Origin of the sequence: Streptomyces sp. BHT-5-2 (assembly GCF_019774615.1) — a bacterium.
Lineage (GTDB): Bacteria > Actinomycetota > Actinomycetes > Streptomycetales > Streptomycetaceae > Streptomyces.
This window is the reverse complement of the sequence record NZ_CP081496.1, coordinates 4638374-4693297: the sequence shown is the minus strand read 5'-3', so window position 1 is coordinate 4693297 and position 54924 is coordinate 4638374. Positions and strand designations below refer to the sequence as shown.

Here is a 54924-nt window from a genome sequence, read left to right as displayed (position 1 = left end):
CGGCCAGCACCTCGTCGGCGAGGTCGGCGAGGGTGAGCGGGCCGCCGTGGTCGGTGGTGCCGCCGGAGCCGGAGTAGTCGGGTGCGACGACCGTGAAGCGGTCGGCGACCGCTTCGGTCAGCGGCAGCCACTGCTCGCGGGTGGCGCCGGTGCCGTGCACCAGCACCAGTCCCGGGCCGGTCCCGGTGCGGTCGTACTCGACGTGGGCCGTACCACCGCTGAGCGATGCCTGGGCGACGGGCATGGAGGTCTCCTTCGAGGGGCAGGGCGGTGGCTTGTTCAGACGGTGGCGTGGGCGGTGGCCATGCGGGTGAGCGCGGCGCGCAGGGCGGCGTTGAATTCGGCGGGGCGTTCCTGGTGCGGCATGTGGCCGGCGCCGGTGATGACGCTGACCTCGGCGCCGGGCGTGCGTGCGGCGCTGTCCCGGGCGACGTCCAGGGGGATCGGGACGTCCAACTCGCCATGGATGTAGTGGATCGGCACCCGCAGTCCAGGCAGCGCCAGGCGCGGGTCGTAGTCGCAGGCGGCGGTCTGGTGCTCATCGATGTACGGGCCGGAGTCCAGGATCTGGCGGACCGTCCAGTCGATCAGCGCGGGCGCGGTGCCCGGTGCGTACCACCCCGGCACCCAGCCCGCGACGGTACCGGCCCGGTCGCGGCGCAGCCCGTCCGTCAGTTCCGCCTGTTCCGCCCGCATCCCTGACGGCCAGTACCCGGGCCCGTCCACCGAGACCACCCCGCCGATCAACTCCGGCCGCCGCACACCCAGTTCGGTGGCGAAGGTCGCGCCGACCGAGGAGCCGACGACCACCGGCCGGTCCAGTCGCAGCGCGCCGATCAGCGCCACCAGGTCGTTGACGACCCCGGCGGTGGTGTTGCCCCGGACGGGACGGGCCGAGCGTCCGCAACCCCGCCAGTCCAGCGTGACCACCCGGTGGTCCTGGGTGAAGTCGGGCAGCTGCGCGCCCCAGGTGCGGCCGCTGGTGCCCCAGCCGTGCAGGAACAGCAGGGCGGGGCCGGTCCCCTCGTCCTCGTAGTAGAGGGTGGTGTCGTTGACGTCCAGGTGGGGCATGGCGGTCTCCTCCGGCCTTCGGGGCCCTGCGGGCCCGCGGTGCGTGATGACCTCAGCCAACCGCGATCGCGCCCGCCGACCAATGGGCGATCCACGCCTACACTGATCGCGAACGGTGATCAGTGTGCGATCACGACGAACGGGGGGCCATGGAGATCCGGCAGCTGCGCTACTTCCTCACGGTGGCCGAGGAACTGCACTTCGGCCGCGCCGCCGAGCGGCTGCACATCGTGCAGTCGGCGGTCAGCCAGCAGCTCCGCCGGCTCGAACGCGAACTGGGCGCGGAGCTCTTCGCCCGCTCCACCCGCGTCGTCCGCCTCACCGAGGCCGGTGACCGGCTCCTGCCGTACGCCAGGGAGATGCTCGCCCTCCAGGCGCGCGCCCGGGAGGCCATCGACGAACTGCGCGCCGAGCAGGCCGCGACGGTGCGCCTGGGCACCAGCTCCGGACTGGGCGAGCGGCTGGACGCCCTGCTCGCCGCGTTCGCCCGGCTCACCGACCAGGCCCAGCTGGAGCTCCTCACCGGCACCACCGAGGAACGCCTGGCGAAGGTGCGTGCCGGCGACCTGGACGCGACCCTGCTGCGCGGCGAACGCACCGACGCGGGGCTCACGTTCCTGCCGCTGTGGCAGGACGCACTGATGGCGGCGCTGCCCGCGCGCCACGAACTCGCCGCGCAGGAGGTGGTGGAAATGTCCGGGCTCGCCGGGCTCCCGCTGCGCCTCTCCCCGCACTCCCGCAACCCCGCCCTCCACGACCTGATCGTGCACTGCTGCCGGGAGGCCGGCTACGACCCCGTCTGGGGGCCGGAGTTCACCAACGCCCAGGACACCCTCGCCGCCATCGGTTACGGCCGGCCGTCATGGACCGTCTTCTACGCCCCGCACGCCGACCAACTCCCCGTACCCGGTGTGGTGTTCCGTCCGCTGGCCAACCCCACGCCCCTCATGCGGACCTACCTCGCGGTACGCCCCGGCCCGCCCCGGCCCGGCCTGCGCGCCCTCATCGAGGCGTGCCACGAGGCGGGCACCGACTGAGCGGAGGTCACAACCGCCAGTCGCGAAGGTGCTCGGCCGCTTGGAAAACGGTGGCCTTCCCCGCCCGGACGTCGCGGACGAGGTCGACCAGGGCGCCGTGCGGCGGATCGATGCCTTCGCCGGCGGCGTGCATATAGGCGACGGCGACCTGGCAGGCGTACAACGCGTTGCGGTGCGGCAGCGGTTGCAGCCGCACCAGCGTGTCCAGCAGCGCCGCGGCGCGCCAGGCGGCGTCGGGCTCGGCGGCACCGGCGCGCGGGATACGGGTCCGGTGCCGGGCGACGGCCGCCGTCAGTGCGGAGTAGTCGGCCACCGAGACGTCCTCGGGCACGGCCTGCTCCTGGACGTCCAGAAGCCAGGCAACGTCGATGTGCAGAATCATCGGGCGGTGCGGACCTCACTCATGCCGTCGTCCGTCAACACTCATGCCGTATTCATGCCGTACTCACGCCGTACTCATGCCGTCGTCCGGCAACGCCCCGCTCGCCGAAGGCATGACGGCAAGGTACCTGATCGGTACCTTGCCCTGCACCTCCGCCGTCCCAAGTGCCCGACGAGGGCGGTGTGGTGAGCGTCCGGCGCCTGCCCCGTCGGACGCACTAGCTCGCCCGAGTCCAGGCGTAGCGGTGTTCCGGGCGGCCGGTGTCGCCGTATTTGAGGGTGAGGTTGATGTGGCCGGTGCGTTCCAGGTGTTTGAGGTAGCGCTGGGCGGTGGAGCGGCTGACGCCGGCGCGTTCGGCCACCTGGTGGGCGGAGAGGGGGAGTCCGGCCTCGTCGAGGGTGCGGCGGATCAGGTCGACGGTTGCCGCCGAGTGGCCCTTGGGGAGTTCGGTGCGGGGGGAGTCCGGGGTGCGGAGGGCGGCGAAGATCCGGTCGACCTGTTCCTGGCCGGCCTCGCCGCGGCCGCCGACGCCCTCGACGGTGCGGCGGAGGGCCGCGTAGGCGTCCAGCTTGGCGCGCAGCCCCGCGAAGCCGAAGGGTTTGACCAGGTATTGGAGTGCGCCGTAGCGCATGGCCGCCTGCACGGTGGCGACGTCGCGGGCCGCGGTCACCATGATCACGTCGGAGTGGTGGCCCATCTGGTGCATCCGCCGTACCAGGGTCAGGCCCGTCTCGTCCGGCAAGTAGTGGTCGAGCAGCACCAGGTCGACGGGCAGACGCTCCAGGGTGGCCAGTGCCTGGGCCGCGCTGTGCGCGCGGCCGGCGACCCGGAAGCCGGGTATCTGGGACACGTACGCGGCGTTGATCTCGGCGACGCGGAAGTCGTCGTCCACGACGAGGACATCGATCACGGGGATTCTCCTGTGGCCGTGAGTTGACGTGCGGGCGAGGAGGGGGCCAGGGCTTCGGGCAGGACGACGGTGAAGAGCGCGCCGCCGCCCGCGCGGGCGGTGACCCGGGCCATCCCGCCGTAGCGCTCGGCCAGCCGGCGCACCAGGGCCAGGCCGATGCCCCGGCCGCGGGAGGCGACGGTGGCGCTCTTGGTGGACCAGCCCTCGGCGAAGATCCGGTCCCGCAGCTCGGGCGGCACACCGGGCCCGGTGTCGCCGACCCGGACGACCGCGGTGGTGCCCTCGGCGCGCAGTTCCACCTCGACGAACGGTTCGGCGGCGCGGCGTTCGGCGGTGGCGTCCAGTGCGTTGTCGAGGAGGTTGCCCAGCACGGTGACCAGGTCGCGCGGGTCCACCACCGCGTCCGGCAGCAGCGTGGCGTCCGAGATCCGCAGGGAGACGCCGCGCTCGGCCGCGATCGCGGCCTTGCCGACCAGCAGCGCGGACAGCAGCGGGTCGTGCACCCGCTCGGCGATCTGCTCCGCGGAGGCGCGCTGCGCGCTGGCGACCTCGGCGACGAACTCCACCGCCATGTCGTAGCGGCCCAGTTCGAGCAGTCCGCGCACGGTGTGCAGTTGGTTGGCGTGCTCGTGGTCCTGGGCGCGCAGCGCGTCCAACAGGCCCTGGGTACTGTCCAGTTCCCGGCCCAGGAGCTCCAGTTCGGTGCGGTCCCGCAGGGTCACCACCGCGCCGCCGTCCCGGGTCGGGACGCGGTTGGCCACCAGGACCCGGCCGCCGCTGATCGCCAGCAGGTCGCCGCCGGCGACCCGGCCGGCCAGCACGTCGGTGGTGCGGCCGGGCGGCAGCACCTCGTCCAGGTCCCGGCCGGCGGTGTCCGCGCCGATGCCCAGCAGCCGCTGTGCCTCGTCGTTCACCAGCCGGATCCGGCCCCGCGGGTCGAAGGCCACCACGCCCTCCCGGATGCCGTGCAGCATCGCCTCCCGCTCGTCCAGCAGCGCGGAGATGTCCGCGGTGGCCACGCCGTGGGTACGGCGGCGCAGGCTCCGGGCGACCACCACCGCGGCCAGCACCCCGGCCGCCAGCGCCGCGCCCGCGTACCGCAGCAGTCCCGGGATGGCGCCGAGCAGCAGCCCGTGCACGCTGTCGTAGGCGATGCCGACCGAGACCGCGCCGACGATCGTGCCGCCGGCGTCGCGCAGCGGCACCTTCGCGCGGGCCGAGCGGCCCAGCGTGCCGGTGTCGATCTGGCGGACCTCCTGGCCGGCCAGCGTCCGGCTGGGGTCGGTGGAGACGTGGTGGCCGATCTCGTCGGCGTTGGTGTGCGACCAGCGGACCCCGCGGGTGTCCATCACGACGACGTACAGCGCGCCGGTGGCCCGCCGGATCCGTTCCGCGGCGGACTGCACGGGGCCGTGCGGGCCCGGGGTGGTGGCCTGCACGCCGTGGGACAGTTCCGGGTCGGTGGCCGCGGTCTGGGCGATGGCCAGCGCCCGGCGCATCGCCTGGTCGTCCAGGGAGTGGCCGAGCGGGGCCAGGAACAGGCCGGTGGCCAGCACCATCACGCCGGTGGTGATGGCCAGTTGGGCGGTCAGTACCTGTGCGAAGACGCGACGGGGCCAGTGGATCCGCATCGCTCTCCCTCGTCTCGGCCGCCCTCCGCGTGTTGCGGAATCGACTCTTCCGGTTGATCTGGTGTCAACGCAACGTATGCCGCCGTGGGCCTGTTGCCCAGCCCCCGCCTGACACTGGCCTGTTCTAGCGTGAGCAGAATGGGCACAACAGGGTTTGCGCACAGAAAGGCAGCTTGCGCCCACAAGGCTGCCGCTGTGGCCCGGCCCACTCCTAGCCTCCCGGTCCATGAACAGCAACACGAGCCCCGCCATCGAGCTACGGGGAGCGAGCAAGACCTTCCGCACCCCCTCGGGCGGTCTGCACACCGCTGTCCGGGACCTGGACCTGACCGTCGGCCGCGGCGAGTTCGTCGCCGTGGTCGGGCCCACCGGATGCGGTAAGTCCACGACCCTGACGCTGGTGAGCGGTCTGGACGAGCCCACCGAGGGCGAGGTGCTGGTGGCCGGCGAGCCGGTCCGCGGCATCGGCGACAAGGTCGGCTTCGTCTTCCAGCAGGACGCCGTCTTCCCCTGGCGTACCGTGCTCTCCAACGTCATGGCCGGCCCGCGCTTCCGCGGCGTGTCCAAGGCCGAGGCCAGGGAGCGGGCCCGCGAGTGGCTCGCCCGGGTCGGCCTCGCCGCCTTCGAGGACCGCTACCCGCACCAGCTCTCCGGCGGCCAGCGCAAGCGCGTCGCCCTCGCCGCGACCTTCGTCAACGACCCCGAGATCCTGCTGATGGACGAGCCGTTCTCCGCGCTCGACGTGCAGACCCGGGCCCTGATGTCGGACGAGCTCCTCGACCTGTGGTCCGGCACCGGCGCCTCCGTCGTCTTCGTCACCCACGACCTGGAGGAGTCGATCGCCCTGGCCGACAAGGTCGTGGTGATGACCGCCGGCCCCGCCACCGTCAAGGAGGTCTTCGCCATCGACCTGCCGCGGCCCCGCCGGGTCGAGGCGGTGCGGCTGGAGCCGCGCTTCGTCGAGATCTACCGGGAGATCTGGTCCTCGCTCGGCGAAGAGGTCCGCATCACCCGCGAGAGGGGTGCCGCCCATGTCGCCTGAGACCGTCACCGCACCGGCCGCCGGAGCGAAGGCCGGCGTCCCGGGCGAGCGCAGCCGGGCCCGCGCCCGCGCCGCCCGCAACCACAGGCTCCTGGTCCACGGCACCCGGGTCGCCCTCCTGGTCGGGCTGCTCGGCCTGTGGGAGTTGCTGGCCCGCGCGGCTGTCATCGACCCGTTCTACTTCTCCATGCCCTCGAAGATCTGGGACCAGATCACCCAGTGGGCGGTCAACGGCACCCCGCAGGGCCCCCTCCTGGAACAGATCTGGTACACGCTCTACGAGGCGCTCCTCGGCTGGGTCATCGGCGTCCTCGGTGGTGTCGTCTTCGGTATCGCGCTCGGCCGGATCCGTTTCCTCGCCGATGTGCTCGGCCCGTTCATCAAGGTCCTCAACGCCCTGCCGCGGATCGTCCTCGCTCCCATCTTCCTCATCTGGTTCGGCCTCGGACCGGCCTCCAAGGTGGCCTCCGCCGTCGTCCTGGTCTTCTTCCCGGTCTTCTTCAACGCCTTCCAGGGCGCCCGCGAGGTCGACCGCAACCTGGTGGCCAACTCCCGCATCCTGGGCGCCGGCAACCGCCAGGTCACCTTCCAGGTCGTCATCCCCGCCGCCACCTCCTGGATCTTCACCAGCCTGCACGTCAGCTTCGGCTTCGCGCTGATCGGCGCCATCGTCGGCGAGTACATCGGCGCGACCAAGGGCCTGGGCCTGCTGGTCTCGGCCTCCCAGGGCACCTTCAACGCCGCCGGTGTCTACGCCGCCATGGTGATCCTCGCCGTGGTCGCCCTGCTCGCCGAGGGGGTGTTGGCCTTCCTGGAGAAGCGGCTCTTCCGCTGGAAGCCGTCCGACGCCGGCGACGGCCGCTGACCCGCTCGCCCCACCCGCTCCCACACCGCCCACCTCACAAGGACGTGACCATGCGCACCCCGCTCAGGATCTCGGCCGCGCTCGCCGCCACCGCGCTCGCCCTCACCGGCCTCACCGCCTGCGGCGGCCCCTCCGGCGGCTCGGCCGCCGACGACAAGGACGGCCGCATCCAGATCATGGTGGGCGGCCTGGACAAGGTCATCTACCTGCCGGCCCGGCTCACCGAGCAGCTCGGCTACTTCAAGGCCGAGGGGCTCCACGTCACCCTGCTCACCGAGCCCGCCGGCGTCCAGGCCACCACCTCCCTGCTCTCCGGCGACGTCCAGGGCGTGGTCGGCTTCTACGACCACACCCTCGACCTCCAGGCCAAGAACAAGCAGGTCGAGTCGGTGGTGCAACTCGCCCACGCGCCCGGCGAGGTGGAGGTGGTCGCCAACAAGGCCGCCTCGGAGATCACCTCCGCCAAGGACTTCAAGGGCAAGAAGCTGGGCGTCACGGGCCTGGGCTCGTCCACCGACTTCCTCACCAAGTACCTGGCGGTCAAGAACGGGGTGAAGCCCGAGGAGATCACCCCGGTCGCGGTCGGCGCCGGCCAGACCTTCCTCTCCGCCATGCAGCAGGGCTCGATCCAGGCCGGGATGACGACCGATCCGACGGTGGCCCAGGTCGTCGACAAGAACATCGGCAAGGTGCTCGTCGACATGCGCACCCCCGAGGGCTCGCAGCAGGCCCTCGGCGGCCCCTACCCGTCGTCCAGCCTCTACATGAGCACCGACTGGGTCAACAGCCACAAGGACACCGTCCAGAAGCTCGCCAACGCCTTCGTCAGGACCCTCAAGTGGATGTCCACCCACACCGCCGAGGAGATCGCCGCGAAGATGCCCTCCGACTACGCGCAGGGCGGCAAGGAGCTGTACGTCAAGGCGATCAAGGACACCCTGCCGATGTTCACCAAGGACGGGGTGATGCCGGCCGACGGACCCGCCACCGTCGAGCGGGTCCTCAAGGCGTTCAACCCCAACCTCAAGAACGCCACGATCGATCTGAAGAGGACCTACACCACGGAGTTCGTGAAGAAGTGACGGGGTGTCAGGGCGCGTCGGCGGCATGAGCCGGCCCGCCAGGGTCAGGTGCGGAAGCCCATGTGCACATGGTCGTGGTGGGTGGCGTCGGAGAAGAACTGGTCGGCCGTTCCGCCCGAGAGCAGGAACGGCCCGCCGACGTTGTAGGAACCGGCGGCCGCCGCCGCGCGCATCACCGACTCCACCAGCTGCCGCGGCGTCGCCGGATCGACCACCGCATGCCCGTCGATCCGCCAGACGTCGACCGCCCGCCCGCGCGGATGATCACTGGGCCGGTCGGTCCCGAACACGTCCAGCGGATGCCCGGACCGCACCACGCTCACCGCCAGCCGGTGCTTCCGAGACAGCTCCAACAGCGCCTCCAGCACACTGGTGTGCACCGCACCGCTGCGTACGTCCGCGGCCGCCGCCGGCGGCAGCTCGATCGCCGGGCCCGCGGCCAGCACCCGCCGCGCCGCCTCGCCCGGCGCCGCCGCCGGAGCCCCGGGCGCCGCCGGGTGCAGCGCCGTCACCGTCCACCGCGGGCTCGCCCGGCGCAGCCGGACATCCACCGTCGTGCCGCCCGCCAGCACCCGGCCGTCGGCCCGCTGCACCCACTGCCGGCACACCACCAGCACGCTCGCCGCGTCCGCCAGGATGCCCCCGTACTGCGCGTCCGCCACCTCCAGGACCGCCGCGGTGCCGCCGGGCCGGAGCGCGCCCGCCTGGTCGACGAGCGTCGGCGACAGTCCCAGCGCCCCGACCCGTGCCATCGCCGCGTCCCGTTCGCCGGTGGGCCACGCCCCGATCGCCCGGACCAGCTCCACGGCCCGCGCCTTCACGTCGGGCTGCACATCGCCCGGACTCGGCCGCCAGGTCCCGACGGTGGGCAGTTGCCGGGCCGTCTCCGACGCGCCCGGCCGGGCCGACGACGGTGCCGTCGCCGGTTTCCCGCCCGCACACCCGGCGACGCCCAGCAGGGCGGCGGGCGCCGCCTTGAGGAGTGCCCGCCGCCGGAGCGCTCCGTCGGCCCGCACCAGCCGTGCCCCGCCCGTGGCGCCCCCGCCGCGCCCGCCACCCCTGCTCTCCGCGTCCCCCGCAGCCCCCGCGTCCCCTTCGTCCCCTGAGTACTCACGAAGCAGGCTCATACGAAGTTGACCTCCCCCCGCACCAGCAGCGGATCCTCCACCAGCTGCCACAGCGGTACGGCGTAGTTGCCCAGTCCGTACCGGCCGCCGAAGTGCAGGCCGAGGACGCGGTGGTCGGTGAGGTCGATGACCGGGGAGCCGCTGTTGCCCCCCAGGGTCGAGCAGTCGTGGCGCATCACATTCCCTTCCGGCTCCAGTCCCGTGGTCGTACCCGGCTGGAGGCGCTTGACGTTGTAGACGTCCATGAAGATCCGGCGCATGGACTCCGGTTCGTTGCGACGGCCGTCCCAGGCGGGATAGCCGACGCAGTAGACGGGGTGGCCCGGCAGGTCCGCGGGCGCGTCCGCGGCCACCGCCAGGGGAGTGGGCAGCGCACTGCCGCCGAGGTACGGGGCGATCCGCAACAGGGCGAGATCGGCGTCCTCGTGGATGCCCAGGACCTCGGTGACCTCGTAGGAAGGCCCGCCGTCGACGGGCTTCGGGCCGGCTTCGTACTCCTCGCCCATGTCCAGCGCGGCGCCCAGCCCCTGCTGGAACACCCAGCCCTCGCCGGCGCTGCGGGCGAACTCCACCGCCACATGGCGGTTGGTCATCACCGTCTCGGGCCCGACCAGGAAGCCCGTCCCCAGCCAGTCCAGCCTGAGGTGCCCGGAGACCTCCACCCGGCCGACTCGGGCCAGCGAGTCCCGGATCGCCGCCCGGTGGGCGTCCAGCACCGCCCAGTCGCCCTGCTGCGAGGGGAAGTCGTGCTGCCGGACGAGGATGGCCGGGCGCCCCTCCAGCAGGACGATCGCCTCCATCCCGAAGGACTCGTCGTCGCTGATCTCGTCCGCCCGGCCCTCGGCGAGCTTCTCCAGACCGCTGGCGCCGGCCGACAGCACCCGGGTGCGCTCCTGCCGGGCGTACTGCGAGATCTGCCCGGCCGGCTGTTCGTCGGCGGGCAGCTCGACGGCGGATTCGGGCTCTTCCCAGGACAGTTGGCCCCGCACCCGCGCCGCCACCGCGCGCAGATCGGAGAAGACCCGCTCCGGCCCGGTCGCCACCGGGGATCGGCTCCGCTTTTCCATCTCGTCCTCCTCGGTCGGGTCGGCCGGGCCGCGGCGCCGGTCGGCCGGGCTCAGCCCCGTCCGTCGCCCTGCGCCGCGGTGATCTCGGCGTGGACGTCGGGGGCATGGGTCTCCAGGTGGCGCAGCACGCTGGTCATCTGGGTGCCGACGTTGACGAACGCGGTCGTCTGCCCCTGGAACAGCACGTTCTCCACCCGCCGGGTCCCGCGGTGCAGCGCCACCACCCGCCAGTCGTCGGTCAGGACGGGGGAGCCGGAGGAGCCGCCGCGGGTGTCGGTGAAGTAGCGGACGTCCTGCTCGTCCGCCTCGTAGACCAGGTTGTTGCGCAGCGCCACCCGCTTCGACTGGCCGCCGGGGTGCTGGATGATGTTGACCGCCACACAGTCGCCGTCGGCGACCAGCAGCGGCCGCCGGGCCAGCTTCAGCACCGGGCGGTCGGGCGCGGCGGACAGCCGCAGCACCGCGTAGTCCAGCTCCGGGTCGGCGGCGGCGAGTTCGGCCACCTCGGCCTCCTCGGCGGCGGAGTCGTCGAGGTCGCCGGCGTCGCTGTCGTAGCCGAAGCGGGCGCGGGTGTGCCGGGCCTGGAGCCGCAGGTCCTCCGGGGCGGCCAGGGGACGCTCGGCGCCGCTCCCGGTACGGGCGTTGACCACATGGTGGTTGGTCATCAGCAGGGCGGGGCCGATCAGCCAGCCGGTGCCGGCGTGCGGGAAGCCGTTGGGCTGCATCGGTGCGCCGTCCTGGTACGGCGGCACCTTCAGCCGGGCGACCGCGGTGCCGGCCAGGTCGCCGCCGTGCAGGAAGCCGATCGGGACGGTGTCGTCGCGGTGGACGATCTGCTCCTTCAGCTCGGGCGCCGGGAGGTCGGCCAGCACGTCGGGTTCGCCGCCGGCACGCCGGGCCACCTCGTCCAGCGCGTGCTGGAGGACCTTCAGCGGCTCGGCCTCGATGGTCTGCGCCACCGCGTTGCGCAGCCAGATCTCCAGCGGGACCGAGCCGTCCACCAGCCGTTCCACGGCGTTCATCCGGGCCAGATCGGAGTGGAGTTGGTGCATCGGGGCGGCCAACACCGGCAGGGTGGCACGGTACTTGGGCATGATGCCGTCGAACAGCAGCGGGCGGACGGTGGGATCGGTCAGCCCGCACTCCAGCGCGGTGTCCAGCAGCCGGCGGATCTCGTCCTGGGAGAGGTAGGCGGTCATCGGCGCTCCGGCCCGGGCGGGCCGCTCCCTTCGTCCGGCCCCCGGTCCCCGCCCCGCGGTGCCGTACGGGCATGGGTTCCGACGCCCATCGCCGCGGCCACCCCGGCCGCGATCTCGCCGCTGTGGTCGGGGACGGCCAGCAGGCGGTGGGCGAGCGTGTCGAGGGTGCCGCGGTCGCGTGCCAGGCGCAGGGTGCCGGCGATACCGGCGGGGCGGGCGGACGGACGCGCGGCGGGCACCGGGATCCGGGGTGCGCGGCGCACGGCACCGGCTCCGATCCCGGGCCCGGCCCCCTCGCCTGCGCCGTAGCCGCTCCCGCCCCGGGCCTCTTCGAGGCGGACCGGCAGGCCCGGGGGCGCGGCGGCCAACGGCGCCGACGGCGGGCCAGGAGGCGGGCAGGCCCGCGCCGGCGACGGGACCGCGACGGGCTCCGGCTCCGGCGGGCCCGGCATCACCGGTGCCGCCCACGCCGGCCGCCCGGACGGCCGCGCGGCCTCGTCCAGGATGCCCAGCACCGCCCCCAGCAGCGCCGGCTGCCGGCGGGCCGCCCGGCGCATCGCCGCCCCCAGAGTGTCCAGCGTCTCGTCGTCCGTCGGCAGCCCGACCACGTCCAGGGCGTGTGCCAGCGCCCCGGGGTCCTGGCCGTAGATCTGCGCGGCGACCGCGCGCACCAGCACCGGCTGGTCGGCCAGCACCTCGTCCGGCAACTCCCGCAGCTGGGTGGCGAGTCGGCGGCCGGCCTGGGCGCCGGAGAACGCGGTGCCGCCGGTGGCGGGCAGCCGCGCCCGCGCCAGTCGTGCGCCCATCGCCTCCAGGTCCTGCCCGAGGTCGACCGCGACGTCCTCGGCGACCCGCAACTGCCGGTCGGCGTCCGGCAGATCGCCGGCCTCCTCGGCCAGCCGGGCGCCCAACAGCAGCAACTCCAGTCGCCGCTCGGCGCAACCGGCCTGCTCCGTCCGCTCGATGGCCTCCGCCGTGGCCCGCCGGGCCTCGCCGCGCCGCCCGAGCCGGTTCAGGGCCTGCGCGCTCAGGGCGTGCAGCGGGCTGCACGGCGTCCACGGCCGCCGCTGCCCCAGCCGGGACAGGGCCGCCTCGGCGAACCCCTGGGCCAGCAGCCCCTCCGCCTCGCGGGCCGCGATCCGCTCCCAGTCCTCCTGGTCGGCGCCGGCCGCCACCCGGTCCGGCGCGTTGCCGCCGAGCCGCGCCGTCAGCAGCCCCGCGGCCCGCGGCGGCACGTCCTGCTGGGCGTCGGCGAGGAAGCGCTCGACGCCGGGCAGCCAGCGCTCCTCCACCGCCCGCGGGTCCTCGTCCAGCCGCAGCCGGTGGTAGATCTCCTCGGCACGCGCCGCCACCCCCTCGCGCGCCGCGTAGTAGGCCACCGCCCGCCGCTCGATCCGGCGCATCACCTCGGTACGGTCCCCGCCGGGCAGCCGCAGCATGATCGCGCGGACCTCGGGCCGGTAGCGCAGCGTCTCCGGACCGGCCGGCTCCATCATGTCCAGCCGGTACAGCTCGTCGAACAACCGGTGCGCCGCCCGCTCGTCGGCCACCTCCAGCCCGCACGGCCCGGCCAGCACCTCCCGGATGATGTCGGGCGTGATCACCCGCAGTGCCAGCCCGGGATGGGCCAGCCGCCGCACGTCCTCGTCGGCGATGCGGCTGAGGATCCGGTCGTAGAGGATGCCCTGCACCAGCATCTCGTCGACGCGGCGGAAGACCTCCCGGCGGCGCTCGGGCCGATCGCGCAGCAGCTCGCCGGTCCGCTCGGCCTCGCTGCCGGCGAGCGCCGCGGCCCGGGCGGCCAGCCGCAGGCTGAGCGGATGTCCGCCGACCCGCTCGGCCAGGGCCCCGGCCACATCGGGGTCGTCGACGCCCAGGGAGCGCAGCATCGCCACCGCGGCCGGCCGGTCCAGCTCCCGCAGCTCGATCTCGCCCACCGGCACCGTGCGGGACGGATGGCCGACCGGCGCCCGCCCGGAGATCAGCATCCGGAGATGCGGATAGACGCTCTGCAGCGCGGTGCAGATCGCCGACATCCGCCCCAGCACCGGAGAGCCGCGGTACTGCGCCTCCTCGAAGCTGTCGACGGCCAGCACGAACGGCGCACCCGGCCGCCCGGCCGCGGCCACCGCGCGCCCCAGGACCTCCCCGACCTGCCGGACGAGCCCGGTCTCCCGCTCGGTGGCCACCCGTTGGAACTCCACCGACGAATCGCGGCCCAGCACCCGGGTGGTGGCCAGCTGGCGCAGCTGGGTGACCCGTTCCTGCTCCTCGCGCTGGGTGGCGGCGGCCCGCTGGGACTCGTCCGCCAGCGCCGCCAGCTCGGCGCCGAACTCCGGGTACTGCACGCCCAGTTGGCGCGCCATCTCGGCGATCAGGGCGACCGGCTCCCGGATGGAGAGGCTGGGCCGCCCGAAGTCGATGTAGGCGAACGGGAACGCGGCCACGCCGCCGTCGGCCGCCTCGGCCAGGCCGTCCAGCAGGAACTTGGCCATCAGCGTGCTCTTGCCCATGCCGCCCGGCCCGTGGATGACCAGCGGCGGTACGACGGCCGGCCGGGCGCCGGGGCCGGCCGGCGCGGAGGACCGGCCGGCCCCGGAACCGCAGACATAGGCGCGCAGGCGGTCCAACTCCTCGGCGCGGTCCTCGAACTGCGTCGCCACCAGGTTCCGGAGCGGCTCCAACAGCCTGGCGCGGGCCAGCGCGGTCCGGAGCTCGGCCGGGTCCGGCAGGCCGTCGACGCCGGGGATCTCGGCGAGCCACAGCACCGCCTGGAGCGTGTGGCCCAGTTCCTCGGCCGACCAGTGCGCCCACCGGTCCGCCGACGTGGGCAGATTCCCCTGGAGGAGGGCCAGGCAGAGGGCCTCCGGGCCGCCGCAGGGCTCGGTGGGGAACTGCGCGCGGTTGGCCTCCAGGGCCGCCCGGGCGACGTCGGGGCCGGCCAGACCGCGCAGCGCGGCCTCCCGGGCCTCGGGCCTCAGCACCCATCGGGCCGTCCCCTCGTGCCCCAGGGCGGTGCAGTCGTCGAGCAGCGCGCGGACCGCACCGCCGGTCGGCCGCTCCTCGCCGGGCAGCTTCAGCGTCCGCGGGTCGAAGCCGGAGAGCAGGCAGGCCGCCTCCCGGTAGGCCCGCCGGACGTCCGGGACGGCGCCGGGATCCGGCTCCGGCTCCGCGGCCCGCAGCTCCGCCCGCAGCCGGGCGGCGAACTCCTCGCGCAGCCGGGAGCGGACGGGACGGGCGGGGTCAGAGGGAGCGATAGACATGGATCGCCTTCTCCGTCGCCCCGCGGACCCTGCGCATGTAGTTCGCGCCGTCGTCGTCCGGTGACCGGGCGGCGTACAGCACCTGGGCCACCGCCTCGTCCACCAGCCCGTCGATCTCCGCGGGGTCGGCGCCGTCGAGCCGGGCCGGCGGCGACTCGCGGAAGCACTGCTCGAAGAAGCGGCGCAGCTCGGGCGGGTCGATGATCCGGGCGGTGTCCCAGCACAGGATTCCCTGCAACTCGTCGGGCAGCCGGGAGGTCGTGCGGCCGTAACCGAGCAGCACCAGCCGGGGTGTCCGACCGGGGTAGGCCGGGGCCTGCTCGTAGATCGCGTTGGCCAGGTCGTTGATGACCTCCCAGACGTCGGAGTGCGGATCGAGGGTGTCGCAGTCGTCGAGGACGAGCCAGTAGGGGGGCTCGGCGGTGGTGGCCAGCCGGATCACCCGGCGCGCGATGTCGGCCATGGTCGGCGGGTCGTCGCCGGGCAGGGCGGGGCCGAGCCACTGCGCTCCGTCGCGCGGGTCGACGACGTACTCGGCCAGCCGCAGGAGCACCTGCCGCCCGGTGTACATCCGTGACAGTCCGACCCGGGCCGGCCGGAATCCCTTGTGCCACCCGAGGTGGCGCAGGAACTGGTAGGTGTACGACCGCCCGCTGCCCGGTACGCCGTCCACCAGCAGCACCGACTTCCCCTGGGTGGCGATGAAGCCCCGCAGCGTCTCCCGAAGGTCCTCGCGGCCGATGAACACCCCGGTGTCCTGCTGGAGTACGCAGCTGCGGAAGACGTCCTGTTGGTCGTGGATCCGGGCGTCCTCGCGCAGGCGGGCCAGGAACTCCTCCGCCTGCAGGATGACCGGGAGGGCGCGGATCTCCTCGACCTGGGTGACCGCGTCGAGGAGCTGCACCTCCAACTCGATGGTCCGGCGCGAGGCGTGCACCAACGTACGGGCGTTGTCCGCGATGACGTTGTTGAGCGGGATCGCCGCGAGGAACTCGTGGGGGAAGTACGGGGCGAGCCGGGAATACGGGTCACCGCCGACGTTGAGGAGATACCTCTCCAGCCACGTCGTGACAAGCTGCCAGTCCTGCTCGTCCAACGGCATGCCGCACCTGCCCGGCCGGCCCGCCGGAGAACGCCAGGCCGACCCCTGTCCGTCCTCCTGTTTGTCATGCTTGCACCCGGTTCGGGCCTCTGCAAGACACCGGCCGGGCACCGGAAAACCCCGGCTCAGGCGAGCTGACCGAAGAGCCGCTGCACCGGCTCCCGGACCGCGGCCTGGGCCAGGTACTGGCCGATCCCGTGGTGGTTTCCGCTGTTGTTGGTGACCAGCGCGTCGGTGATCAGCTCCGCAGGGGCGTACTCCGGGCGCAGGGTATGCCCCAGCGCGACGAGATCCCGAAGATCGGACACGTTGCGCCAGGCCCGCACCCCCGACGGCACGGCGGGCGGCCGCGCCAGCTGGTCCCGCACCTCGGTGATCGCCAGCGGCGACCCCAGCGTCACCAGCAGCTCCACCTCCGGGTCGCGCTCCCGCAGCACCTCGTACGCGGCCACCGACCCCAGGCTGTGGCCGATGACCACCACCGGCCCGTCCGCCGCCGGCAGCGCCTCCGCGACCACCTGTCGGATCGCCCGCCCCCTGCCGCCGAAGAAGTACGCGTGGACATCCCTGAACGTGCGCCGCACCAGCTCCCGGAAGAGCGCCGTCCGCAGCGGCCGGGGCAGCGGCAGCACCTCAAGCGGCAGCGCCGCACCGTTGCCGGGCTCCTCCTCGCCGCCGGTCTCCGCCGCGCCCAGGGTCTCCGCCAGGTACGTCATCTCGCGCAGCCAGCCGACCAGCGCGCCCTCCACCGCCACCTCGCCCGGGCCCCCGGACGTCCGGCCCTCCAGCCCCGCGTCCCCCGACTCCCGCCAGGCTTCCGCGACCGTCCGCGCCACGAACTCCTCCGGCGGGTCGAACACCCCGGACTCGGCCGCGGCCGCCGACTCCACCCCGGTCGCCGGGCCGCCGTCCAGCGCGTCCACCTGGAAGTCCGCCAGCGGATGCGCGTACTGGAGCGGCGCCCAGTAGGCCATGCGGGACACCTCCGCCATGTCCCGGCCGAAAAGCGCCTGGTCCCACTGCGACTTGAGCAGGTCCGGACGGACCTTGTTCCCGTTGCCGTGCACGTAGACCATGGTGGGCCGCATACGGTGCATTCCGTCTCCTGCCGCCGATCCTCCGCCGCAGCTCCTTCCCGGCGGCGCGCACGACCCACCGGCGCCCGGCCGTAAGCCACTCCAACGGCCGGGCGCCGGGCCGTGCCGGGGTTCACTGCGAGGGGTAGATGTCCCCGGCCCGCATGGCGCTCTCCTGCTCGCTCCGGCTCTGCAGCCGGCGGGACTTCTCCTGGAGCCGCTGCCGCTCCTCGGGATCGCTGGTGTGCTCCGCGGCGTCGGCCAGCTGCCTGGCCTTCTCCCGCATCTGCTGAAGGCGTTCGCGTGTCTCGTCCGCTCCCATGACCGTTCCTTCTCGTCCCGTGTCGGTACCCGGCGCCGCCGGGCGCGCGCCGTGTCCGGTGTCCGCCCGGGGGGCCGCTGCTACCAGCGAATCAGGGCCCGCGGCCGACGGCACCTCGAAGCATCACGCTGCGGCGCTGACCAGGCACGGAAACGAAAACGGTCGGCCGGTCGACCCCGAGAGCCCCCGGCTTCGGAAGCGCATAATGGGGGCCAGTGGGAACCAACCTGTCCGGAGGCGGATCCCGATGGCCCCCCTTCTCCCCGTCCCGGTCGCCGGCCCGCGGGCCGGCCTCGGCCACACGTCCGTCCCGAGCGGCACCCCGGCCCGCCGCTCCCGCGGGTAGGCGGACTCCGATGCCCGCCACCAAAACCCGCAGCGCCACCGCGGCCCTCGGCGGTGCGCCGTGCTGGGTGAGCCTGATGACCCACGACCTGCGGGGTGCGCAGGACTTCTACGGGAAGGTCCTCGGCTGGCACTTCCGCCCCGGGGCCGTGGGGAGCGCGTTCGCCGTCGCCCTGTCCGGGGGGCAGCCCGTCGCCGGGATCGGCACCCTGGCGCCCGAGTGGCACGTCGCCGTCGCCTGGACCCCGTACTTCGCCGTGGAGAGCGCCAACGAGGTCGCCGCCCGGATCCGCGAACGGGGCGCCACGGTCGCCGTCGGCCCGTTGGAAGTGGGCAAGGGACGCGGTGCGCTCGCCGCCGACCGGGACGGCGCGGTCTTCGGCCTCTGGGAGGGCCAGACGCTCTCCTGGGCGGTCGGGCAGGGCGAGGCGCCGATGTGCCTGGAACTGCGCACCCGCGACGCCTTCGAGGCGGCGATCTTCTACGGCGAGGTCTTCGGCTGGTCCCCGGACCGCCCCGGCGGCTGCGACATCACCTACGAGCACGACGAGGTCGTGGTGCGGGACGAGGGCGGGCGCACCGTGGCCGCGCTGCGCGGCGGCGCCGTCGAGTCGGCCCCGGACCCGCATGTCCGCCCCCGCTGGCACGTCTACTTCCCCGTGCACGACATCGAACAGGTCACCGCCGCCGCCGTGGCCGCGGGCGGCTTCGCGCTGCCGGTGACGCCGATGGTGGACGGCGGCGGCTGCGAGGCCGTGATCGGGGATCCGCAGGGCGGGCTGTTCACCGTCGCCACCGCGCAGAGCTGAGGCGGACCGGCCGACACGCCCGGCCGTTCTCCCGCCCCGCGGCGTGTCTCCACCGGATGGCCCGCCAGCGTTGGCGCCCGCGGTCAAAAGGGACGTTGGCTGAACGGAAGCAGGCACGAACCAGTACGCACAACGCCCGATGAGCGCCGGCACCCCCCGGTGCGGACGCTCTCACCTCGTTCAGTGGAGTCCCTACATGTCATCTGAACCAGCTCCTCGTGGGGGCCAAGCCGATCCGCCCCCGACCGACCATGGCGAACACGTTCCACCCAGCAGCCAAGAGAATGTCTCGTTCCGCACCCTGGTGTGGACGGCGGCCACCACGAGACCGGTGGAGGAAGTCGCCGCCCTCGTGGACCTGCTCAAGCGCACCGGCGAAGACCCCAACCCGGGCGACGAAGCGCTGCGGGTGGCGGCGACGACCCGCCCGGTGAGCGAGGTCGGGCCGCTGCTCGCCCTGCTCGGCGAGGCCCCGCACACCGCGGAGGCGAGTTATGAGGCGCTGCGTGCGGCGGCAGTGGAGAGATCCGTCGACGAGGTCGTCGAGCTGATCAAGCTGTTCGACCGCGCCAAGGCGGGGCAGCTCCCCACCGGGGCGCCGTCCGACGGCGACGGCTACTCCGACGGCCATCCCGACACCGCGGGCCTGGGCACCACGGCCCTGCCCAGCCTCAGCGACCCGTTCGCCGAGCCCTATCCCGACCCCTACGGCCACCAGGGGCCCGACCTCGCCTACCCGGGTCAGGGGCCGGGCGGCGCCCCCGGCCACGGCGACCCGGCGATGCGGGACGCCCCGCCGCGGCCGCCGCGCGCCCCGTGGCCGGGGGCCGGCGCCGCGCCCGGCGGCCATGACTGGCAGGGGCACGGGGCACCCTCGCCCGGCCAGGCGGTCGGCGGCGTCCTGCGGTCCGTGCTGCGCTGGCCCGCCGCGGTGGCCCTGGCCCTGTGCGGGCTGGGGCATCTGCCGGTGGGAACGGCGGTGACCCACAACCCCTCCTCGGACGCCATCTCGCTGATCATCGCCGTGGTGTACCTGCTGCTGGCCGGCTGCCTGGCGATGCGCGACACGGCCGCCATCTGGACGGCCAGCGCGGCGGCCGCGGTCACCGTGATCGTGCTGCACGCGCTGTCCCGGGCCGGTGTCCTGGTCCCGCTGCGCAGCAGCCTGGGGGACGCCTCGATGTGGCCGGAGCTGCTGGCCGTCGGACTGGCGATCCTCAGTGCCGGACTCGCCGGTGCCGCGCTGCTGCTGCGTCCGCGCCGGGTGAGCCCCGCGCCGGCGGGTGCGTGAGCGGTGCGCGGATGCGGCGGCCGTCCCCGCGGGACGGCCGCCGCAGCATGTGTCCCGGCGTCACGCCACGCTGTCGGCCAGCTCCTTGACCCCGCGGCGCCGCGCGCAGTGCGCACAGCAGAAGTACCGGTCGCCCGCCGCCTCCAGCCCGTGCCCGAGGATCCGGCACTGGCAGTTCTCGCAGGTCGGGGCGATCAGCTGGGCCGCGCACTCCACACAGTCGAAGGAGTGCACCGCGCCGTCGATGTGCACCTCGAAACCCCGCGCGTAGTCGTTCCCGCAGACCTCGCAGACCGTCATGGTGATCCCTCCGTCCCCACGGATCCGTCGGTGGCACCGGGCGTGCGGAGCCGCTCAGCCGGCTCCCCGGCGCGCCCCGCACCTCCCCTCCATGGTCGCACCGGCCCCACCGCCGCGCAGTCCGCCCGGTCCGCTCACTCCGACGACGAGTAGCGGCGCAGCACCCACGCCGGCAGGACGAACCAGCACCCCACGAACCACGCCACCAGGACCGCCACCACCCACGGCGCGGCCTCGGCGTTCAGCGCCAGCCGCAGGATGAGCAGCAGCGCGGAGGCGACCGTGGCCAGCAGCAGCACCACCCCGACCAGCGCCAGCCGCGACGCCCACAGCACGGTCTGCGGCTTGAGCCGGTGCCCGGCCACCAGCCGGTGGAAGGTCACCGTCCCCACCAGCGCACCGGTGGTGGAGGCCCCCAGCAGCAGGGTGATCACGTAGATGTTCCGGTCCGTGGTGCTGAGCGAGGCGAACCGCTGGGTGAAGACGACGGTGAGCAGAAAGCCGAACAGGATCTGCACCCCGGTCTGGATGACCCGCACTTCCTGCAGGAGTTCGGTCCACCGCCGGTCGGCGCGCTGCTCCTCGGTCTCGTTGCGGTCCCGCGGCCAGATCAGCTCCGACTCGCCGCCGTCATCCGGCTGACCGTTCAGTGCGACTCCTCCCGGTCCCCGCGGCCGTGCCGCTCACTTGGTGTGCTCCGGCCGGTCGGCCTGGAAGGCCAGCGCGTCGTCGGTGACGTCCACCCGCACCCGGTCCCCGCTCGACAGCGCCCCGTCGAGCAGCATCCGCGACAGCCGGTTGTCGACCTCGCGCTGGATGGTCCGGCGCAGCGGCCGGGCCCCGTACTCGGGTTGGTGGCCGCGGCGGGTGAGCCAGTCCACGGCACCGGGGGAGAAGTCGACGGCGATGTCCTGGGCGTGCAGCCGGCGGCGGGTGCCGTCCAGCAGCAGCCCGGTGATCTGGTGCAACTGCTCGTCGGTCAGCTGGCGGAAGACGATGATCTCGTCGAGCCGGTTGAGGAACTCCGGCCGGAAGTGCCCCCGCAGGGCGCTGAGCGCCCGCTCCCGCGCGCCGTCGTCCGAACCCCCGTCCGCCGTCCCGAAGCCGAGCACCCCGCGACCGCTGCTGAGCGCCTCCGAACCGAGGTTGCTGGTCATCACGATCACGGTGTTCTTGAAGTCGATGGTGCGCCCCTGAGAGTCCGTCAGATGCCCGTCGTCGAGCACCTGCAACAGCATGTTGAAGACGTCCGGGTGCGCCTTCTCCACCTCGTCGAGCAGCAGCAGCGAATACGGGTGGTGGCGGATCGCCTCGGTGAGCTGGCCGGCGTCCTCATGGCCGACGTACCCGGGCGGGGCGCCGATCAGCCGGCTGACCGTGTGCCGCTCCTGATACTCGCTCATGTCCAACCGCACCATGCGGTCCTCGCTGCCGAACAGCGCCTCGGCCAGCGCCCGCGCCAGCTCGGTCTTGCCCACCCCCGTCGGGCCGAGGAAGAGGAAGCTGCCGATCGGCCGGTTCGGGTCGGCCAGTCCGGCCCGGGACCGCAGCACCGCCTCCGACACCGCCGCCACCGCGTCGTTCTGACCGATCACACGGTTCTGCAGCCGCCCCGCCAGCCCCAGCAGCCGGTCCTTCTCCTCCTCCGTCAGGCTGCTCACCGGCACCCCGGTCTGCCGCGACACGATCTCCGCGACGTCCTCCGCGGTGACCTCCACGATCCGGCCGTCGCCCCCCATCGGCCGCTCGCCCGGCGTCTCCTGGACGGTCCGGATCTGCTCGGTGAGCGCCGCGATCCGGTCCCGCAGCTCGGTCGCCCGCTCGTACTGCTCCGAGGCGACCGCCTGGTCCTTGTCCCGCCCCAACTGCTCCACCTCGCGCTCCAGATCGCGCACGTTGGGCGTCTTGGTGGCCGACCGCAACCGGACCCGGGCCCCCGCCTGGTCCAGCAGGTCGATCGCCTTGTCCGGCAGGAACCGGTCGGTGATGTACCGGTCCGACAGCTCCACCGCGGCCAGCACCGCCTCCTTGGTGTACCGCACCTGGTGGTGGGCCTCGTAGCGGTCCTGGAGCCCACGCAGGATCTGCACCGTGTCCGGCACCGTCGGCTCGGGTACCAGGATCGGCTGGAAGCGGCGGGCCAGCGCGGCGTCCTTCTCGATGTACCGCCGGTACTCCTCCAGCGTGCTGGCCCCGATCACATGCAGCTCGCCGCGCGCCAGCGCCGGCTTGATCATGTTGCTGGCCTCCAGCGCCCCGCCCTCTCCGGTGCCACCGCCCGCCCCCACCACGGTGTGCAGCTCGTCGATGAAGACGATCAACGAGTCGGAGTGCGCCCGGACCTCCTCGATGATGTTGTTCATCCGCTCCTCGAAGTCGCCGCGGTAACGGGTGCCGGCCACCACCGCGGTCAGGTCCAGCGCCACGATCCGCCGCCCCGCCAGCGTCTCGGGCACCTCCCCGTCGGCCAGCCGCTGCGCCAGCCCCTCCACGATCGCGGTCTTCCCCACACCCGCGTCGCCGACCAGCACCGGATTGTTCTTCCCACGCCGCGACAGCACCTCGATGGTCTGCTCGATCTGCTCCTCCCGCCCGATGACCGGATCGATCCGGCCGGCCCGGGCCAGGTCCGTCAGATCCCGGCTGTACTTGTCCAGCGTCGGTGTGTCGTGATGCGGTACCGGGCCGTGCTCGGCGCCCGACCCCGACGGCTGGTGCGCCCCGGCACCCCCGTGCCCGCCCGCGGACGCCTGCGGATCGAAGTGCGCCAGGTGCAGGATGCGCCCCGCCGCCGAGTCCGGATTCGAGGCCAGCGCCTCCAGTACGTGTTCCGGCCCGATGTACGACGCCCCCGTGCCGCGCGCCAGCTCGTGCGCCCCCAGCAGTGCCCGTTTGACCGCCGGGGTCACCGCGACGCTCTTCTGCAACGGCCCCGACCCGGCGTTCCGGTCGATCTCGGCCGCCAGCACATCCGGATCCGCCCCCGACTGCCGCATCAGGCTCCGGGTCGGCTCGGTGCTCAGCGCCGCCCGCAACAGGTGCTCGGTGCCCAGCTCGGGACTGCCGTGCTCGGCGGCGTACGCGGCGGCGGAGGTCACCAGATCGCGGGCCGGCCCGCTCATCAGCCGGGCGATGTCGGCCTGCCGCGGCATGGGGGTGCCCCCCTCCTCACCCGGCGACTGCGCGGAACGCCCGAAGAAGCGCGCGAGAAAGTCACCAAACGAGTCCGGGCCATAACCCTCCGGACCCATGAATCCATCGGTCATGTGCGTCCGTTCCGCTGTCACGACGGTGCCGCGACACGCTGCCTAATCAGGTACGTACTGCGCCTTCCCGGTGCTGTCGCCCGGTGCGTCGTCGCCGCGACGTGCGACTCCTGCTGTGACGTGCGACTCCTTCTGTTCAGGATCGGTGCCACCGGGACCGTTCGCACCTTCGGCACCTCCCATCCGGGCCCGCACCGCCCCGTCGTCGCCCCCGCCCGCCGCCCCCCGCCGGGCCTGCCCTGCCGCCCCGGCCCGTGGCTCCCGGTACGGCTCCCCGGAACGACTCCCCCGAATGACCACGCCGAGTGGCGATCCCGCCCCCGAACCGCTCGGCATGCCGATCCCGCCGACCACACCGACCTGACCGGCACCCCACCCACAAGCCGTCCGCGCCGCCTCCCCGGCGCCACCACCTTCTCCCCGTAATTCGCCCCTTCGGGTTGCAGCAGGTGAAAACGCACTCCAGGGCCCATCCGGCCCGCTATCTTTGACGGCTTCACAACGCTGGAAAGGGAGGAAGGCATGAGCACCCTGCCATGGACCGTCGAGCGTATTCGTGAGGCGCTCGCCAGCCCGTCCCTCGCCCGGCGCTTCGACGACGAGATGAACCGGGCACGGGCCGACGAACGGCCGGAGATCTTCGCCAAATGGCAGCGGATCGCGTGCGGCCTACGAGCGGCCGGCGATCACTGAGGCCGATCGCCCGAGTCGACCGCCTCAGGTCAGGACGCGCGGCGCCACCCCTCGCCCCGTCGCCGCCCCGTGCACGGCCCGCAGCGCCGGAACCGCGGTCGCGAGGACGAACAACCCGAAGAGCGTGATGGGGAGCAACCCGACCGGCCGCAGCAATCGGGCCGGATCGGCCTGCATGTAGGACCAGTTGACGATCCAGTTCGCCAACACGTCCAGCGCCATCACGCCGGCACCCAGCCGAACCCCCGCCGGCCGCACCAGCCCCACCAGCACGACCACCAGCGGGTCGAGCACGACCAGGCTCACGAAAAGCACCTGCACCGGCACCGGGGCGAAGGCCGCGTACGCATGGATCCCGCCACGCGCGAGATCCAGCACATGCGCGCAGGTCCCCTCCACGAACCCGATGACATACACCACGAGCACCCAGCGCGCCCGCCGCGCCAAGCCCCGCCACCGCTCCCGCGGCCCGCCCAGTAGCTCTTCTCTCATCGGCCCAACGTACGTCAGCCCGTGCACCAGGGGCCGGTCGATGCCTGGGGGAGTGCCGACCCGCGGTCATGCCTGGGACTGTCCAAGTCCCGCCCATCGGTGCTGCACTGGATGATGCAACGGATGACGTAAAGCACGACGCAACACATGACGCAACGCATGCCGTGAGGCATGACGCAACGGACGACGCGGCCGGTGAACGGAGCGGCCGCGGTCGGGTATCGATGTCCGGAGGTGCCGGTGGACTACCTTGAAGCGGATCAGCAGCCGAAAGAATCCGAAGAGCCCGAAGAGCCCGGAGAACCCCAAGAGTCGAGAGAATCGGCAGGATCGGATGTAGCGGCCGCGAGCATTCCCGGCCCCGGGCCCCGGCCGGACGGCGGGGCCGGAGCCATCGCGGCGGCCGGCGGGCTGCACACCTACCAGTTACGACTGCACGCCGAATACGGGCCCGTCGTACGGTTCCAACTGCCCGGCGTGGAGTGGGCGGTGTCGGTCGCCGACCCCGTGCTGCTGGAGGCCACGGCGCGCCTGGACGAGCGCCCGGATCCGCTGTTCGCGTTCCTGGATCCGCTGTGCGAGGCGGGCAACATCCAGGTGATGCCCGCCGCCGAACACGCCCCTTGGCGGCGCCTGTTGCTGTCGGTTCTGGCCGGACGGCCGTCCCATGAGCGGCACTTCGCACGGTTCACCGCGCTGACGACGGAGCTCGCGGACCGCTGGGCCGAGCGGGCGGAGCGGGCCGACCGCGAGCCCGTCGGGCTGCAGAAGGACCTGACCGCGCTGTCCCTGCGGATGATCTGCGCGTACGCGCTGGGCGGTGAGGTCGCGGACCCGGACGGCGTGATCGCCGCGTTCGAGGAGGTCCTCACCGAACACCTGGGACGGCTCTACGAGACACCGGGCAGCGACGCCCAGGAAGGCCGCGCCGAGCGGGCCGTGCAGGCCCTCGCCCACCTGCGCGCGACGGTCGACCAGGTCGTGACGGCGCACTGTGCCACCGACCGGACCGGCGACACCGACCGCACCGGAACCGCCCGACCCGGAACCGCCCGCACCGACAAGAGCGATCTCATCGGGGCGCTGGTGGCGGCCGGCGAACGGCCCGCGCGGATCCGCGACACCGTCATGATGACGATGCTGGCCGCCCACCACACGACCGGCGTGGCCGTTTCCTGGACCCTGTATCTGCTCGGGCGCCATCCCGAGGTCGCCGAACGCGTCGCCGACGAGCTGGACCGCGTACTCGGCGACCGCGCGGCGCCCGACTACGCCGACCTGCGACGCCTCACCTACCTGGAGATGACCCTCAAGGAAGCGATGCGGCTCTACCCGCCCGGCCCCTACGGCGCACGGGAGACCGTCGAACCGCTCCGGTTGGGCGACCACCTGATCCCGGCCGGCGCCACGATCTTCTATCCGATCTGGGCCGTCCACATGAACCCCGACTACTGGCCCCAGCCCGAGAAGTTCCTGCCCGAGCGGTTCGCCCCGGACGAGGTGGCCCGGCGGCCACGGCTGGCCCATATCCCCTTCGGCTTCGGGCCGCGCAGCTGCGAGGGTGCCGGACTGGCCATGGTCGAGGCCGAGTTGGTCCTGGCCGTACTGCTCAAGCGCTTCCGCTTCCGGCCGGCCCCCGGGCACCAGGTGACCCCCATCGAACGGTTCGTGCTCTGGGCGGCCGACGACATCCGGATGAACGTGAGCCGCAGGAGGCCCGGGTAGTCCATCGACCGACGTCCGCCGTCGACGTCGCCGTGCGAGGTCCCGCATGCGAAGCGCGACTATCTGTTGGCGTTCGGGCCGGGCCGCTCCACACGGTGCCGTACCCACACATTCGGCTCGACGTAGACGGCGTGGTCCTGCGCGACGTCGCAGTGCACCGGAACGAGGGCGCCCGGGACCTCGATCCGGCCGTCGCGGTCGAACGGCAGGCCGGTCCACCGCCGCCACTGGCCCAGCGAACCGCTGACCGTCATCGACGCCGGCGCGACCTTCTCGATGGTGCCGCCGGCCCTGACGTGTACCCGCAGCCATGGATCGGCCGGCAGCCCGTCGCCACGCCGCCGACGGATGTACTCGGCCATGGGGACGTGCGGTTCGAGGTGCTTGGCCGTAGGCCGCACCGGGGCGAGCAGCGTGTCGTGGCCCTGCCGACCGACGGCGTCGCGCAGCGCGGCCAACATCCGGGAGGAGAGTCCACGCCCGAGGCAGGCGGTGTCCACCGTGATCTCCAACGCGCCGGCGACCGTCTTTCGTGTCCTGTGTTCCTGGTGACGCTCGCGTCCGCGCATCGCCCGCCGATCCCGGAACGCCCAGGTCAGGACGCGATCCCACCCACCGTCCGGCAACTCCTCCCCACCATCGACATCGACATCGACATCGACATCGACATCGACATCGACATCGACATCGACATCGACATCGACATCGACATCGGCGTCGGTGTCGACATCGGCCTCGAACGGCACGCTCAGCCCGCGGGCCACGACGCGCTCGCCCTCGGTCGCCACCACGCAGTAGTGGGGAAAGTCCTCCGGGACGCGGCCCAAGTAGGCGGCCGCGACCGGATCGTGCGGGATGAATGCCGGCCAGTTCTCGTCGATGTCGTAGATCCGCGGGATCAGCGCCGGCCGCTCGGCGAGCGTGGTGATGTCGATACCGGCAGTGCTGGAAGTCCTGGAAGCCCTGGCGGTGTTGCGGGTGTTGTGGTCGTTGTCGGTGTTGTCTGTCACGGCCGGTCACCCTGCCAGCGGTGAACGATCCCGGCCAGTGGTTTTGTCGGAGGCCCGCGACGGGCCCGGCGATGCGGTCACAAACCGAGCAGCTCCGCGAGGTTGCCGCCCAGGACGCGGTCGCGCAACTCTCCCGGCCGGGTGACGCGTTCGACGGTGGCGCGGGCGAGAACCGGGTCGCCATACGGCGCGTCCGACCCGAACAGGGTCCGCTCGGGCACCTCGTCGATGGCGAGTCGCACCGCGAAGACTAGGTGGGCCGTGGACAGTTCCAGGTACATGTTGGGGGTTTCCCGGGCCAGCTCGACGGCCGTCAACCAGTTCAGCCCGCCGAGTTGGCTGACCACCAGGGGAACGGCTGGGTGCCTGCGGGCGAGGCCGGCCAGCGTCGCCAGGTCACCGGCCGTGGTCGGGGCGAAGCCGTGCACGACCACCGGCAGTCCACCGTGGTCGGTCGCTGCCCGGAGCACCGGCTCGACCCGACCGGCCTCGTCCGGCGGCGGCGTCAACTCCCCGATCCCTCGGAAGCCCCGCCCCACCACCTCCCGTTCGACATCCTCCGCAATCTGCTGCGCCCCCACGTCCAGACGAACCTTGCCGAAGCCGATGAAGCGGTCGGGGTGGGCCGCACAGGCCGCGTCGAGTTCCTGCCAGGCGGCTCGGTAGCCGTCCGCACCGCCCGACCGCCCACCGATCGTCTCGTCCAGCACGCTCATCTCGCGGCGGAACGAGGCCAGATCGGTTGCCCGCTCGGGGTGCGGCCGGGTGCCGAAGAGTACGGCGCGATCGACTCCGGCCTCGTCCAGCAGGGCGAGATGGTCGTGCACCGGGTCGTGGACATGGCTGTGCGCGTCGATGATCAACGGATTCTCCTGGCCGGGTCGGGTCGGGGCGGGTCGGTGAACGAAGAACAGCCGCGAGGCGCGCGGCCGCGGCCCCAGTCTCAAACGTTGGCACCGTGGCAAGGTCAAGCCCCGCGGGGGAGGACTTGGTCGTCGACCGACGCGCGGGCCCGGTGGGGCACTCGGCCACGCGGCCTGTGAAATTTCCCGTCCGGACCGGCCACACAGCCGACCGACGGCAACAGGCTGCTCCTTTTCCCGCCGCTCTCTTTCACACCAGGCCATCGGATTCACACCCTCGACGTCGTCGGCCCCCACCCGTCGATGCACCGCGCGATCCGTGCCATCGTTGCCTGGCACCACGCCCGGCCCTGACCATGACCCTGATCAGGGCCGGGCCGGCAACGCAACTGGCCACCCCCCAACTCCCCAGCACCAAGGAGAAGTTACGTGCCTCAGTCCGCCCTTCCGCCACCCACCACGCACCGTCGCCGGAGAGGGATACGCACAGTCATCGGCGCCTGTGCCCTCACCCTCCCCCTCGCGCTCGCCGGCCTCTCCGGCTCAGCCGCGGCCGCCCCCACCCCAGCCCCCACTCCCACCCCCGTACCCATCCCGCAAGCCCGCGTGGAAGTCCCCGGCCCCGCCGGCGGGGCGGCCGGTTCCGGCTACCGCTCCGTCCCGCGTACGTTCCCGCACGCCCCGAAGCCCGCCCTCACGGCCGCCGGCCGGGCCGCCGACGGCCAGGTCACCAAGGTGATCGACAACGGCGACACCAAGGACCGCCTCGATGTCGTCGTCATCGGCGACGGCTACACCGCGGACCAACTCGACCAGTTCCACCAGGACGTCAAGAACAAGTGGAACGACTTCCTCGGCGTGGAGCCCTACCGCACGTACCAGAAACTCTTCAACGTCTGGAGTGTGGACGCCGTCTCCACGGAGAGCGGAGTCAGCGGCGATCCAGGCAAGGACGTCGTCCGCAACACCGCCCTCGGCGCACGCTTCTGGTGCGACGACACCGAACGGTTGCTCTGCATCGACCAGCAGAAGGTCGACGCCTACGTCGCCAAGGCACCACAGGCCGACCTGGTGATCGTGCTCGCCAACAGCGCGAAGTACGGCGGCGCAGGCTACAACGAGCCCAGCCAGACCCTCGGTTACGACGGCATCGCCACCGTCTCCGCCCACGACGAGAACTCCAGTCAGGTCGCCGTCCACGAGACCGGCCACTCCCTCGGCAAGCTCGCCGACGAGTACTCCTACCCAGGCATCCCGGGATACGAGCAGTACACCGGGCCCGAGAAGCCGGAGCCCAACTCGTCCGTACTGACCGCCGACGCCATGGCCGGCGCCCGCGCCAAGTGGTACCGCTGGCTGGGCGCGACCTCGCCGGACGGCGGGCCGGTCGGCGCCTACGAGGGCGGCAACTACTACGTCAAGGGGCTCTACCGTCCCACCGAGGACTCCCTGATGCGCACCCTCGGCAAGCCCTTCAACCTCCCCGGCTCCGAAGCCATGATCGCCGGCTTCTACCGGCACGCCACCCCCGCCGCCCCGGCCGAACACGCCGGTGCCTGGAGCACCACGGCGCGCCTCGCCCTGCCCCGCCCGAACGACGCCAGGCACGGCAAGGTGGTGACCCGCTGGTACCTCGACGGCCACGAGCTGCGCCGTTACCGGGATCACGACCGCGTGACGCTTCGTCAACTCGCCCTGGGCCGCGGCACTCACCACCTGTCGGCGACCGTCACCGACGCCACCTCCGCGGTACGCGACCCCGCCGTCCGCGCCACCCTGACCCGCTCCACCACCTGGACCGTGCAACACGGCCGTGGCTCCGCCCCGGACGCCACCGCCCCACTCGTGGCACGCCCGGACCAGCGCCCCGGTGGCCACCCCTGACCAACCCGCTACGGAACGGGCCGCCAGGCAACGGGTGGCTACGGAACGGCCTGCTACGGAACGGCCTGCTACGGAACCGGTGAGAAGTCCGTCGGCGCGAGAATCCGGTTCTCCATGTTGAGCAGCAGGCCCTTCTGCTTCATCTCGGCGATGTACGCCTGCCATTCCGGGTCGGCGTACAGGGCCTTCCTGCGCCGTTCCCGGTCGGCCTGGTCCTCGTAGGCCCACAGGTGGACGACCTGGTCGTGCCGCCCCTCCACCGGGACATACCAGCCCACGCACCGCCCGAGGTACCGCTCCTGTAGTGGATAGCCCTTCTCCCGATAGAGCGCCACCCACTCCGCCACCCGAGCCGGCTGGATGGTGTACACACGATGATCGACGATCACGACTGTCCCCTCTCGTCTCGCACTACGGCGATCCCAATCCCCGTCCCGTCTCGCCGGCGACCCTACACCCAATGTTCGACGTTCGTCGATAATCGATGAATCGGCGAGGCTGCCTACACTGACGCCATGCGCTCTCTCGACCATCCGGAGCTCTCCGCGGTCTCGCTGTCCGACGCCCTGGCGGCCCTGGCCGATCCGACCCGCCGCGCGATCGTGCGGGGACTGAACGACGGCCAGGAGCACCTCGCCGGCGACTTCGCCCTCGGCGTCGCCCAGTCCACACTCAGCCACCACATGAAGAAGCTCCGGAGCGGCGGCATCACCCGCAGTCGCCCCGACGGCACCCGCTGCTGGGTCTCCCTGCGCCCCGAATTCAACGACCGCTTCCCCGGTCTCCTGCAAACCGTGCTCAACCTCGACCCGGACGCCTGATCCGGGGGGCCTTGGCATCGTCACGCGCGGCTGTCGCCGGCGGCCGGTCGTCGATGATGATGCGGGTGACGGGTGGGCACTCGTTGCCGGGTTGGTAGTGGGCGGAGGCTTCGTCGGTGTCGACCTCGCGCAGGGCGATGCCGATGCGTGCGTAGATCTCGCTCGGCTTCCGACGGCGAGCCGCCGTCGCACGCTGTGCGGCCGATCGACGGCCGAAGCCGTACTCCGCACCGAGGGTGAACCTTGGCCATGGGTTCATGTCATGATCCCGGATGGGCTGACCCCTCTCTGACAGGACCCATTGCATGCGAACCATCAGCGTCATCACCGCCGTGCACGAAGGCGGCCACCACTTCATCGGTGACACCTACGAATCCCTGCGCGAGCAAAAGCTCCCGGCTGACTGGCAATGGGAGTGGTGCGTGCAGGAAGACGGCACCTCGGGCATTCCCGCCGAAAGCCTGCCCAATGACCCCAGGATCACATTCGGGACAGGGCTGCGAGCGCGCATAGCGGTCACCCGCACCCATGCCCTCGCGCGTGCGACGGGAGACCTGGTTCGCACGTTGGACGCGGATGACGTCCTGCTGCCGGGTGCGCTGGAGCGGGACATCGAGACCCTGGAACGTGTTCCATGGTGCGTATCCGCCTGCGTGGACCTCCACGAGGACGGGAGTACGGCGCCGGGCCCGTGCGACCCTCAAGGCGGCCCCGTGGAGCCGGCCCGTTTCTACCGCGAGGTGCTGGAGCAGCGCCTGTCCGTTCAGGCAACGACGTTCGCCGCACGCCGTCGCCTGGTGTTGGCACTCGGTGGCTGGCAGGCACTGTCCGGAGCCGAGACCGTTGCGCTGCTCCTGGCGGCGGAGGCCGTGGCGCCCGGTGAGTTCATAGCGGAGCCGAGCGTCCTCTATCGCAAGCATCCCGACCAGACGACCGCATCCCACCACTACTGGGAACCGACCGAAGCGGCCACCCGGATCGACGCGCTGGTGCAACGCGTCACCGCCCTGCGGGAGACAGGCTGGAAGTGGAAGTAGACGCGAAGTGGTCGGTGTCCGGCGTCACATCGACAGCCCGGTACGCCGACTTCCTCCCCTTCCTCCCCTTTCTTCCCTCTTCTTCCCCCTTCTCCTTCTCCCTCCTTCCTCACTGATCGGAACGGGCTGGGAGCAGGCCGTCCGCGACCAGCCCCGCGAGCACCGCTTCGCCCAGGGCCTGGACGGCGGACTGCGGGCGGACCATCACCGTGAACTCCTTGATCCGACCGTCGTCGTCGAAGTGCAGGAGGTCGACGCCGTGGATCTGCCGGCCGTTGACGGTCGCCCGGAACGGCAGGATCGCCGACGGGGACTCGGTGCCGTCGGCGGTCGTCTGCGCGGCGCCGTCGTACCGCCCGATGTAACGGAAGTCCTCGAAGGTGCGCAGGAGGACGCCGAAGAGGCCCATCACCATGGGCCTGCCCTCGAAGGGCGTGAACTTCACCGGGCTGTAGAGGCGGATGTCCTCGGTGAACAGGTCGTCGAGGGCGGCGAGGTCGCGGTCGTCGACGGCAGTGCGGAAGCGGCCTGCTGTGGTCATGGCTTCTGACTTCTCCCTCGTCATCATGAATGTGATTAGTCATTTTCTTGAGTACCATGAACGGCGCCCCCACGGAAAGAGCGGACGAGCAGAAGGCCGGGCCGAGGGGCGACGAGTGACAGCGGTAGCTGACGAGAGGGAGGCGATTCGATGGCCTTGCGCCATGCCGTGCTGGCGGCGCTGCTCGACGAGGAGCTGAGTGGGTATCAGCTGGCCAAGGCGTTCGACCTGGGTGTGGCGAACTTCTGGTACGCCCAACCGCAGCAGCTGTACGCCGAGTTGACCAGGTTGGAGAAGGACGGGCTGATCAGGGGCCGTGAAGTGGTCCAGGATGCCCGGCCCAACAAACGCCTCTTCCAGGTCACCGATGCCGGTCTGGCGGAACTGGAGCACTTCGCGGCCGCCGCCACCAAACCCTCCTTCATCCGCGATGACTTGACCGTGAAGGTGCAGGCGGCCGACCACGTCGACACCGAGGCGCTGATCGCGCAGCTGACCGAGGGTGCCGCCTTCGCCCAGGCCAAGACCGACCTGTTCGGCCGGCTGCTGCTCACGATGCGCGGAGAGCGCACCGAAGAGGAGTACCTGCGCCACGGCGAGCGCATCGGCCCGTATCTGACGTGCCTGCGCGGCCTGGCCTTCGAGCAGGGCAACCACGACTGGTGCGAACGCACCATCGCGATCCTGCGGGACAGGCAGGTGGCCCGTGCCGGGCACTGAGCCGGGCTATACGCGGTTCGTCGCCCTGGGCGACCGCATCCGCCAGGCGGCCCGTCGCCACGGAGTCACGGTCGCCGGGACCGGTCACCACCCCGTGGTCACCGACCCCCGCCTGTGGAGCCCGGACCGGCTGCACGCCAGTCCCCTCGGCCACCGGCGAATCGCCGCCGCCGTCGCCCATGCCCTCGCCCTGCCTGGGAGCGACGGCACCTGGACCCGTCCACTGCCTCCGCCGCAGACAGCCGTCCCCGCCGGATGGCGCGCGACCACGCACGAACTGCGCTGGGCCGTGGCCTCCCTCGGCCCCTGGCTGGGCAGACGCCTACGCGGCCGCTCGACCGGCGACGCCCACACCGCCAAACGCCCCCACCTTCTCCCCGTCCAGACACCTGCGCCTGCACCGACCCGGACCAGTCACCCTGAGGCGCCGGCCTGAACCGGCTCATCGAGCCGGTGGGTCAGGAGGCCGGACCGCCGACCGCCGGCGATCCGGCCCCGTTCAGGCGCGGCAGCGCAACATCTCCATTGGGGGATTGACGCGGAAGTCCGCCCAGAAGTCCGCTCCGAACTTGCGCATGCCGGCGTCGGACACCTCCAGTGGGTACCAGGTCACCTCACTGAACCCGGCCGCCCGCAGCGACTGTTCGTAGACCTCGCGGCGAGGGCAGGTGGTGACGAACGAGATCGGCGGTTCGAGCGGCGCCGTGATCCGCACACGCGGTCCGGTCTCGGCCTCCTCCTGTCGACAGCGTCGGTGGCAGCGGATCGGCCGAAGGCCGGGACGGGCTCAGGACAATGAGTCGTGCAGGGCAATGAGCTGCGCAGGACACGATTGCTTCACTCGATCTACTGAAGAGCCGCGGCGCATCAACTGTGTGGTGCAAACATGGGCATTCCTTTTCTGGTTATTCATGCACTTCGGGAGGTTTCATGCCCATTCGCCGCTTTCTTCGGCTCGTCGCAGTTCCGCTGATGGCTGTCCTGTTCTCGTTGGGAGCGGCTTCCGCCGCGGCTGCGGACAGCGGCACCGAGACCGGCCAAGGCGCGGCCTACGAGACGAACCTGGGCGCCCTCGTCGGTCTGCGCATTTGACCGGGGCCACGGCCCGACCCGGAATCGGCGACTGAAGTGCATACGGGTGTGGCTGGCGCCCGCTGAAAAGCCAGGCCGGATCGGCATCGCGCGACCTACGATGCGGGGTATGGCGATCACGTACGAGTGGCGCGGTGTTTTCGAAAACGCTGCTGTCAACGCGCTCCACGCCGAGGCGTTCGGCCACGTCCAGATGCCGATCGATTGGCATACCCGACTGCACCGCCACAGCCTCGGCTGGGTTTGCGCATGGCGAGACGACAGGCTCGTAGGGTTTGTGAACGTCGCCTGGGATGGTGGCGCCCATGCCTTCGTTCTCGACACGGTGGTTGCTCAGGACGCGCGTGATTCCGGGGTCGGAACCGAACTCGTGACGACCGCGGTGCGAAATGCCCGCGCGGCGGACTGTGAATGGCTCCACGTCGATTTTGAAGAGCGGCTGCGCCCCTTCTACTTCGATGCCTGCGGATTTCGTCCGACCGACGCGGGGCTCATCGCCTTGCGCTGACCACCTGCGCTGCGGCTGCGTGGTGATGCGGTCACGCGGTCGGGGGCTGTGTGTCGATGCCGAGCAGTGTGAGGAAGGCGGAGGCGGCGGGGGCCAGGGGGAACCGGCTCCAGACGAGGCGTTCGACGCGTTGCGGTCCATTGGTGACCGGCACGGTTCGTAGGCCGTGGAGTTCGGCGGCGAAGGCTGCGGGCAGGAGGGCGATGCCCAGTCCGTGGCGGACCATGCGGGCCATGAGTTCCACCCCGGAGACCTCGAAGGCGACCTCGCGTTGCAGGCCGGCGGCGGTGAATGCCTGGTCCGACTGGGCGCGGGCGGCGCTGCCGTCGGCGAAGTCCACGAATGTCTCGTCGGCGAGGTGGTGCAGGTCGATCTCGTGTCGGGTGGCCAGGGGGTGGTCGGGGGCGACCACGGCGACGTGCTGTCCCCGCGCGAGTTCCCGGTCGTGGACGCCGTGGGGTTGGAATCCGGGTTGTACGCCGAGGAAGGCCGCGTCCAGATGGCCGTCACGTACCCGTTCGATGAGCTGTTCGCTGGACCCGGCCCGCAGGCTTATTCGGACCTGGGGGTAGCGCAGGCGGTAGTCCCGCAGTGCTGCGGGGAGGTCGACGGCCGCCACGGTGGGGATCGCGCCGACCGTCAGTGTGCCGCGTATCTCGCCGGTGGACGCCGCTACTTCCGCACGGGCGCGTTCGGCGGCTTCCAGGGACTGGCGGGCGGCGGTCAGGAACGCCTCCCCGGCGGCGGTCAGCTGTACCCGGCGACTGGTCCGCTCGAACAGTCTGGCACCCAGTTCCTTCTCCAGCCTGGCCACTTGGTGGCTGAGCGCGGACTGGACGACGTGGCACCGCTGGGCGGCCCGGGTGAAGCTCGCGGTCTCCGCCACCGCGACGACATAGCGCATCTGCTGTAGGTCCATGGATCCATGATGAAACACGATGGATATCGATGACGAGCATGTGTTGGACCGATGGATGCCTGCCGGGCGATGCTGAAGCCGACGACGGATCGCGGCAGCCGGCAGGCCGGTGGCCACCGGATACGGGCCCGGAAGGTTGGTGTCCACGGCCCGTCGTACGACCATCACCGGCGCTCCGGCGCCACGACCTTGTGGAGAGACTCATGCGTGTGATCGCGTTCGACCACCTCGTTCTGAACGTCGCCGACATCGAGCGCTCGCTGGCGTTCTACACCGGCCCGCTGGGACTGGAACCGGTGCGGGTGGCGGAGTGGCGGGCCGGCAAGGTCTCGTTCCCTTCCGTGCGGGTGAGCCCCACCACCATCATCGATCTCGTCAAGGCACCCGAGGAGCGGTCGCAGGGCTCCAACGTCGACCACATCTGCCTGGTGGTCGAACCCCTCGACTGGCAGCAGGTCGTCGATTCCGGTGTCTTCACCGTGGTGGACGGCCCCGGTGAACGCTTCGGCGCCCGGGGCACCGCCATCTCCCTCTATGTGCAGGACCCGGACGGCAACACCGTGGAGCTGCGCTGGTACCCGCAGGATGCCTGAGCACCCACAGCCGCGGGCCGCGTCCGGGACGCGTTCGGATGGTCAGAGCACCGGCGGGCCCGCTTCGATGCGGCGCAATACCGGGGGCAGGCGGTCCAGGCCGGGGCCGCTCTGGATCTGGCGTTCGTCCCACCAGGTGGCGCCGGCGTCGTGCAGCGGGCCGATCACGTCCCTGGCCTCGGCCGGATTCGGGGAGCTGGCGCCCCCGAGAACGAACTCGAAGGGGCGGTCGGCCTCGGCCGTACGGTGCTTGCGCACGTAGTCGACCAGCTCCCGTACCTCCGCCAGGTCAGGCGCATGTCCATGCCTGGCCGTCTCGAACAGCGGCACCGCGCCGTCCCACCGCGCTGCCCGCCGCATGGGCGAACGACGTGGCCAGAACCCGCCGATCCACACCGGCGGGCCGGGCCGCCGCACGGTCGCGGGCAGCAGCGTCGCGTCCCGAACCTCGTAGTGCCGACCGCGGTGGTTCACCGGCTCACCGGACCAGAAGCGGCGCAGCAGTTCCAGTCCCTCGTCCAACCGCTCGGCGAGGAGGCGGGGTTCGGCGGTGTCGCCGAAGCTGTGGTACTCGTCCTCGATGGGGCCGCCCAGGCCGGCTGCGAAGATCACCCGGCCGCCGCTGAGGTTGTCCAGGGTGGCGACTTGGCGGGCGAGTTGTTGCGGTCGGTAGCGGGGGACCGGAGTCACCAGGGGGCCGAGTCGGATCCGGGAGGTTGCCAGCGCGGCCGCGGTCAGCAGCATCCAGGGGTCTCCGAACGGACGTCCCTGGTGCTGTCGGTGCAGTACGTGGTCCCAGACGAAGAGTCCGTCCCAGCCCGCCGCTTCGGCGGCGGTGGCCACGGTCGCGACGTTGCGGGGGTCGGCGAAGTCGCCGAAGTTGGGGATGTTGATGGAGAAGCGCATTTCAGCAGGATGCGTGCGGGGCGCTGAAGCGGCAACGGGATTCGGTGTGGTCGGTCGCCCGGGCGGCGGACGACCGACGACGGCGCCAGCCGACCAGGTGCCTCCGGCTCGTTGCGGACCGGGTCGGACGCACTTCAGCGCCTCCCCATGGAACCACCGCCGCCCCCGCTGCGTGATCATGAAACATGGCCAGAAAACCCGAATCGTGGCGTATTGCTGTTCACCTTGCCGTAGTGGGGCTGGTGGGCTGCGCCTTGACCTCCGTGCAGTATGAAGTCGTCCTGCTCGCGCTGTTCACCAGCCGGATGCTCGTCGTCGTCACCGTCTGCGCCGTCGTGGTGGCGCTTGCGATCGGCCTCCTGGCGGCCTTCGCGGTCGCCGCCGCCCCGTTCGCCCCGCTTGCCCGACGGACGCGCGGCCGCTGGGTCTGGGCGGCGGGCGTCTACGGATTCGGGACCGCCGCCACCATCGGCGCCGTGGCGTTGCAGATGAAATCGGGCGGAATCGATAGAAGTGGGCTGCTCTTTCCCTTGGGGGGAGCGTGTTATGCGCTCGCCGCCGCGTTCTTCCTCCCGGGCGCCCGCATGCGACTGGCGACTTTCGGCGCCACTGTCGCCCTCGCCGCGGGTGTCGGGTACGACGCCTGGGCCTCCGCTCAGCCCCCCACGCTCGGCACATGGCTGACCGCCAACCATGTGGATCGGGCACTCCTGCGCGTCGGCGATCCGCCCCGCGGCTATACCCTGCGCATCAACGGAGCCGGCGAGCACACCTTCGGCGCCCAGTACGAACGCCCCGGCACCCCTGACCTGAACCTGTCCGTGGAACACCAGGGCCAGGACACCCGCCGCACCGACGCCAGGGGCTGTCCCGTTCCGATCGGGGAGGCGATCGAGTGCACGGACGACGGCGACGGCCGTCAACTCATCGCCCACAAAGGCACTTACGAACACCAGGAACTCCGCCTCCGTCAGGGTGGTCTGATCTCCACCGTGACCGTCGACGGCCGCACCACCGACCTGTCTGCCGCCCGCCACATCCTCTCGACGCTCCGGCCGGCCACCGATGCGGAACTGGGACCGCTTCTCGACCTGCCCATGCCTCGTTGACGACACGGTCCGCCCAAGCCGACGCAGGCCCTTCGGCGGCCGCCATCCGACCACCACCGCAGGGTGAAATCGCCATTGAATGCCGTGCGTTGGGCATGGCCGTTCGCTACGGTCCTGAAGCATCGTCAACAGGATCGGAAGGAAATCGTGTCCGTGTCTCTCAAGATCGCTTCCCGCGCCCGCATTGTGGTGGTCGCCCTCGTCGCCACGTTCCTGGGCGCGAGCGGCTCCGTCGCGTACGCAGCCCTGGACGACCAGAGCGCGAGCCCGTCCCAGGCACCGGCATCCGTGGCCGCCGTGGGCAAGCCGTACATCAAGACCGAGCTTCTCTTCGGCACCGCCAAGCCGAACGGCGGCGCGCCGGTGACCGACAAGGAGTTCCGTTCCTTCGTGGACACCTTCGTCACCCCGCGCTTTCCCGCCGGCCTCACCGTCGAGAACGCCTACGGCCAGTACCGCGACTCGCACGGGAAGATCGAGCGTGAGCGCTCGTACAAGGTCACGCTCCTCTACCCGACGGCTGAAGCGCGCCGGAACAACGGCAAGATCCAGCAGATCCGCGCCGCGTACGACAAGCGGTTCCAGCAGGAGTCGGTGGCCCGCATCGACGACAGCGAGCGCGTCGACTTCTGATCGCGCCCTCGTGCCGAGGGAAGGCGATGGCGTCATCCGAAGCAGGCCGCGTTCGGTGGGGCGGATAGGTTTGGCTCGGCGGTCTGCGGGGTCGGGCTTGCGTCGGACGGGGCCCAGCCGTTCCAGGTCGTCGACGAGGGTGCCGATGACTTGCCGGTGCGGTCCGGAGCCGGATGTCGTGGTGGACGCCCCCGGCACCGTCCTCGTCGGCCAGATTTCCGCGGTTTATCAGTCATAGGGCGCCGTGGGCCGGTGGGTCGGTTGCCGGTCGGCTGGTGGCTCGCTGGGAGCGTGTGCGGTGGGGTGTGGCGCTGTGTGGGAATGTGGTCGCGGGTTCGGGCGTTGTGGGGGCGCCGGGGCAGGCCGACCAGGGTGGGGGAGCGGGAGCGATGCTGATCGGGCAGTTGGCGAAGCGGACCGGGACCAGTGAGCGTCTGCTCCGGTACTACGAGCGGGTGGGGCTGCTTGCCTCGAACCGCCTCGCCAACGGGTACCGCGATTACGACGATGACGCGGAGCAGCGGGTCCGGCAGATCCGTGCCCTGCTGGCCGCCGGGCTGTCGACCAGTCTGATCCGTCAGGTGCTGCCGTGCGGGCGCGCGGACGGCTCGCTGCGACCGTGCCCGGGGGTGCTGGACACGCTTCGCGCCCAACTGGCCGAACTCGACCGTCGCGCTGAGGAATTGACGCAGAGTCGGGCGGCCTTGAGGCGGGCCGTCGCCGTGACCGAACAGGCTGCTGCCCTGGGGAATGCCTGACAACGTCGGCGGCCCCCGCCGGTGCGCGGGTGCGTGGGCTCATGGGCAGGCTGGGAGCGCCACGTCGTGCCACGCCGGGCGGCGACCACCGATACGCTCGGAGGCATCACAACCCTCGCAGTCGTCGCATCGTCGCAGTCGGGTGCCTGTGGCCGGTGCGGGTTTTCTTCGTTCGGGCCGGGGAGAGGATCTTTCCGACTCCCGATGGTCGGCCCGCTGGACACGAGAGACAGCAAGGCGCTGAAGTCAGCGAAGGCATTGAAGTCAGCGACGACGCTCAGGGCAGTGAAGGTTGTGCAGGCGCTGGAAGGCAGTGCGGAGGAAGAGGAGCCAGGATGCCGTCGGTGATCGACGCACCAGCAGACGTCTGGGTGCTGGCGCGGGAGCACCCTGCGCCGTTGATGCGCGCGACCCGGGCCCTGAGCGAAGCCCTGGAGCGGACCTACGGGCCGCGGTTCGCGGTATGGCATTCCGATGAGCTCGTCTTCGGGGTGAGGGGCGGTCGACTGGCGCTCCAGACCTTGGGGGGGCAGGACGTTCCGCCGCCCAAGGTGGTTGTGGTGCGACAGACGCCTGGTTCCATGGAGCAGCACCGTGAACTGACCCTGCTCCGGCACCTGGAGCACATGGGTGCCGTCCTGATCAACTCGGTGGCCGCCCACCAGCTGTGCGGCAACAAGATCTGGCAGTTCCAGGAGCTGGCCGCGGCCGGTCTGCCGGTGCCCGATTCCCTGTCGTACGCCACCGCACCGTTCGGGGGCGTGGTGCGCAGTCCGCAGGTGGCGACACCGTGCGTGCTGAAGGCCGTCAACGGGCGGAACGGTGCGCATGTGTTCCTGGTCCCCGACAAGGAGATGTTGAAGTCGGTGTCCGGCAGCCTCGCCCAGGACGTGCCGCTGATCCTGCAGGAGTACGTAGCCGCGTCCCACGGCCGGGACCTGCGGGTGATCGTCGTGGACGGGGAGCCGGTCGCGGCGCAGGTCCGTTCCTCCCGCGACGGTTCCCTGACGTCCAATCTCGCACGGGGCGCCGCCGCCGAACTGTGCCTGGGCCGCTACCCGGAGGGCGAGGCCCTGGCAGTCCGGGCCGCCAGGACGCTCGGGCTGACCCTTGCCGGGGTCGACCTGCTCTTCACCGCCGAAGGTGGCCACACTGTCTGCGAGGTCAATGCGGTGCCTGGTTGGCGCCCCCGTATGACCACGGTCGTCCCCGCGATCACCGCGGCCATTGAGAAGGTCCTGGCCGGCGGCGGTGGAGGTGCCGGCACCGAGGCCGGCGCGGCGGTCGGTACGGAGGAGCGGCAGCGGCAGTCAGGCTCGGCCGGCCAGGCACCGACGACCGCCTGAGGGACGGGAGTTGTGGGCGGGCGGTCGTTGGCGCGAGGGGACGGCGCAAGGGACGAGGACGAATCCCAGGCATGCGGTCGAGCAGACCGGTATCGCAGATGCCGGTCTTCCCGATCCCCGACTTACCGGTGCAGGTCTCACCGGTGCCACAGGTAGCGGCCCAGGGTGCGTTTGAGGGGTGGGGGAGTGATGTGGAGGAGGGCGGTCGCGGCCTTGTACGGGACGCCGGGCACGCAACGCCTGGTCCCTGCCGCGACGGCCTTGAGGCCGGCGGCGGCGACCTTGTCCGCCGCCAACCAGAAGAAGCCCGGCAGCGGGGCGGCGGCGAAGCCGTTCGTCGCGAAGTAGTCGGTCTTGGTCAGGCCCGGCAGGAGCGCGGTGACGTGGATGTCCGAGCCGCGGTTCTCGATGGCGAGGGTCTCCGAGAAGTGGGTGAGGAACGCCTTGGTCGCGGCGTAGGTGGCGAGCGACGGCGAGGGCAACTCACCGGTGAGGGACGAGACGTTGAGGATGCCGCCGTGTCCTTCGCCGCGCATCCGCGGCAGGACGGACCTGGTGAGCCGCAGCGCCGCCTCGTTGTTCAGGCGGAGGGTGGTCTCCTCCCGCTCCACCGGAAGGTTGGCGAAGACGCCGGCGCCACCCGAACCGGCGTTGTTGACCAGCAGCTCGATCGGTCTGTCGGTGTCGGTGAGGCGGGACTCCACCTGCGCCAGCTGTTCGGCGTCGGTGAGGTCGGCCGGCAGCACCTCCACCTCGACACCGTGGGCCTGTCGCAATTCCTCGGCGAGGCCCCGTAGGAGGGTTTCCCGGCGGGCGACGAGTGTCAAGGTGGTGCCGCGGGCGGCCAGTTGCCGTGCCATGGCCGTGCCGATGCCGCTGGAAGCGCCGGTGATCAGCGCGGATCGGTAGGGATAGGGTCGGTCAGCCATAGGTGATCTCCCCTGCTGGGTCGGGCAAAGACCGTACACCAGATCAAGCCCGGGACGACAGGGCGCATGGGATCGCGGGGGGTGCCCCTATGGGTTTCGTCAACCCGTGGGGGCTGGTTGGGGTTGGTAGAAGGTGCCGTCGCGGAGCATGGCGAAGAGCACGTCGGCTCGTCGTCTGGCGAGGCAGAGGAGGGCTTGGGTGTGGTGTTTTCCCTGGGCGATCTTCTTGTCGTAGTAGGCCCTGGAGACGGGGTCGGCCAGGGCGGCGAACGCGGAGAGGAAGAAGGCGCGTTTGAGCTGTTTGTTTCCTCTGCGCGATGGCTGTTCGCCGCGGATGGAGGACCCGGAACTGCGGGTTGCCGGGGCGAGGCCGGCGTAGGCGGCGAGGTGGGCGGCGCTGGGGAAGCTGCTGGCGTCGCCGATGTCGATGAGGATGCGTGCTCCGGTCCTGACGCCGATCCCCGGCATGGACGTCAGGACCTTGGAAAGAGGGTGAGCCTCCAGCAGTTCCTCGATCCTTGTGGCGAGGAGTTTGCGCTGGTCAAGTACCGACTGGAGCGAGCTGGCGAGGCTGGGGACGATCAATGCGGCCGCGGCCGTGCCTGGCACGACCACTGTCTGCTCGTCCAGGGCGGTGAAGATGTCATCGACGAGCCGTTCCGCCATCCGTGGTGCCTTTGGGCGGATCAGGTTCACCAGCCGACGCCGTCCGGCCTTGCGGACCTGGGCCGGCGAACCGCACTGGTCGAGCAGCTTGAGCACGGCTGGGTGCTGCATTCGCGGTCCCAGTACCCGTTCCAGCGACGGGTGGATCTGTGTCAGCAGTCCCCGCAGTCTGTTGCTGATGCGGGTGGCTTCGCCGGCCAGGTCGTCGTCGAAACCCACGATCATTTCCAGCTCGGCTACTGCCTCGTCGGCAAGCTCGACGGCCCGCAGAGTGTGCGGCATCGACCGGGCCGCGTCCGCGATGATGAAGGCGTCGCGGGCGTCGGTTTTGGCTTCACCGGGGTAGAGGTCGGCGATCCGCCGCATCGTCAGGCCCGGCAGGTAAGCCACGGGGCAGTCCATGTCGCGGGCCACGGCCAGCGGCAGGGCGCCGATGGAGGCGGGCTGGTCGACGACCACGAGCACGGTGCCGTGCTTGGCTTTCAGCTTGGCGAACACGTCGCGGAGCTTGGGTTCGCTGTTGGGCAGCCGCTTGTCGAAGGCCTTCCTTCCGGCCGGAGTGACGGCGGTGGCGTGGTGTTCGCTCTTGCCGACGTCCAGGCCGAGGAAGGCGCCGATCTCACTGACGTCGATCACGTGCGTCCTCTGGTCGTTCCCGCCCGGCCGTCCCACGGCACCGATCGCCACATCCACATTACGAAGAGCCTCCCGACCTGCGGACAAGCCGGTGGTCATGCCCCTAATCAGCGGTCTGTCGATGCCTCCGGAGCCGGTGACACCACCCCCCAGGCCATACGTTCGACAGGGGGAGAAAGTCATGCCAACTCCGAAGGCCGGGCGCCCCATTGCGGGGCCACCAAGAAGGTAATGGGGGGGCGGTCGGTGTGGTCAGTCGCCGCGCCAGATGTTGTCGAAGGCGGCCTGTTCGATGGCGCGTCGTTGGCGGAGGCCCTCCAGTTGCATCAGGGCGTTGTGCACGGCGGCGAGCACGGTGTCCACGCCGTTGTCGTCCACGCTCGGGGAGTCGGCGGTGGCGCCCGGGTCCGCTCCGCCGAGCCCGAGGGCGGTGGTGAGGGCGGTCAGGACGGGCTCCTGCGAGGTCCGGCGCCGTGCCGCATCGCGCCGGGCCGGGGAGTCGGCCAGCACGATGTGGCCGCCCCGGAAGGGGATCCCGCGCCGGCGCTCCCGGCTGAGCAGCCCTTCGGCCTCCAGCGTCGTCAGATAGGTTCCGGACAGGCCGCGGCCCCGGCGCCACAGCCAGTCGTCGACCGACTCGTACGGCGGCTCGCGGAGCAGTGACGCGACGGCCCGGGCCAGCAGGGGGTCGTCGGTGGTGGGGCGGTAGCCCGGCAGGATGCGCTCGTCGTCCAGGGTGACGGCCTGGGCTTCCAGGAGGTCGAGGACCTCGGCACCGGCGAGCGCGAGGGACAGGTTGCCTTGTTCCGGGGGGCGGCCGGGCGCCACGTCCAGGGCGGTGAGCATCAGGTCCCGTGCGGTGGTCATGGGTCAGGTCCGGGGAGATCGGGAGTGGCGAAGGGGCGCGGCCATGGTCACGGTAGGTGATCCCGGTGGTGCGGCGAGGGCCCTGGCGGGCTTCTCGGCGGTGCCCTGAATCTTGGCGCTGACCTGCGGATTCCGGCGTGTCGGCATCTGGCTCACTCCTGCGTGGAGCGCGACGGTCCCCGCAATCCAGCAGACCAGCTCCGGCCCGATCGTGCGCGTTGAGAGGGGGAGGGGAGAGGCGTGGCTGCCGGGGCGGGGCCGGTCCGGCAGCCGTGCCTGGTGGGGTCAGGTGGTCGCCGTGTAGACGCGGGTTCCGCCGACGTATGTCTGGAGGACCTTGGCACGGGCGATGTCCTCGGGCGGGGCGGTGAAGATGTCGCGGTCGAGGACCACCAGGTCGGCGAGGTGGCCGGCCTGGAGGGTGCCGGCGTCGTCGTGGCCGTTGACGTGGGCGGCGCCGGCGGTGTAGGCGGCGACGGCGGTGGTGAGGTCGAGGCGCTGTTCGGGGAGGAAGATCCGGTCGTCGGTGCTGTCGGGTTCCCGCCGGTTCACGGCGACGTGCAGGCCGGCGAGCGGATCGGGGCTGCTGACGGGCCAGTCGCTGCCGGCCGCGAGGGTGGCGCCGGCCCGCAGGAGGGAGCCGAAGGGGTACTGCCAGGCGGCGCGTTCGGGGCCGAGGAAGGGGATGGTCAGTTCGTCCATCTGCGGTTCGTGGGCGGCCCAGAGCGGCTGGATGTTGGCGACGGCGCCGAGCCGGGCGAAGCGGGGCAGGTCGTCGGGGTGGACGACCTGGAGGTGGGCGAGGTGGTGCCGGGCGGTGCGGCGGCCGTTGGCCGTATGGGCCGCCTCGATGGCGTCCAGGGCCTCGCGGACCGCGCGGTCGCCGAGGGCGTGGAAGTGGACCTGGAAGTCCAGTGCGTCGAGCGCGGTGACGTGGTCGCGGAGTGCCGCCGGGTCCACGAAGCTCAGTCCGGTGTTGGCGGTCGCGCAGCCGCAGGCGTCGAGGTAGGGGCTGGTCATGGCGGCGGTGAAGTTCTCGGCGATGCCGTCCTGCATGATCTTGACCGAGCTCGCGCGGAACCGGCCGTGCGTCAACTCCCTGCGGCGGACGCTGAGTTCGGGGATCTGCTCGGCGCCGCGGGCGCGGTCCCACCAGAGCGCTCCGGTGACGCGGGCGGACAGCGTGCCCGCGCGGGCGGCGGTCAGATAGGCGTCCGACGGGTCGGCCTGCCCGTGGAAGGCGCCGAGCAGTGCGTCCTGCCAGCCGGTGACGCCCAGGGAGTGCAGCAGTTCCTGGGCGCGCAGCAGGCCGGCCAGGCGGTCGGCGGCGGTGCGCTGCGGCATCAGCCCGGTGATCAGGGCGGTGGCGCCTTCCTGGAGTACGCCGCTGGGGGTGCCGTCGCTCTCGCGCTCGATCCGGCCGTCGGAGGGGTCGGGGGTGTCCTTGGTGAGGCCGGCCAGTTCGAGCGCGCGGGTGTTGACCCAGGCACCGTGGTGGTCGCGGTTGGGGAGGTAGACGGGGCGGTCGGGCACCACGGAGTCGAGGAGTCGGCGGGTCGGCAGGCCGCCGGCGAAGCTCTCCAGGGACCAGCCGCCGCCGGTGACCCAGCTGCGCTCGGGGTGGGCGTCGGCGAACTCGCGGATCCGCCGCAGGTACGCATCGACGCCGGTCGTTCCGGTGAGGTCGCACTCGGCGAGTTCCAGGCCGCCGAAGACGGCGTGGATGTGGGCGTCCTGGAAGCCGGGCAGCAGCAACTTGCCGCTGAGGTCGACGACTTCGGTTCCGGGGCCGATCAGTTCCCGGACCTCGTCGTGGCCGACGGCGGCGATCCGCTCGCCGGTGACGGCGAGGCTGCTCGCCCGGGTGCGGGCGGGGTCTCCGGTGTGCACGGGGCCGTGGGTGAAGACCAGGTCGGCCTTGGGCATGGGTTGTTCTCCAGTCGGGTCGGGTCGGGTCGGGGCAGGTCGGGTCGGTGGGCTGGGGTGGTTGGTGTGGCGAGGTGTCCGGTGGGCGGTCAGTCGGTCGGGCGTGCGGGGAGATCCTCGTCGGTTCGTGGCAGGAAGTACGGGGCGCGGCGGTGCCAGCGGGCCCAGGCGGCGGCCGGCAGGCCGGATACGATCACGAACGCGACCGCCGACAGCTCGAACCAGCCGTTGTCTGCGGAGAGTTCGAAGTGGTCCGCCGAGCGGGAGAAGTCCCAGACGAGATATCCGCCGACGGCGAGCAGGACGAGCGCGCCGAGCAGCGGTGCGACGACCACCCGCAGCGCCTCTGCGGGGGCGGTGCGCAGCAGTGGGCGGAAGCGGACCGCGGCGGCGACGGCGGTGAGCGCGTAGTACAGCGCGACGACGATCCCGATGGCGTTGACCGCGGCGGAGATCAGCGCACCGACGGTGGGGATGACCAGCGACAGCACGGCGAGGACGACGGCGATCGCGGTGATCAGCAGGGTGCCCGCGGCCGGGGTGCGGTGGCGTGGGTGCAGCCGGGTCCACACCCGGCCGACGGTGCCGTCGCGGCCCATCGCGTACATCCCGCGGGCCGTGGGGACGACCGCGGCCTGGAGGGAGGCCGCCGCCGAGAAGGTCAGGGCGATCAACGGCAGGGCGGCGAACGGCTGTCGGGCCAGTTTCGCGCCGAAGTACGTCAGGCCGTGCGCGCCGTTGTCGGCCAGTTCGCCCAGCGGCAGCACCCGTTGGAAGGCCGTTCCGGCGAGGAGGAAGAGCAGCATCATGGCCGTGAGGGCGATGAAGCCGCCGCGTGAGGCGTCCCGGGCGTCGTGGACCTCCTCGCCGACGCTGAAGACCGACTCGAAGCCCCAGTAGCAGAACACCGCCAGCACCATGCCCTGGGCGAGCGCCTGCGCCGAGGGCAGCGCGAACGGGTCGAACCACTCGGCCGAGAACGGCTGGTCGCCGGCGACCAGGCCGTATCCGCAGAAGCCGAGCAGCACCGCGTACTCGAAGACCAGCAGGTACCGCTGGAGCCGGGCGGCGAGGTCGAGCCCGCGGACGGCGACCAGGGCGGCGGCGATCAGGACGGCCAGGCCGATGAGGGTCGACTGGAGGGTGGAGTCCGGGTCGAGCGCCAGGCGGCCGATGCGGACCAGGCCGGCCTCGCCGAGGAGTTGGAGGACCGCCGAGCCGGTGACGGCGGTGGTGTAGGCCATGAAGACGACGGTGCCGACGACGTTGACCCAGCCGGTCAGGAAGCCCAGCCAGGGGTTGAGGGTGCGGCCCACCCAGCGGTAGCTGCTGCCGGCGTCGGGGTCGACGCGGTTGAGGCGCCCGTACGCGCCGGCGATGGCGAGCACCGGCAGGAAGGCCAGCAGCATGAGCGCCGGCAGGTGCAGGCCGACGACCCCGGCCAGCAGGCCCAGTCCGATGCCGATGCTGCTGGTGGCCGCGGTGCTGGACGCCGCGAGCACCACCGCGCCGCCGACCCCGAGCGACCGTTCCATGGCGGCCGGGCGGTGCCCGGGCGGCGTTCCGTGCTGTGGGCCCGTGCCCGTGCCCGTGACGTTGCTTGTCAATGGATCACCGCCGTACTCGTGAGGGAGATCCGACCGGGCGGCCGGTTGGCTGGAAATGAAAGCCCGCACCTCCTTCACACGTCAATGACGTTGTCATAAGGTGCGGGCCATGGCCGAGCGAGTGGTTCCCGAGCCGCAGCGGCGGCGCCGCAGGCCGACCAGGCAAGGCGTCGTCCTCTCCGGGCAGTTGATCGTCGACACCGCGCTGCGGCTGGTCGCCCAACACGGCGCCGAGGCGCTGACGGTGCGGCGGTTGGGCGCCGCGCTCGGCGCCGACCCCAGCGCCGTCTACCGGTACTTCCGCAACACCGACGACCTTCTGCTCGCCCTGGCCGACGAGTTGATCGGGCGCGCCCAGCACGGTTGGCGGCCCACCGGTGACTGGCGCGCCGACCTGCGCGCGATCGGGTCGCGCATCCACCGGTCGTACCAGGCACATCCCCAGGCGGCGCTGCTGGCCGCCCACCGGACCACCGGCCGGACGCACGAGATCCGGGCCGTCGAGGCGATCCTCGGGGTGCTCCGCGGGGCGGGTTTCCCGGATCCGGAAGCGGTGCGGATCTATCACGCCTTCGTCGACCAGAGCCTGGGGTTCGCGGCCCTGGACGCGGCGGCCGCGGCCCTGCCCGCCGCCGCCAAGGCGGCCGACCAGGATGTCTGGCAGGCCGCCTACGGACATCTGGCGGCCGACACGCACCCCCACATCGCGGCCACCGCGCCCCGGCTGGCCGCCGAGATGCGGCACAGCGGCTATCCGTACGCGTTGGAGCTGTTGCTGGAGGCGGCCGCGGCCCGGCTGCCCCGATCGTCCGGGCGGGTCTGACGCCGGGCGGTCGCGGACCGCGGATGTTCCTGCCCACCGGGCCCGTCCGGCCTCGGCGCGCGGGCCCGGTGCCTTGGGGCTGTACTGGAATGAAGAACGGTGACAGGCCGACCATCGCAGTGCGTGGAGGCATCGTGGAACTGGCCTTCCTGAATGCGGTGTACGCGAGCGGGGGCCCGTATGCCTGTGCGTATCTCGACACCTCGCGGGACGCCGAGGAACCGGTCCGGACGCTGGCGCTCCGCAGGCGGCAGGTCTGCGAGGAACTGGTGGCACAGGGCGCCGATGCCGCGACGGTGGACGCCGTGGCGGCGGTCGCGGGCGGTGACCGGGAGATCGCCGGCCGCCACGGCCAGGCGATCGTCGCCAGTCACGGGCAGGTGGTCCTGACCGAGGAACTCCCCGAGCCGCCGGTACACGACGAGGCGGTGTTCGCCGCGCTGCCGGACCTGATGCCGCTGGCGGTCCAGCGCGCGCCGGACATCCACTACGTCGCCGCGACCGTGCACGGCCGGCTCCGCCCGCCGGCGGCCCCCGCCGACGAACTGGAGGTCGCGTTCCAGGCAGGGGCGTGGCCCAGCAGCGCCGTCGCACCGAGCGCCTGCCACCGGATGGGCGGCCCCGCAGCCGACTGGCTCGACGGCGCCTGCGCGGTCGCCGACAGCATCGCCGAACTGGCCCATGACACCGACGCCGAGACCATCGTGCTGGGCGGGACGGCATGGGCCCGTGACACGCTGGCCGACCACCTCGCCACCCGCTGGCGCAAACGCCTCGTCACCAGCAGCGGCAACGGACGGCCGGCGCCGCCCGGCCGGGCCCTGATGGAGGGCGAACTCACCACGGTGTTCCGGGGGCAGCTGTGTGTGACCGACCGGGTCCGCCTGGACCTGTTCCAGGCACGCCGGACCAGCCGGCACGGCGCCGTGGAGGGAGTGCCGCACGTCCTGGCCGCGTTGCGCCGCTCCCAGGTCGGCACGCTGCTGCTCAACGTCCCGCTGGCCTTCGTCAGGCAGCTCTACGCGGCCGCCGGGGCGGTGCCGAACGACCTGTCCGACGTGGCCCTGGGGCCGTACGGTGCGCTGGTCTTCCGCGGCAACCCCGCACCCGCCGCGGTGATCCGGGCCGCGGTGCGCACGGGCGCCGGACTGGTCGTGGTGCCGCGGCACCAACTGCCTTTGGACGACGGGCTGGGCGCCCTGTTGCGGTACGCCGGCCCGGAGCGCACCCCGTTCTTCGCCCGCCTGCTCCGCCGCTGAGCGGCCCGCCACCGGGCGGGCCCCCACCGCCGTCCGGGAGAGCCCGGCTGCCGGGCGCCGACATGTCTCACCCGACTGGCACCGGTGGCGCGGTGGGCCGCGCCGGCCGGTCGTAGAACTGACAGTCAGGCGTGGTGGCACCGGGACCGTGCGCGCCGGTGACGAGCGGCGGGAGAACGGATGGGAACGACCGACGGGGCCACGGCCCGGGTGCTGCGGGCGCCGCGGATCGCGGCGGTGGCCGGGATCGTCGCCGCGCTGCTGCTGGGCGCCGCCATCCTCCTCGTACGCCTGGCGGTGCCCGAGCACCCCCAGGACGCCACCGACTGGATCCGCGAGACCTCCCAGCGGGACTCCCTGCGGACCGCACTGGCCCTGCTGCCGTTCGCCGGGATCCTCTTCCTGTGGTTCATGGGGGCGGTGCGGGACTACGTCGGGGAGGGGGAGGACCGGTTCTTCGCGACGCTGTTCCTGGGCAGCGGGCTGCTGTTCGTGGCCATGCTGTTCGTCCTGGCGGCGACCACCGGGAGCCTGCTGGCGGCCACGGAGGTGACCGGGGCGGCTTCGGCGGGGGAGCAGGCGCTCTGGCAGTACGGGCGCCATCTCGTCCTGGACCTGCTGACCCAGTACGCCACGCGGATGGCGGCCGTGTACGTGGTGTCCACGACGACCATCGGGCACAAGCTGGGCCTCTTCCCCCGTTGGCTGGTCTGGCTGGGCTATCTGGTCGCGCTGGTGCTGCTCTTCGCCGTCGGCGGCACCAGTCACCTCGAACTCGTCTTCCCGCTGTGGATGCTGGCCGTCAGCGGGCATGTCTTCGTGGTCGCCCTGCGCCGCCGTGGGGACGGCGGCCGGCGCGGCCCGGTGGCCACGGCCGGGCTCTGAAACCGGCACGGACCCGCTGCATCCCCGGGGCCCGCCTCCGCTTTCGCGCGCCCGCCGGGACGGGCGGAACGGTCCGCCCGGGCGGTTCAGTCCCTGACTCCGCCGATGGTGAGCGGCAGATGCCGGGGGCCGCGCAGCACCGCGTTCTGCCGGTACGGGGGCGGGTCCTCGACCAACTGCGGGGCGTCGAGCCGGCGGACCAGCTCGGTCAGCGCGAGCTGTGCCTCCAGACGGGCGAGCGGAGCCCCGAAACAACTGTGCAGCCCATGTCCAAACCCCAGGTGCTCGTTGTCGGGGCGGTCGGGGACGAACCGGTCGGGGTCGGTGAAGCGCTGCGGGTCCCGGTTGCCCGACGCCACCATGAGGAAGAGCGGGGCGCCCTGGGGAATGACCGTCCCGGCGATGTCGATGTCGGCGAGCGTCGTGCGCTGCGGCAGCATCTGCACCGGCGGTTCGAACCGCAGCAACTCCTCGACCAGCGGCACCACCAGGCCCGGTTCACCGCGCAGCCGCTTCAGCACGTCCGGGTTCCGCAACAGCGTCAGCATGCCGTTGGTGATGAGGTTGACCGTCGTCTCGTGACCGGCGATCAGCAGCAGCACCGAGGTGGTGATCATCTCCACCGGCGACAGCTGCCCGTCCGGGCCGTGTTCGGTGGCCATGGCCGACAGCATGTCGTCCCGCGGAGCCCGCCGGCGCTCCTCGATCAGTTCGGCGAGATAGCGCGCGAGGTCGGCCCGGGCCTGCCGGACCGCCTGCGCCATGGCCGCGCGTTCCTCGGCCGTGCCGATCGGGTCCAGACCGGCGGCGATGGTGTCGGCCCACTCGTGGAAGTGCGACTCGTCCTCGCGCGGCACGCCCAGGATCCGGCAGATCACGGTGACCGGGAACGGATACGAGACGTCGTCGACGAGATCGACCGTGTCCCGCCCCCGCAGCCCGTCGATCAGCCCGGAGACGATCCCGGCCAGCTCGCCGTGCATCTCGAACACCCGGCGCGGGGTGTGCGGCGGGCCGAACGGGCGCATCGCCAGCCGTCGCAGCCGGTCGTGCTCGGGAGGGTCGAGCAGCAGGAACGACGGCGGCAGGTCGGGGTCCTGCTCGTGACCGACGGCCGCGGCCGCGTCCGGCGTCAGATTTCGGGCGTCGGAACTCACCCGCGGATCGTGCAGCAGGCCCTTGATCTCCCAGTACGTACTGACCAGATAGGGGCCCGACTCGTCGCGCACCACCGGCGTCCTGCGGAGCTCGGCGTAGAGCGGATACGGGTCGGGGCGGTTGGCGTAGTCGAGGATCTGGCCCAGGAGTGCGACCGACGTCATGGGTTTTCCTTCCAAGGGGCTGCGACCGGCGACGACCTGCCTGCCTACCCGCGTCAGGCGCGTCGCGGGGTGAACGAGACGCGCCGGTCGGTCGGCGAGTACCCGCTGAGGGTGACGGTGGGCCCGTGGGTGGGCTGCGAGGGATCCGGGAAGCCCGCCGACACCGGCTGGTGCCCCTCGGGGCGCCGGTCGACGGTGGTGAACTCCGGTGGGAACGGCGCGGCCTGCTCGATCTGCCGCTCGTAGAAGTCCAGCCACTTCGCCTGGTCGAAGGTGACCGCGGCGATCACCCGCCCCTGGTAGCCGTACGCCGCGGTGAAGCGGTGCTCGGCGAGCGACCCCTGGCTGACGAGGATCTGATCGGCCATCGGTGGCACACCGACGGACTTGATGTTCACCCCGAACTGCGCCGACCAGAAGGACGGCATCCACAGGTGCGGCCGCCGCTCGGCACTGGCACTGACCATGTTGTGCGCCGCGACCTCGGCCTGCGCGACCGCGTTGCCCCAGTGTTCCAACGACAGGAACTGGTAGCCGAACAGCGGGTGCGGCGAGCGGGCCACGTCGCCGGCGACGAAGACGTCGTCGGTGACGATGCCCCGTACGTCGAAGGCGCGGCACCCGGCGTCGCACGCGATGCCGCGCGGGCCGGCGCCCAGCCCGGAGTCCGCGAGCCATTCGGTGTTGCGGGTGGCACCCAGCGCGACGACCACGATGTCCGCCTCCACCGCGCTGCCGTCCGAGAAGTGCGCCTTGCGCACCCGCCCCGCGGAGTCCCCTTCCAGCCCGGTGACCAGCACCCCGCACCGCAGGTCGACGCCGTGCGCGCGCTGCAGTTCCGCGGCCACCTCGCCGACCACGCCGCCGAGCGCGCCCACCAGCGGAGCCGCCGCGCGCTCCGCCACGGTGACCGGGACCTCCCGCTCACGGCAGGCGGACGCGATCTCCGAGCCGGTGAACCCGGCCCCGATCACCAGGACCCGGCGCGGACCGGCCGCCAGCCGGTGGTGCAGCCGTGCGGCGTCATCCTGGGTGCGCAGCACGAACACCCCGTCCAGTTCGGCCTCCAGCTCATGCGGCCAGGGACGGGCCCGGACACCGGTCGCGATCAGCAGCCGGTCGTAGTCGAGCGTGTCGCCGTCGGCCAGCCGCACCCGCCTGGCCGCCAGGTCCAGCCCGGTGGCCGCGGACCCGAGCCGCCACTGCGCGTCGATCGGACGGCGCCTGGGCAGCCTGGTGTGGTCCGCCGGCACCTTGCCCAGCAGGACCTGCTTGGACAGCGGGGGCCGGTCGTACGGCTCGTGGGGCTCGTCGCCGACCAGGGTGAGCGTCCCCGTGAAGCCCTCCGCGCGCAGCGTCTCGGCGGCCCGCAGCCCCGCCAGCGAGGCACCCACGATGACGATCCGGCCCTCGCGCCGCAGCGCCTCCAGATGTCCGTCAACCGACACCGGACCCACCCGCCTTCCCCGCGGCCGCCGGCCGGTCCTCGTAGTCGAGGGTGATGGCCTTCACGGGACAGGCGTCGGCCGCCCTGCGGACGTTCTCCCGCTGCGTGTCGTCGGCCTGCGGGTCGTACATCAGCGCCTCTTCGCCGTGCATGGTGAACACGTCCGGCGCCAGGAAGGCGCACTGGGCGTACCCCTGGCACCGGTTGAGATCGACGACAAGCCTCATGAACTCTCCGCTCCTCCGCGACGGGATCGGGGGCACGGCGGCGGTGCGCGCGGGCACGCGACCGGATCGGGGCCCGGCCCCGCTCCAGCTTGGTGAGCCCTCCGGGCGGGCGCACGCCGGTCACGGCGTCGGAGTGAGCCGCCGGCCACCGGGCGCCCGGGCCGGCCGGGCATCCGGGTGAGTCGCGGCGTGCGCCGCTCCGGGTGTCGGTGGAGGAGTGGTTCAACTCTCCTGCGGGGGAGTGCCGTTGGTGCCCGGGGGCAGCTGCTGTTCGGCCCAGATGACCTTGCCCTGGGGGGTGTAGCGGGTGCCCCAGCGCTCGGTGAGCTGGGCGACCAGGAACAGGCCGCGGCCGCCCTCGTCCGTCGTCGCGGCGTACCGCAGATGCGGCGAGGTGTTGCTGCCGTCGGCCACCTCGCACACCAGGCTGCGGTCCCGCAGCAGCCGGGCCTTCACCGGTGGGGAGCCGTAGCGGATCGCGTTGGTGACCAGTTCGCTGACCACCACCTCCGTCGCGAAGGCGAGTTCGTCCAGGCCCCACTCGGTGAGCTTGTCGGAGATGCTGGAGCGCATCCGCGCGACCGCGGCCGGGTCGAACGGCACGTCCCAGGCCGCGACCCGGTCCGGACCGAGCACCCGGGTGCGGGCGATCAGCAGCGCCACGTCGTCCCGCGGACGGTCCGGCAGCAGCCGGTCCAGGACCGCCCGGCAGTTCTCCTCCGGGGAGCGGCCCGGACGGGACAGTGCGCCGCGCAGCAGTTCCATGCCCACGTCGAAGTCCCGGGTGCGCTCCTCCACCAGCCCGTCGGTGTACAGGACGATCTGGGTGCCCTCGGGCAGGTGCAGCTCCGTGGTCTCGAAGGGCACGCCGCCCAGCCCCAGGGGCGGGCAGACCGGCAGCTCGGGGAACTCCACGGTGCCGTCGGGGTGGACCAGCGCCGGCGGCGGATGCCCGGCCCGGGCCATGTCGCAGCGCCGCGAGACCGGGTCGTAGATCGCGTACAGACAGGTGGCGCCGGTGACGCCGGTGTCGTCGGTGCTGTCCGCCTCCTCCTGGTCGATCTGGTCGACGAGGTCGTTGAGATGGCCCAGCAGCTCGTCCGGCGTCAGGTCGAGGGTGGAGAAGGTGTGCACCGCCGTGCGCAGCCGCCCCATCGTGGCCGCGGCGTGCAGGCCGTGGCCCACGACGTCGCCGACGACCAGCGCGACCCGGCTGCCGGACAGCGGGATGACGTCGAACCAGTCACCGCTCACCCCCGACTGGGCGGGCAGATAGCGGTGGGCGACCTCCATGGCGCTCTGCTCGGGCAGCGTGCGCGGCAGCAGACTGCGCTGCAGGGTCACGGCCAGCGCGTGCTCCCGGGTGTACCGCCGGGCGTTGTCGATGCTCAGCGCGGCGCGGGCCACCAGCTCCTCGGCCAGTGACTGGTCCTCGTCGTCGAAGGGCTCGGGCTTCTGCGACCGCCAGAAGTTGGCGACGCCCAGGACGTTGC

55 protein-coding genes and 1 pseudogene (2 of these 56 only partly in view) are annotated in these 54924 nt (G+C 72.1%); 23 read left to right on the top strand and 33 right to left on the bottom strand.

All coding sequences use genetic code 11. The annotated features are described in order from the left end of the window. Both K2224_RS20805 and K2224_RS20800 read right to left on the bottom strand, forming a co-directional pair. Positions 1-244: the start of an alpha/beta fold hydrolase gene (locus tag K2224_RS20805; protein WP_221908026.1), read on the bottom strand. The gene continues 659 nt to the left of window position 1, outside the view; 244 of the gene's 903 nt are visible here — the first part of the coding sequence; the start codon lies at positions 242-244; its stop codon lies off the left edge, out of view. A 35-nt stretch (positions 245-279) separates the two neighbouring features. Then, positions 280-1071, bottom strand: a complete 792-nt coding sequence (locus K2224_RS20800; RefSeq protein ID WP_221908025.1) for an alpha/beta fold hydrolase — start codon at positions 1069-1071, stop codon at positions 280-282. 149 nt (positions 1072-1220) lie between these two features. On the opposite strand from K2224_RS20800, the gene K2224_RS20795 reads away from it, so the two are divergent. Beyond that, positions 1221-2108: a LysR family transcriptional regulator gene (locus K2224_RS20795; RefSeq protein ID WP_221908024.1), complete on the top strand. Its 888-nt coding sequence runs from the start codon at positions 1221-1223 to the stop codon at positions 2106-2108. 7 nt (positions 2109-2115) lie between these two features. On the opposite strand, the gene K2224_RS20790 is transcribed toward K2224_RS20795, so the two are convergent. The 3 genes from K2224_RS20790 to K2224_RS20780 all read right to left on the bottom strand — a co-directional run bounded on the left by K2224_RS20790 (position 2116) and on the right by K2224_RS20780 (position 5031). Continuing rightward, entirely contained in the window at positions 2116-2490 is a 375-nt protein-coding gene (locus K2224_RS20790) for a toxin Doc (protein WP_221908023.1), read from the bottom strand. Between the two features lie 217 nt (positions 2491-2707). Then, the gene (locus tag K2224_RS20785; protein WP_221908022.1) at positions 2708-3400 is read right to left on the bottom strand and encodes a response regulator; all 693 of its coding nucleotides are present in this window, start codon (positions 3398-3400) and stop codon (positions 2708-2710) included. Beyond that, positions 3397-5031, bottom strand: a complete 1635-nt coding sequence (locus K2224_RS20780) for a sensor histidine kinase (RefSeq protein WP_221908021.1) — start codon at positions 5029-5031, stop codon at positions 3397-3399. Before K2224_RS20780 ends, K2224_RS20785 begins: the two co-directional genes overlap by 4 nt. A gap of 226 nt (positions 5032-5257) precedes the next feature. On the opposite strand from K2224_RS20780, the gene K2224_RS20775 reads away from it, so the two are divergent. The 3 genes from K2224_RS20775 to K2224_RS20765 are packed head-to-tail and all read left to right on the top strand — an operon-like array spanning position 5258 to position 8020. Beyond that, positions 5258-6073, top strand: a complete 816-nt coding sequence (locus K2224_RS20775; protein ID WP_221908020.1) for an ABC transporter ATP-binding protein — start codon at positions 5258-5260, stop codon at positions 6071-6073. Continuing rightward, entirely contained in the window at positions 6063-6938 is an 876-nt protein-coding gene (locus tag K2224_RS20770; RefSeq protein ID WP_221908019.1) for an ABC transporter permease, read from the top strand. Before K2224_RS20775 ends, K2224_RS20770 begins: the two co-directional genes overlap by 11 nt. 50 nt (positions 6939-6988) lie before the next feature. Continuing rightward, positions 6989-8020, top strand: a complete 1032-nt coding sequence (locus K2224_RS20765) for an ABC transporter substrate-binding protein (RefSeq protein ID WP_221908018.1) — start codon at positions 6989-6991, stop codon at positions 8018-8020. A 44-nt stretch (positions 8021-8064) separates the two neighbouring features. Here K2224_RS20765 and K2224_RS20760 read toward each other — a convergent pair whose 3' ends face one another. From K2224_RS20760 to K2224_RS20730, 7 genes are all read right to left on the bottom strand, one after another. After that, the gene (locus tag K2224_RS20760; RefSeq protein ID WP_260692848.1) at positions 8065-9147 is read right to left on the bottom strand and encodes a hypothetical protein; all 1083 of its coding nucleotides are present in this window, start codon (positions 9145-9147) and stop codon (positions 8065-8067) included. Next, complete coding sequence (locus tag K2224_RS20755; RefSeq protein WP_221908017.1) at positions 9144-10214, bottom strand: serine protease; 1071 nt, start codon at positions 10212-10214, stop codon at positions 9144-9146. Before K2224_RS20755 ends, K2224_RS20760 begins: the two co-directional genes overlap by 4 nt. A gap of 50 nt (positions 10215-10264) precedes the next feature. Next, the gene (locus tag K2224_RS20750) at positions 10265-11413 is read right to left on the bottom strand and encodes a trypsin-like peptidase domain-containing protein (protein WP_221908016.1); all 1149 of its coding nucleotides are present in this window, start codon (positions 11411-11413) and stop codon (positions 10265-10267) included. Continuing rightward, positions 11410-14676, bottom strand: coding sequence for an ATP-binding protein (locus K2224_RS20745; RefSeq protein ID WP_221908014.1), 3267 nt, complete (start codon positions 14674-14676; stop codon positions 11410-11412). Before K2224_RS20745 ends, K2224_RS20750 begins: the two co-directional genes overlap by 4 nt. Continuing rightward, positions 14657-15778: an ATP-binding protein gene (locus tag K2224_RS20740; protein WP_221908013.1), complete on the bottom strand. Its 1122-nt coding sequence runs from the start codon at positions 15776-15778 to the stop codon at positions 14657-14659. The genes K2224_RS20745 and K2224_RS20740 overlap by 20 nt, the downstream gene beginning before the upstream one ends. Positions 15779-15903: 125 nt before the next feature. Next, positions 15904-16875: a hypothetical protein gene (locus K2224_RS20735; protein WP_221908011.1), complete on the bottom strand. Its 972-nt coding sequence runs from the start codon at positions 16873-16875 to the stop codon at positions 15904-15906. 112 nt (positions 16876-16987) lie between these two features. Next, entirely contained in the window at positions 16988-17176 is a 189-nt protein-coding gene (locus tag K2224_RS20730) for a DUF6381 family protein (protein WP_221908009.1), read from the bottom strand. A 356-nt stretch (positions 17177-17532) separates the two neighbouring features. Between K2224_RS20730 and K2224_RS20725 the strand changes: the two genes are divergently transcribed. Together K2224_RS20725 and K2224_RS20720 are read left to right on the top strand one after the other, a co-directional pair. Further along, a complete protein-coding gene (locus K2224_RS20725) occupies positions 17533-18330 on the top strand; it encodes a VOC family protein (protein ID WP_221908007.1) in 798 nt (265 codons plus the stop codon). A gap of 331 nt (positions 18331-18661) precedes the next feature. Further along, the gene (locus K2224_RS20720; protein ID WP_260692847.1) at positions 18662-19621 is read left to right on the top strand and encodes a hypothetical protein; all 960 of its coding nucleotides are present in this window, start codon (positions 18662-18664) and stop codon (positions 19619-19621) included. Positions 19622-19681: 60 nt separating this feature from the next. Here the strand turns inward: K2224_RS20720 and K2224_RS20715 are convergent, their stop codons facing one another. From K2224_RS20715 to K2224_RS20705, 3 genes are all read right to left on the bottom strand, one after another. Next, entirely contained in the window at positions 19682-19921 is a 240-nt protein-coding gene (locus K2224_RS20715; protein ID WP_221908006.1) for a hypothetical protein, read from the bottom strand. 134 nt (positions 19922-20055) lie between these two features. Further along, positions 20056-20571 (bottom strand): DUF6328 family protein, encoded by a 516-nt coding sequence (locus tag K2224_RS20710; RefSeq protein WP_398194166.1) that lies wholly within the window; start codon positions 20569-20571, stop codon positions 20056-20058. A 33-nt stretch (positions 20572-20604) separates the two neighbouring features. Then, positions 20605-23187, bottom strand: coding sequence for an ATP-dependent Clp protease ATP-binding subunit (locus tag K2224_RS20705; RefSeq protein WP_221908004.1), 2583 nt, complete (start codon positions 23185-23187; stop codon positions 20605-20607). 522 nt (positions 23188-23709) lie between these two features. Here K2224_RS20705 and K2224_RS20700 point away from each other — a divergent pair. Next, positions 23710-23880 carry a hypothetical protein gene (locus K2224_RS20700; RefSeq protein WP_221908002.1) on the top strand — a complete coding sequence of 57 codons (171 nt, stop codon included), beginning with the start codon at positions 23710-23712 and terminating at the stop codon, positions 23878-23880. A gap of 24 nt (positions 23881-23904) precedes the next feature. Here K2224_RS20700 and K2224_RS20695 read toward each other — a convergent pair whose 3' ends face one another. Then, positions 23905-24372, bottom strand: coding sequence for a hypothetical protein (locus K2224_RS20695; protein WP_221908001.1), 468 nt, complete (start codon positions 24370-24372; stop codon positions 23905-23907). A 351-nt stretch (positions 24373-24723) separates the two neighbouring features. Here K2224_RS20695 and K2224_RS20690 point away from each other — a divergent pair, with 351 nt between their 5' ends. Further along, positions 24724-26097 carry a cytochrome P450 gene (locus K2224_RS20690; protein WP_399020097.1) on the top strand — a complete coding sequence of 458 codons (1374 nt, stop codon included), beginning with the start codon at positions 24724-24726 and terminating at the stop codon, positions 26095-26097. A gap of 59 nt (positions 26098-26156) precedes the next feature. Here K2224_RS20690 and K2224_RS20685 read toward each other — a convergent pair whose 3' ends face one another. Together K2224_RS20685 and K2224_RS20680 are read right to left on the bottom strand one after the other, a co-directional pair. Continuing rightward, positions 26157-27032 (bottom strand): N-acetyltransferase, encoded by an 876-nt coding sequence (locus tag K2224_RS20685; protein WP_221909842.1) that lies wholly within the window; start codon positions 27030-27032, stop codon positions 26157-26159. A 152-nt stretch (positions 27033-27184) separates the two neighbouring features. After that, positions 27185-27970, bottom strand: coding sequence for an amidohydrolase family protein (locus K2224_RS20680; RefSeq protein WP_221908000.1), 786 nt, complete (start codon positions 27968-27970; stop codon positions 27185-27187). 429 nt (positions 27971-28399) lie between these two features. Here K2224_RS20680 and K2224_RS20675 point away from each other — a divergent pair, with 429 nt between their 5' ends. Continuing rightward, complete coding sequence (locus tag K2224_RS20675; protein WP_260692846.1) at positions 28400-29854, top strand: M64 family metallopeptidase; 1455 nt, start codon at positions 28400-28402, stop codon at positions 29852-29854. A 68-nt stretch (positions 29855-29922) separates the two neighbouring features. Here K2224_RS20675 and K2224_RS20670 read toward each other — a convergent pair whose 3' ends face one another. Beyond that, complete coding sequence (locus K2224_RS20670) at positions 29923-30243, bottom strand: NIPSNAP family protein (RefSeq protein WP_221907999.1); 321 nt, start codon at positions 30241-30243, stop codon at positions 29923-29925. 126 nt (positions 30244-30369) lie between these two features. On the opposite strand from K2224_RS20670, the gene K2224_RS20665 reads away from it, so the two are divergent. Further along, entirely contained in the window at positions 30370-30675 is a 306-nt protein-coding gene (locus K2224_RS20665; protein WP_221907998.1) for a helix-turn-helix transcriptional regulator, read from the top strand. On the opposite strand, the gene K2224_RS20660 is transcribed toward K2224_RS20665, so the two are convergent. Further along, the gene (locus K2224_RS20660) at positions 30653-30934 is read right to left on the bottom strand and encodes a hypothetical protein (RefSeq protein ID WP_221907997.1); all 282 of its coding nucleotides are present in this window, start codon (positions 30932-30934) and stop codon (positions 30653-30655) included. The two genes, K2224_RS20665 and K2224_RS20660, sit on opposite strands and share 23 nt — an antisense overlap. 46 nt (positions 30935-30980) lie before the next feature. On the opposite strand from K2224_RS20660, the gene K2224_RS20655 reads away from it, so the two are divergent. Continuing rightward, the gene (locus K2224_RS20655) at positions 30981-31712 is read left to right on the top strand and encodes a glycosyltransferase (RefSeq protein WP_221907996.1); all 732 of its coding nucleotides are present in this window, start codon (positions 30981-30983) and stop codon (positions 31710-31712) included. Between the two features lie 109 nt (positions 31713-31821). On the opposite strand, the gene K2224_RS20650 is transcribed toward K2224_RS20655, so the two are convergent. Then, a complete protein-coding gene (locus K2224_RS20650) occupies positions 31822-32253 on the bottom strand; it encodes a nuclear transport factor 2 family protein (protein WP_221907995.1) in 432 nt (143 codons plus the stop codon). 150 nt (positions 32254-32403) lie between these two features. Between K2224_RS20650 and K2224_RS20645 the strand changes: the two genes are divergently transcribed. Both K2224_RS20645 and K2224_RS20640 read left to right on the top strand, forming a co-directional pair. After that, entirely contained in the window at positions 32404-32973 is a 570-nt protein-coding gene (locus tag K2224_RS20645; RefSeq protein WP_221907994.1) for a PadR family transcriptional regulator, read from the top strand. Then, positions 32963-33409, top strand: a pseudogene (locus K2224_RS20640) (SGNH/GDSL hydrolase family protein); the annotation flags it as partial. The gene K2224_RS20645 and the pseudogene K2224_RS20640, both read left to right, overlap by 11 nt. A 63-nt stretch (positions 33410-33472) precedes the next feature. Here K2224_RS20640 and K2224_RS20635 read toward each other — a convergent pair. Continuing rightward, positions 33473-33688, bottom strand: a complete 216-nt coding sequence (locus K2224_RS20635; RefSeq protein ID WP_313904786.1) for a hypothetical protein — start codon at positions 33686-33688, stop codon at positions 33473-33475. A 215-nt stretch (positions 33689-33903) separates the two neighbouring features. Between K2224_RS20635 and K2224_RS20630 the strand changes: the two genes are divergently transcribed. Continuing rightward, positions 33904-34065, top strand: a complete 162-nt coding sequence (locus K2224_RS20630; protein WP_221907993.1) for a hypothetical protein — start codon at positions 33904-33906, stop codon at positions 34063-34065. Between the two features lie 109 nt (positions 34066-34174). After that, positions 34175-34573 carry a GNAT family N-acetyltransferase gene (locus K2224_RS20625; protein WP_221907992.1) on the top strand — a complete coding sequence of 133 codons (399 nt, stop codon included), beginning with the start codon at positions 34175-34177 and terminating at the stop codon, positions 34571-34573. 31 nt (positions 34574-34604) lie between these two features. Here the strand turns inward: K2224_RS20625 and K2224_RS20620 are convergent, their stop codons facing one another. Further along, positions 34605-35492, bottom strand: coding sequence for a LysR family transcriptional regulator (locus K2224_RS20620; protein ID WP_221907991.1), 888 nt, complete (start codon positions 35490-35492; stop codon positions 34605-34607). A 203-nt stretch (positions 35493-35695) separates the two neighbouring features. On the opposite strand from K2224_RS20620, the gene K2224_RS20615 reads away from it, so the two are divergent. Further along, positions 35696-36085 carry a VOC family protein gene (locus K2224_RS20615; RefSeq protein WP_221907989.1) on the top strand — a complete coding sequence of 130 codons (390 nt, stop codon included), beginning with the start codon at positions 35696-35698 and terminating at the stop codon, positions 36083-36085. A 42-nt stretch (positions 36086-36127) separates the two neighbouring features. Here the strand turns inward: K2224_RS20615 and K2224_RS20610 are convergent, their stop codons facing one another. Beyond that, positions 36128-36991 carry an LLM class flavin-dependent oxidoreductase gene (locus K2224_RS20610; RefSeq protein ID WP_221907988.1) on the bottom strand — a complete coding sequence of 288 codons (864 nt, stop codon included), beginning with the start codon at positions 36989-36991 and terminating at the stop codon, positions 36128-36130. A gap of 263 nt (positions 36992-37254) precedes the next feature. Between K2224_RS20610 and K2224_RS20605 the strand changes: the two genes are divergently transcribed. The 4 genes from K2224_RS20605 (at position 37255) to K2224_RS20590 (ending at position 40837) form a co-directional block, all read left to right on the top strand. Further along, positions 37255-38100, top strand: a complete 846-nt coding sequence (locus K2224_RS20605; RefSeq protein ID WP_221907986.1) for a hypothetical protein — start codon at positions 37255-37257, stop codon at positions 38098-38100. Between the two features lie 153 nt (positions 38101-38253). Further along, positions 38254-38733 (top strand): DUF3574 domain-containing protein, encoded by a 480-nt coding sequence (locus K2224_RS20600; protein ID WP_260692845.1) that lies wholly within the window; start codon positions 38254-38256, stop codon positions 38731-38733. A 389-nt stretch (positions 38734-39122) separates the two neighbouring features. Further along, positions 39123-39491 (top strand): MerR family transcriptional regulator, encoded by a 369-nt coding sequence (locus K2224_RS20595; protein ID WP_221907984.1) that lies wholly within the window; start codon positions 39123-39125, stop codon positions 39489-39491. Between the two features lie 335 nt (positions 39492-39826). Further along, positions 39827-40837, top strand: a complete 1011-nt coding sequence (locus tag K2224_RS20590) for a RimK family alpha-L-glutamate ligase (RefSeq protein WP_221907982.1) — start codon at positions 39827-39829, stop codon at positions 40835-40837. 137 nt (positions 40838-40974) lie between these two features. Here K2224_RS20590 and K2224_RS20585 read toward each other — a convergent pair whose 3' ends face one another. From K2224_RS20585 to K2224_RS20565, 5 genes are all read right to left on the bottom strand, one after another. Beyond that, positions 40975-41766 carry an SDR family oxidoreductase gene (locus tag K2224_RS20585; RefSeq protein ID WP_221907981.1) on the bottom strand — a complete coding sequence of 264 codons (792 nt, stop codon included), beginning with the start codon at positions 41764-41766 and terminating at the stop codon, positions 40975-40977. Between the two features lie 99 nt (positions 41767-41865). Then, positions 41866-43068 carry an IS110 family transposase gene (locus K2224_RS20580; protein WP_221909414.1) on the bottom strand — a complete coding sequence of 401 codons (1203 nt, stop codon included), beginning with the start codon at positions 43066-43068 and terminating at the stop codon, positions 41866-41868. A 252-nt stretch (positions 43069-43320) separates the two neighbouring features. Further along, positions 43321-43935: a GPP34 family phosphoprotein gene (locus tag K2224_RS20575; protein WP_221907980.1), complete on the bottom strand. Its 615-nt coding sequence runs from the start codon at positions 43933-43935 to the stop codon at positions 43321-43323. Between the two features lie 285 nt (positions 43936-44220). Continuing rightward, entirely contained in the window at positions 44221-45861 is a 1641-nt protein-coding gene (locus K2224_RS20570) for an amidohydrolase (RefSeq protein WP_221907979.1), read from the bottom strand. 89 nt (positions 45862-45950) lie between these two features. Then, a complete protein-coding gene (locus K2224_RS20565; RefSeq protein WP_221907978.1) occupies positions 45951-47396 on the bottom strand; it encodes an APC family permease in 1446 nt (481 codons plus the stop codon). A 181-nt stretch (positions 47397-47577) separates the two neighbouring features. Between K2224_RS20565 and K2224_RS20560 the strand changes: the two genes are divergently transcribed. The 3 genes from K2224_RS20560 to K2224_RS20550 all read left to right on the top strand — a co-directional run bounded on the left by K2224_RS20560 (position 47578) and on the right by K2224_RS20550 (position 50435). After that, a complete protein-coding gene (locus K2224_RS20560; RefSeq protein ID WP_221907976.1) occupies positions 47578-48291 on the top strand; it encodes a TetR/AcrR family transcriptional regulator in 714 nt (237 codons plus the stop codon). A gap of 134 nt (positions 48292-48425) precedes the next feature. Next, on the top strand, positions 48426-49550 hold the full coding sequence (locus K2224_RS20555; protein ID WP_221907975.1) for a hypothetical protein: 1125 nt from the start codon (positions 48426-48428) through the stop codon (positions 49548-49550). A gap of 180 nt (positions 49551-49730) precedes the next feature. Further along, positions 49731-50435 carry a hypothetical protein gene (locus K2224_RS20550; RefSeq protein WP_221907973.1) on the top strand — a complete coding sequence of 235 codons (705 nt, stop codon included), beginning with the start codon at positions 49731-49733 and terminating at the stop codon, positions 50433-50435. Positions 50436-50521: 86 nt separating this feature from the next. On the opposite strand, the gene K2224_RS20545 is transcribed toward K2224_RS20550, so the two are convergent. From K2224_RS20545 to K2224_RS20530, 4 genes are all read right to left on the bottom strand, one after another. Then, positions 50522-51757 carry a cytochrome P450 gene (locus tag K2224_RS20545; protein WP_221907972.1) on the bottom strand — a complete coding sequence of 412 codons (1236 nt, stop codon included), beginning with the start codon at positions 51755-51757 and terminating at the stop codon, positions 50522-50524. Between the two features lie 53 nt (positions 51758-51810). Beyond that, entirely contained in the window at positions 51811-53205 is a 1395-nt protein-coding gene (locus K2224_RS20540) for an NAD(P)/FAD-dependent oxidoreductase (protein WP_221907971.1), read from the bottom strand. Next, positions 53195-53431, bottom strand: coding sequence for a ferredoxin (locus K2224_RS20535; protein WP_221907970.1), 237 nt, complete (start codon positions 53429-53431; stop codon positions 53195-53197). Before K2224_RS20535 ends, K2224_RS20540 begins: the two co-directional genes overlap by 11 nt. Before the next feature lie 222 nt (positions 53432-53653). Next, positions 53654-54924, bottom strand: the 3' end of a protein-coding gene (locus tag K2224_RS20530) for a SpoIIE family protein phosphatase/ATP-binding protein (RefSeq protein ID WP_221907969.1). It continues 1432 nt past the right edge of the window; the window shows 1271 of its 2703 coding nt (coding positions 1433-2703); its start codon lies beyond the right edge, outside the window — the gene reads right to left on this strand; its stop codon occupies positions 53654-53656.

Bases quoted from the DNA above. Each gene is read 5' to 3' on its own strand.
- K2224_RS20800 (WP_221908025.1), bottom strand. From the start codon at position 1,071: ATGCCCCACCTGGACGTCAACGACACCACCCTCTACTACGAGGACGAG.
- K2224_RS20795 (WP_221908024.1), top strand. From the start codon at position 1,221: ATGGAGATCCGGCAGCTGCGCTACTTCCTCACGGTGGCCGAGGAACTG.
- K2224_RS20790 (WP_221908023.1), bottom strand. From the start codon at position 2,490: ATGATTCTGCACATCGACGTTGCCTGGCTTCTGGACGTCCAGGAGCAG.
- K2224_RS20780 (WP_221908021.1), bottom strand. From the start codon at position 5,031: ATGCGGATCCACTGGCCCCGTCGCGTCTTCGCACAGGTACTGACCGCC.
- K2224_RS20775 (WP_221908020.1), top strand. From the start codon at position 5,258: ATGAACAGCAACACGAGCCCCGCCATCGAGCTACGGGGAGCGAGCAAG.
- K2224_RS20770 (WP_221908019.1), top strand. From the start codon at position 6,063: ATGTCGCCTGAGACCGTCACCGCACCGGCCGCCGGAGCGAAGGCCGGC.
- K2224_RS20765 (WP_221908018.1), top strand. From the start codon at position 6,989: ATGCGCACCCCGCTCAGGATCTCGGCCGCGCTCGCCGCCACCGCGCTC.
- K2224_RS20760 (WP_260692848.1), bottom strand. From the start codon at position 9,147: ATGAGCCTGCTTCGTGAGTACTCAGGGGACGAAGGGGACGCGGGGGCT.
- K2224_RS20755 (WP_221908017.1), bottom strand. From the start codon at position 10,214: ATGGAAAAGCGGAGCCGATCCCCGGTGGCGACCGGGCCGGAGCGGGTC.
- K2224_RS20750 (WP_221908016.1), bottom strand. From the start codon at position 11,413: ATGACCGCCTACCTCTCCCAGGACGAGATCCGCCGGCTGCTGGACACC.
- K2224_RS20745 (WP_221908014.1), bottom strand. From the start codon at position 14,676: ATGTCTATCGCTCCCTCTGACCCCGCCCGTCCCGTCCGCTCCCGGCTG.
- K2224_RS20740 (WP_221908013.1), bottom strand. From the start codon at position 15,778: ATGCCGTTGGACGAGCAGGACTGGCAGCTTGTCACGACGTGGCTGGAG.
- K2224_RS20735 (WP_221908011.1), bottom strand. From the start codon at position 16,875: ATGCACCGTATGCGGCCCACCATGGTCTACGTGCACGGCAACGGGAAC.
- K2224_RS20730 (WP_221908009.1), bottom strand. From the start codon at position 17,176: ATGGGAGCGGACGAGACACGCGAACGCCTTCAGCAGATGCGGGAGAAG.
- K2224_RS20725 (WP_221908007.1), top strand. From the start codon at position 17,533: ATGCCCGCCACCAAAACCCGCAGCGCCACCGCGGCCCTCGGCGGTGCG.
- K2224_RS20715 (WP_221908006.1), bottom strand. From the start codon at position 19,921: ATGACGGTCTGCGAGGTCTGCGGGAACGACTACGCGCGGGGTTTCGAG.
- K2224_RS20705 (WP_221908004.1), bottom strand. From the start codon at position 23,187: ATGACCGATGGATTCATGGGTCCGGAGGGTTATGGCCCGGACTCGTTT.
- K2224_RS20700 (WP_221908002.1), top strand. From the start codon at position 23,710: ATGAGCACCCTGCCATGGACCGTCGAGCGTATTCGTGAGGCGCTCGCC.
- K2224_RS20695 (WP_221908001.1), bottom strand. From the start codon at position 24,372: ATGAGAGAAGAGCTACTGGGCGGGCCGCGGGAGCGGTGGCGGGGCTTG.
- K2224_RS20665 (WP_221907998.1), top strand. From the start codon at position 30,370: ATGCGCTCTCTCGACCATCCGGAGCTCTCCGCGGTCTCGCTGTCCGAC.
- K2224_RS20660 (WP_221907997.1), bottom strand. From the start codon at position 30,934: ATGAACCCATGGCCAAGGTTCACCCTCGGTGCGGAGTACGGCTTCGGC.
- K2224_RS20655 (WP_221907996.1), top strand. From the start codon at position 30,981: ATGCGAACCATCAGCGTCATCACCGCCGTGCACGAAGGCGGCCACCAC.
- K2224_RS20650 (WP_221907995.1), bottom strand. From the start codon at position 32,253: ATGACCACAGCAGGCCGCTTCCGCACTGCCGTCGACGACCGCGACCTC.
- K2224_RS20645 (WP_221907994.1), top strand. From the start codon at position 32,404: ATGGCCTTGCGCCATGCCGTGCTGGCGGCGCTGCTCGACGAGGAGCTG.
- K2224_RS20630 (WP_221907993.1), top strand. From the start codon at position 33,904: ATGCCCATTCGCCGCTTTCTTCGGCTCGTCGCAGTTCCGCTGATGGCT.
- K2224_RS20625 (WP_221907992.1), top strand. From the start codon at position 34,175: ATGGCGATCACGTACGAGTGGCGCGGTGTTTTCGAAAACGCTGCTGTC.
- K2224_RS20620 (WP_221907991.1), bottom strand. From the start codon at position 35,492: ATGGACCTACAGCAGATGCGCTATGTCGTCGCGGTGGCGGAGACCGCG.
- K2224_RS20615 (WP_221907989.1), top strand. From the start codon at position 35,696: ATGCGTGTGATCGCGTTCGACCACCTCGTTCTGAACGTCGCCGACATC.
- K2224_RS20610 (WP_221907988.1), bottom strand. From the start codon at position 36,991: ATGCGCTTCTCCATCAACATCCCCAACTTCGGCGACTTCGCCGACCCC.
- K2224_RS20595 (WP_221907984.1), top strand. From the start codon at position 39,123: ATGCTGATCGGGCAGTTGGCGAAGCGGACCGGGACCAGTGAGCGTCTG.
- K2224_RS20590 (WP_221907982.1), top strand. From the start codon at position 39,827: ATGCCGTCGGTGATCGACGCACCAGCAGACGTCTGGGTGCTGGCGCGG.
- K2224_RS20585 (WP_221907981.1), bottom strand. From the start codon at position 41,766: ATGGCTGACCGACCCTATCCCTACCGATCCGCGCTGATCACCGGCGCT.
- K2224_RS20575 (WP_221907980.1), bottom strand. From the start codon at position 43,935: ATGACCACCGCACGGGACCTGATGCTCACCGCCCTGGACGTGGCGCCC.
- K2224_RS20570 (WP_221907979.1), bottom strand. From the start codon at position 45,861: ATGCCCAAGGCCGACCTGGTCTTCACCCACGGCCCCGTGCACACCGGA.
- K2224_RS20565 (WP_221907978.1), bottom strand. From the start codon at position 47,396: ATGGAACGGTCGCTCGGGGTCGGCGGCGCGGTGGTGCTCGCGGCGTCC.
- K2224_RS20560 (WP_221907976.1), top strand. From the start codon at position 47,578: ATGGCCGAGCGAGTGGTTCCCGAGCCGCAGCGGCGGCGCCGCAGGCCG.
- K2224_RS20550 (WP_221907973.1), top strand. From the start codon at position 49,731: ATGGGAACGACCGACGGGGCCACGGCCCGGGTGCTGCGGGCGCCGCGG.
- K2224_RS20545 (WP_221907972.1), bottom strand. From the start codon at position 51,757: ATGACGTCGGTCGCACTCCTGGGCCAGATCCTCGACTACGCCAACCGC.
- K2224_RS20535 (WP_221907970.1), bottom strand. From the start codon at position 53,431: ATGAGGCTTGTCGTCGATCTCAACCGGTGCCAGGGGTACGCCCAGTGC.